This window comes from Candidatus Dormiibacterota bacterium, assembly GCA_036495095.1.
Classification (GTDB): domain Bacteria; phylum Chloroflexota; class Dormibacteria; order Aeolococcales; family Aeolococcaceae; genus CF-96.
Window position 1 is genome coordinate 1 of record DASXNK010000085.1, and the last position, 46,353, is coordinate 46,353.

The following is a 46,353-nucleotide window of genomic DNA, read 5'->3' on the forward strand; positions in this document are numbered from 1 at the left end:
CCCCCCAGCGCCGGCCCGGCCATGGCGGCGCGGCAGCGACCATGTCCCCTCCTGGCGAACCTTCCTGAAGCTGCCCGACCCTTCTGACCGTCAGGGCGGGTCCCGCCGCACGCCGCCACGTGCGGCGGGACGCTGATGCTACCGCGCCCGCCGAGTTTCTGCCAGATTCGGCGTGGTCAGGCGTTCAGCGAGCGCGAAGTGCTCGCCGCCGTCCGGTGCCGGCGAGCCGGCGTGGGCGATCAGGGTTGGAAGGTCTGCCCCAGGGGCGACGCGAAGAGGGTCTGGACCACCTTGAGGCCGCCCGGTGACTGGGCGTCGGGCTGGGTGATGAAGACCTGCCGCGCCGGCGGCTGGCCGGGCTGGCTGTAGTTCAGGGGCGCGATCAGGCCCTCGGTGTCGACGGCGCTGAGGCTGCGGAAGGCCCTGAGCAGCGCCGGCCGCTCCAGCGACCCGCTCTTGCAGGCGGCGTCGAGGATCCGGTACATGATCTCGGCCTGGCCGTATCCGTAGCCCGGGCTGCTGGCGCTCACCGGCTGGTTGGGATAGGCGGCGGCGTACTCGCCGCGGACCGTCGAGGGGCCGACGCCGTCGCCGGAGTAGGGCGCGTACGACTGCACCACGTAGAAGCTGTGGGAGAGCGCCGGCCCCGCCGGCCCGGTGAGCACCGAGGGGTCGAAGGTCGGGTTGGAGCCGAGGATGGTGAGGTCGTAGTGCAGCGCCTCGGCCGCGGTGGCGACCGCCGCCACCTGTCCGGGGGTGGCGGTGATCGCCGTGAAGTGGGCCCCCGCCGCCTTGAGCGCCTGCACCGGTGCGGTCATGTCCTTGTCGGTGGAGTGGATCCGCTGCTCGACCACGGTGAGGTGGTTGGCCGACGCCGCCGCCCGGGTGCCCGCCAGGGCGTTCTCGCCGAACTCGCCCTCGAGGTAGATGTCGCCGATCCTGTCGCCGCTGTGCAGCCCCTTGTTGCGCATCAGCCACTCGACCCCGTTGATCATCTCGAGGTCGTAGGTGGTGCCGCTGATCACCATGTAGGGGTTGGTGAGCAGCCTCGACGACCACGCGACCGCCTCGGTGAGCACCTGGTCGGTGGTGATGTTCGCCAGCACCGCCTGGATCTCGGGCGAGCCCAGCAGCTCCTGGAAGGCGAGCACCTTGGGCTGCATCGCGAGGTAGAGGCCGACGGTGTTCTGGACGTTGTAGCCGTGGTCCTTGACCAGCAGGTCGACCTTGCGGCCGCAGACCCCGCCCTTCCTGTTCTGGTCCTGCCAGAAGAGCTGGCTGCCCCGGGAGACGGTCTTGCCGAAGTCGGCGAAGATGCCGGTCAGGTCGGTGAGGACCCCGAGGGTGATGGTGTCGGATGTGACCCCCGGGCCCACCGGGATCGCCAGGCTGGGCGACACCGCCTGCTCGCAGGAGGTGACCACCTTCTGGGCCTGGGCGCGATCGAGCGCGTCCTGGGCCGCGTCGGGCTGCTTGAGGATGCCGGCGCGGGCGTCGGCGAAGCCGACGTCGAGGTTGTGGTCGGCGGAGCCGTCGACCCCGGTGCGCAGGTAGTCGTAGACCGCCTGGCCGCGGGGGCCGCACTGCGGGTAGCGCGACGTGAAGGCGGCCAGCGAGCCGCCGTTGCCGCCGCAGCCGGCGAGCACGCTGATCACGGCGACGAGGAGCATGGCCCTCGACGGCTTCATGGCGACACCTCCTCCTCGGTCGTCCGACGCGCCGGCGGGGGACCCTCCCGGGCCATGACCGCCCTCCCCCCTGGGTCCAAGGGTCGCGCGAGCAGCCTCGGGCGACGCGTGGGCCGCTGGAGTCTAGGGCCTGAGGGGCACATTGGACAGCGCGATGGCGGCGGCTGACGCGTGTGTGGCAAATAGGGTCTCGACGGGCATGGCCCGCGGATGCCACCATCCCCCCCTGCCCCGCGTTCAGGCACGGCCACAGGAGGGTGGGTCCGGCGATGTGCTCGTGGTGATGGCGGGGATGGCCGCCGCCCCCCGGTTCGACGAGGTCCGGCAACTGTACGGCGCGGCCGTCCACCGCTTCTGCCTCGTCGTCCTCGGCGACGGCGACGCCGCCGAGTCGGCGGCCAACCGCACCCTGGAGGCGGCCCAGGCGGCCTACCCGGTCGACCACCCGGAGGCCTCCATGGTGCCGGTCTGGCTGCTCGGGATCGCCTGCGAGGTGGCGGGGGAGGCCCGCCGGCGCCGCCGCGCGCCCCGCCGCACCGGCTCGGCCTCGGGCGAGCTCGACGCCGCCCTCTCCGCCGCCGCCGCGCTGCCCGACCAGGAGCTCTTCGCCGCGGCGTTGCGCGGCGCCGCCGGCCTCGGCTATGCGGAGATCGGCAGCCTCCTGGGCACCTCTCCCGAGGCGGCGCGGATGGCCTGCGGCTGGGCGATGCGCCGGATCCGCACCGGAGCGGGGAGGATCGGCTGATGAGCGACGCGTTCGACGCGGACGAGCTGTGGTTCGCCCATCTCCTCGCCTCGGTGCCCACCCCCGGCTCGCTGGAGCGGCCCGCCGCCCGTCCCGCCCGGGCCCGGTCCCGTGGCCGCCGCCGCTACCGCACCCTGGCGATGGCCGGCGGCCTCGCCCTGCTGGTGGGCGTCCTCGGCGGTCTCGGCCTGGGGCTGACCCGCGCCGGCGACCACAACGCCGGCGCACCGGCCACCGGTTCGCCCGCGCCCACCGCCCGGGTCCAGCCCGCCCTGGCCGGCGACGACATCCGCCAGGACGTGGTGCTCTTCGGCGGCCGCGGCCCCGGCGGCGCGGTCCTCGCCGACACCTGGACCTGGGACGGGAAGGCCTGGTCCGCGCAGCATCCGCTGCACAGCCCCCCGCCGCGGCGCGCCGCGGTGATGTCCTCCGACCCTCGCGGCGGCGGGGTCCTGCTGTACGGCGGGATCGGAACCGATGCCGACAAGCTCGCCGACACCTGGGAGTGGGACGGCACCGACTGGCGGCAGGTCGGCCCCCCCGTGGAACAGGGACCGGGACCGCGTGCCGGCGCCCTCCTGGTGGAGGACCCGGTGCACCGTCACCTCGTCCTCTTCGGCGGCCAGGGCGCCTCCGCCCCCCGGGGCTCGACCTGGAGCTGGAACGGCACCACCTGGACCGAGGAGAGGCCGGTGGACGCACCCCCCGACTGCGCCGGGGCCTCGATGGCCTACGACGACTCCTACCGGCGGGCGGTGCTGGTGACCGGCGCCGGCTGCACCGCCGCCGGCGCCGCCGGGGCGACGTGGACCTGGGACTGGCACAACTGGACCCGGCTGAGCCCGGCCGCCTCGCCGCCCCCGGGCAACGGCCAGACCATGGCCTACGACGACGCCAGCCAGCTGCTGGTGCTCACCGTCCCCCAGGCCGGGCGCGGCTGCGGCCTGGTCACCTGGACCTGGGACGACACCGGCTGGACCCTTCGCCCCGGCGCCGGCTCGCCGGTGGGGCCGGCCGCCGCGGTCCGCGACCCCGCCACCCGCAGGCCGCTGCTGCTGCCCGCCAGCGGCGAGACCTGGCTCTGGTCCGGCGGCGCCTGGACGGTGGTGGCCGGCGTGGCGCCGCCACCGGGCAGCTGCCCGACCCCGTAGACGGCCGCGGGACTGCAGCCGCGCGGTCATCACGGTTCGCGATGGGTCGATCAGGAACTGTGTGGTCAGACTGCGGGCGATCGCCGGAAAACCGCTCCGGCGCCCCGCTAGACTGGCTGCAACGTTGCGGCCAGCCGGCGGGGGACATGGTGAGGCTCTGCGTCCTTTCGGACATCCACGGCAATCTCCACGCGCTCGAGGCGGTGCTGGAGGACGTCCGCAGCGCCGGCGGCGACATGCTGGTGGTCGCCGGCGACCTGGTGCACCAGGGGCCGCGACCGGCCGAGACCGTCGACCTGCTGCGCAGCCTCGACGGCAGCGGCCTCGGCGCCGTGCACATGATCCGGGGCAACACCGACCGCCACGTCCTCGGCGAGCCGCCGCCGCCGCCCCCGGGCCCCGACGCCGCCGGGCGGGGGGCCGGGGTGGAGTGGACTCGGGCGCAGCTCGGCGAGGAGCGGCTGAGCTGGCTGGCCTCCCTGCCCGCCGAGCTGGTGGTCGGCGGGAGGCTGGTGGTGCACGGCTCGCCCCGGGCCGACGACCACGGCATCTGGCCGGAGACCCCGGTGGCGGACTTCGACAGCCCGCTCTGGGCCGACCTGCTGCTCTGCGGCCACACCCACCACTCCATGCACCGCCGCGAGGGGCGGCGTCACATCGTCAACGGAGGCAGCGTGGCCTGGCCGCTGGACGGCGATCCCCGCCCCGGGTACGCGGTGGTCGAGGAGGCGGAGAGCGGCGCCGAGGGGGTGCGGGTCGAGCTGCGCCGGGTCGAGTACGACCGCGCCCGCACCGTCGCCGAGCTCGAGGAGCGGCGCGTCCCCCGGCGGGAGGTGGTGCGGCGCTACATCGAGACCGCCACCTGGCGCACCCGGACCGAGGAGCCGGTGCGATGAGCCTGGTCAGGCCGCACGGCCCGGCGCGGCGCCTCCAGCCGCTGCTGGTGCCCCCGGCGGAGCGCGAGGCCGAGATCGCCCGCGCCGGCTCGCTGCGGCGGCTGCCGATGACCTCGCGGGAGACCTCCGACCTGCTCATGCTCGGCATCGGCGCCTTCACGCCGCTGCGCGGCTTCATGGGCGCCGCGGACTGGGGGACCGTCTGCGACCAGATGCGCCTGGCCGACGGCACCTTCTGGCCCATCCCCATCACCCTCTCGGCGACCGACGAGCAGGCCTCCGCCCTCGCCCCCGACGAGGAGGTGGCGCTGGTCGACGGCGAGAGCGGAGAGCTGCTGGGCACGCTGCGGGTGGAGGAGCGGTACGCCATCGACCGGCTCCACGAGTGCCGCGAGGTCTTCCGCACCGTCGATCCCCAGCATCCCGGCGTCGCCAAGGTGCTGGAGCAGGGCCCGGTGAACCTCGCGGGACCGGTCCGCGTGCTCGGAGAGGGGCAATTCCCGGAGCGCTACCCGGACATCTACCTGCGGCCGCACCAGACCCGGGCCCTCTTCGAGTCCCGGGGCTGGTCGACGGTGGCCGCCTTCCAGACCCGCAACCCGATGCACCGCGCCCACGAGTACCTCGCCAAGGTCGCCATCGAGGTGTGCGACGGCCTGCTCGTCCACCAGCTGCTGGGACGGCTGAAGGCGGGCGACATCCCCGCCGAGGTGCGGGTGCGCTGCATCGACGCGCTCGTCGAGGGCTACTTCGTGCCCGGCACCTGCGTCCAGGCCGGCTACCCGATGGAGATGCGCTACGCCGGCCCGCGGGAGGCGCTGCTGCATGCGGTGTTCCGCCAGAACTACGGCTGCAGCCACCTGGTGATCGGACGTGACCACGCCGGCGTCGGCAGCTACTACGGCCCCCTCGACGCCCAGCGGATCTTCGACGAGCTCCCCGCCGGCGCCCTCGAGCTGCGGCCGCTGAAGATCGACTGGACCTTCTTCTGCTCCGGGTGCGACGGCATGGCCTCGGCGAGGACGTGCCCCCACGGACCCGAGCAGCGCCTGCTCATCAGCGGCACCCGGGTGCGCGAGATGCTCGCCTCGGGCGAGGCCGTCGACGAGCACTTCAGCCGTCCGGAGGTCCTGGCGATCCTCCGCGAGTACTACTCCGGGCTCGACGCGAGGGTCGAGGCCGGGCTCCACTCCCACTGAGGACCAAGCGTGCCCACCTATGTCAACCCGGACAAGTGCGACGGCTGCAAGGCGCTCGACAAACCGGCGTGCGCGTACATCTGTCCCAACGACCTGATGATCCTCGACATGGTGCAGGGCAAGTCCTTCAACCAGGAGCCCGACCAGTGCTGGGAGTGCTACTCCTGCGTCAAGGTCTGCCCCCAGTCGGCGATCGCGATGCGCGGCTACAGCGACGTGATGCCGCTCGGCGCCAGCCTGACGCCGCTGCGCGGCACCGACTCGATCATGTGGACGGTGCAGTTCCGCGACAAGCGGGTGAAGCGGTTCAAGTTCCCGATCCGGTCCACCGCCTGGGGGACCATCGAGCCGTACGAGGGGATGCCCGCGCCCGACTCCGCGCGGCTCGGCGATCCCCACCTGTGCGGCGAGGACGCCTGGCTGGGGGTCGACACCCTGCCCGTCCCCGCCGAGGCCGCGACCGCCGGGCCGAGGGGGTAGAGAGATGGAGGCGCCCGCGCTGGAGGTGGTCGACACCGACCTGCTGATCCTCGGCGGTGGCATGGCGGGCTGCGGCGCCGCCTTCGAGGCCGGCTACTGGGGCCGCGACAAGGGCCTCCGGGTGACCCTGGTCGAGAAGGCGGCGGTGGAGCGGAGCGGCGCGGTGGCCATGGGCCTCAGCGCGATCAACTGCTACATGGGGATGCGGCACGGCGAGAACCAGCCCGAGGACTTCGTGCGCTACGTGCGCAACGACCTGATGGGCCTCTGCCGCGAGGACCTCGTCTACGACATCGCGCGCCACGTCGACTCGACCGTCCACATGTTCGAGAAGTGGGGCCTGCCGATCTTCAAGACCGAGGACGGGCGCTACAAGCGCGAGGGCCGCTGGCAGATCATGATCCACGGCGAGTCCTACAAGCCGATCGTCGCCGAGGCGGCGAAGAAGGCGATCGGGGCGGAGAACGTCTACGAGCGCCTCTTCGTCTCCCACGTGCTCACCGACGAGGCCACCGGGCGGGCGACCGGCGCGGTCGCGTTCAGCGTCCGCGAGCACAAGGTCTACGTCTTCCGGGCGCGGGCGGTGATCTCCAGCGCCGGGGGCGCCACCGGCGTGTTCCGTCCCCATGCGGTGGGGGAGGGTCTGGGGCGGATCTGGTACGCCCCCTGGAACACGGGGTCGGCGTACTCGCTGGCGATCAAGGCCGGCGCCACCATGACCCAGATGGAGCACCGGCTGGTGGTCACCCGCTTCAAGGACGGGTACGGGCCGGTGGGGATGTGGTTCCTGCTCTTCAAGGGGAAGGTGAAGAACGCCTACGGCGAGCTCTACGAGGACACCCAGCAGAAGGCGATCGCCCCCTACGCGCCCTACGACAAGGTGCGGCCGATCCCCACGCCGCTGCGCAACCACCAGATGCTCACCGACCGCGCCGAGGGCAGGGGCCCGCACTACATGCGCACCGACGAGGCCCTGCAGGCGCTCACCATGGGGCTCGACCCCAAGGCGGTGCGCGAGATCGAGAGCGACGCCTGGGAGGACTTCCTCGACATGACGATGTCCCAGGCGCTGCTCTGGGCGTCGCAGAACATCGACCCCGCCAAGGTCCCCTCGGAGCTCACCCTCACCGAGCCCTACCTGATGGGCTCGCACTCGTCGGCGACCGGCGCCTGGGTGAGCGGTCCCGAGGACCTCGCCCGCGACGGCTACTTCTGGGGCTACAACCGCATGACCACGGTGCCGGGGCTCTTCGCCGCCGGGGACGGCGTCGGCGGCTCGGCGCACAAGTTCTCCTCGGGCTCGTACACCGAGGGACGGCTGGCCGCCAAGGGCGCGATCTCGTACATGACCGACAACCCCGGCAGCTTCGAGCACGACCCCGCCCGGGTGGAGGAGATCACCGGCGAGCTGTTCCAGCCCTACCGGGTCTTCGAGGAGGCGCACGGCTCCTCCACGAAGGAGGACATCAACCCGAACTACTTCTATCCGAAGCAGGGTCTCCACCGGCTGCAGAAGATCATGGACGAGTACTGCGCCGGGGTTGGGGCCAACTACATCACCAACGAGCCGACCCTGCGCCGCGGCATGGAGCTGATGGAGGTCTTCAAGGAGGACATGGCGAAGGTCGCCGCCCGCGACCGCCACGAGCTGCTGCGCTGCTGGGAGCTGCGCGACCGCATCTGGTGCGCCGAGGCCCACATGCGCCACATCCTCCACCGCGAGGAGACCCGCTGGCCCGGCTACTACTACCGGATGGACCATCCGAAGATCGACGACGAGAACTGGAAGGTGTTCGTCAACTCACGGTTCGACGCCGGCAACGGCGGGTGGAAGATGTCGACTCATCCCTGCCACACCCTGGTGCCGTGAGCAGCGTCGCCGAGGTCGCGGCCGGGCCGGACGTCTCCGGCTCGGGCCACGACGCCGTCCTCGTCGTGGGCGGCGGGATCGCGGGGATCACCGCCGCCCTCGAGGCCGCCGAGGCGGGGATGTCCGTCTACCTGGTCGAGCGCGCCCCCCAGCTCGGCGGCCGGGTGGCGCAGCTGGCCCGGTACTTCCCCAAGCTCTGCCCCCCCACCTGCGGGCTGGAGATCAACTACCAGCGGCTGCGCGACAACCGCGCCGTCCGCCTGCTCACCACCACCGAGGTGGAGTCGATCTCGGGAGGGCCGGGCGCGTACGCGGTGCGGCTGCGGGTCGAGCCGCGCTTCGTCACCGACCGCTGCACGATGTGCAACGCCTGCGCCGAGGTCTGCCCCGTCGACCGGCCCAACGCCTTCGACTACGGGATGAGCACCACCAAAACGGCCTACCTGCCCCACGAGGCCGCCTACCCGGCGAGGTACGCGATCGACGCCTCGACCTGCCTCTTCGACGAGTGCGCGAAATGCGTCGACGCCTGCGCCTACGGGGCCATCGACCTCCACATGCAGCCCGAGATCGTGGAGCTGCGGGTGGGCGCGGTGATCATCGCCACCGGCTGGCGCCCCTACGACGCCCGGGCGATCACCAATCTCGCCTTCGGCCACTCGCCCAACGTGATCACCAACGTGATGATGGAGCGGATGGCGGCGGAGAGCGGACCGACCGGGGGCCGCATCGTCCGCCCCTCCGACGGCGCACCGGTGCGCAGCGTCGCCTTCATCCAGTGCGCCGGGTCGCGCGACCGTCTCCACCTGCGCTACTGCTCGAGCATCTGCTGTCTCGCATCGCTGAAGGAGGCGAGCCTGGTGCTCGATCGGAACCCCGACGCCCAGGTGCACGTCTTCTACATCGACCTGCGCACCCCGGGCACCTACGAGGCCTTCGCCGCGGGGGTGCTCGGCCATCCCCAGGTGCACGCGGTCAAGGGCAAGGTCGCCGACATCCTCGAGGACCCCGCGACCGGCGAGCTCGTCGTCGTCGCCGACGACATGGTCGGGGCGGGGATGAGCCGCACCCGTGTCGACCTCGTCGTGCTCGCGACCGGGATGGCGCCGAGCCTCGGCGACGCCCCCACCGCCGGCGTCGACCTCGACGAGGACGGCTTCGTCGTCGAGGGAACCGACGCCGATGGCATCCTCGTCGCCGGCTGCGCCCGCGCCCCGGTCGACGTCGCCACCGCCACCGTCGACGCCACCGCGGCGGCGATGCGCGCGATCGCCCTGGTGCGGCGCAGCCCGGCGGGGGTGAGCGGGGGCGTCCCCCGCCGGAGGGAGAGCTGACGATGGCGGCGCGGAAGACGGGCGTCTACGTCTGCGAGGGCTGCGGCATCGGCGAGTGCGTGAGCAGCGCGGCGCTGCTCGAGAGCGCCGCCGGCGAGGCCGGGGTCGCGGTGACCCGCACCTCACGGGCGTTCTGCCTCGAGGACTCGGCGCGGATCCGCGAGGACATCGAGAGCGAGGGGCTGGAGGCGGTCGTCATCGCCGCCTGCTCGCCGCGGGTCAACCGGCAGGTGTTCGACCTCCGGCCGGCGATGGTGCGGCGGGTCAACCTCCGCGAGCACGTCGCCTGGAGCCAGGCGCCGCAGGACGAGGCCACCCAGGAGCTGGCCGACGACCTGCTGCGGATGGGGATCGCCGCCGCGCAGCACACCACCCCCCCGGTGGCCCGCATCGAGGACTGCGAGCGCCGCGTGCTCGTCGTCGGCGCCGGGCCGGCGGGGTTGAGCGCCGCGCTCAGCGCCGCCGAGGGTGGCTACGCGGTGACCCTGGTGGAGCGCGAGGCAGAGGCCGGCGGCTTCCTCCGCCGCCTCCACCGCGGCTGGGCGGCCCGCGGGTCGCTCGAGCCGGTCGACGTCGACGGCCTCGTCGCCCGGGTGCTCGACCACCCCTCGGTCACCCTGCGGACGGGCACCACCGTCGGCGGCGTCGAGGGCCAGCCGGGGCGGTTCGTGGCGACTCTCGAGGGCCCCGACGGCGCCGAGACCGTCGAGGCCGGCTCGGTGGTGATGGCCACCGGTTTCGAGCCGGTCGCCGCCGCGAGCTTCGCCGCCTACGGGCTCGGCGAGAACCCCGACGTCATCTCCTCGGTGGAGATGGAGGACCTCTGCCGCGGCGGCGGGCTGCTCCGCCCCTCCGACGGCCGGCCGGCGCGACGGGTGGCCATCCTCGCCTGCGACGGCCCTGCCGACACCGCCAACCTCCCCTACACCGGCAACGTCACCAGCATGACCGCGCTGAAGCAGGCGATGTACGTCCGCGAGCGCGATCCGGAGGCCGAGGTCTACCTGGTCTACGAGGACATGCAGACCCCGGGGCGCGACGAGCTGTACTACCGGCGGGTCCAGGAGGACCACGGCGTCTTCCTGATCCGCGGTCAGGTGCGCGCGGTCGAGCCGGCCGGGATGAACGGCGACGCCCACCTGCGGGTGACCGCGCGGAACACCGTGCTCGCCGGCGACGTCACCCTCGAGGCCGACCTGGTCGTCGTCCAGCAGGGCATGGTGCCGGCCTCGGCGCTGCCGGCGGGGAGCGCGGCGCTCTCGCTCGGCTACCTCCAGGGCGGCGCGATGCCGACCGGCCGGGCCGGCTTCGCCGACTCGAACTTCCTCTGCTTCCCCTACGAGACCCGCCGCACCGGCATCTACTCGGCGGGCTGCGTCCACCGCGCCCAGGACATCGGCCAGAGCCGCCGCGACGGCGCCGCCGCCGCCCTCAAGGCGATCCAGGTGGTGGAGAAGGCGGCGTCCGGGCAGGCGGTGCACCCCCGGGTCGGCGAGCTCGGCTACCCGCAGTTCCTGATGAGCCGCTGCACCGCGTGCGGCCGGTGCACCCAGGAGTGCCCGTTCGGCGCCCTCGAGCTCGACGCTCTGCGCCACCCGGAGATCAACACCAACCGCTGCCGCCGCTGCGGCATCTGCATGGGCGCGTGCCCGGTGCAGGTGATCTCGTTCCCCGACTACTCGGTGGAGCAGATCTCGGCGATGCAGAAGGTCATCAGCCTTCCCGAGGATGACGAGGACCGGCTGCGCGTCCTGGTCTTCGCGTGCGAGAACGATGCCTACCCCGCGCTCGACATGGCGGGCATCAACCGGCTGCGGCTGCCGGTCGAGCTCCGGGTGGTCCCGGTGCGCTGCCTCGGCTCGGTGAACGCCGTGGTGGTCGCCGACGCGGTCCAGCGCGGCTTCGACGGCGTCGCCCTGCTCGGCTGCCGGTCGGGCCCCGACTACCAGTGCCACTTCATCCAGGGCAGCGAGCTGCTCGGCAAGCGCATGGACAACGTGCGCGAGACCCTGGGGCGGCTGGCCCTGGAGGAGGAGCGGGTGCAGGTGCTCGAGACCTCGATCGCCGACGCCCGCCGGCTGCCGGGGGTGCTCGGGGGCTTCGTCGAGCAGATCCGCGCGCTCGGCGCCAACCCGATGAAGGGGTTCTGAGCATGAGCACCGTGGAACGCCCGGCGCCCGCCCCCATGGCCCTGCGTCCCGACGGCGGGTTCCTGCGCGACCTGATCGAGCGCGCCGGCGACTCCTTCAAGCGCTGCTACCAGTGCGGCACCTGCTCGGTGGTCTGCCCCTTCGCGTTCGCGGGCACCGGGCTGCCCCGGCAGGAGATGGCGCTGGCGCAGTGGGGGCTGAAGGACGCGCTGCTCGACAGCCCCAACCTCTGGCTGTGCACCACCTGCGGAAACTGCGCGCGGCTCTGCCCCCGCGAGGTCGACATCCCCGGCACCATCCGGGCGGCGCGCGAGCTCCAGGTGCTCGAGCGGGGCACCACCCCCGAGCTCACCACCGCGTTCGAGAACACCAGCCGCCACGGCAACCCGCTGGGGCTGCCGGCGCGGCGGCGGGCCGACTGGGCCGGGGGCGCCGGCGTCGCGGTGCCGGTCATCTCCAGGGATCGACGTCCGGTCGACGTGCTCCTCTGGGTCGAGTGCTACTGGGCGTACCACCCCCGCGGCAACAGTGCCGCGCAGGCGACGGCACGGATCCTCACCGCGCTCGGCGTCGACTTCGGCATCCTCGGCGTCGAGGAGCGCTGCGTCGCCGACTCCCAGCGGCTCGCCGGCGAGACCGGCATCTTCGAGGAGGCGGCGGAGCGGAACCTCGAGACCCTGCGCGGCCACGAGTTCTCGATGCTCGTCACCCCGGATCCCCACGCGTACAACGCCTTCCGCAACCTCTACCCGGCGCTCAACGGCGGCGTCGCCCTGCCCGTCCAGCACTACACCCAGTTCCTGGCGGGACGGATCGGCGATCTCGAGCTCCGGCCGGTGGCGCCGCGGCGGGTCACGTTCCACGACCCCTGCTACCTGGGACGTCACAACGGCGAGTTCGAGTCGCCGCGCCGGCTGATCGAGGCCATCCCCGGGCTGACCCTGACGGAGATGGCCCACTGCCGGGCCAACGGCTACTGCTGCGGCGGCGGCGGCGGCGGGATGTGGAACAGCTCGTTCGTCAGGGAGCACGCCGAGGAGCGGCTCGCCGAGGTGCGGGTTCGCGAGGCGGTCGCCACCGGCGCCGAGGTGCTGGCGGTGTGCTGCCCGTTCGAGGTGTCGCTGTTCGAGGATGCGGTGAAGAGCACGGGCAACGAGGGGGCCCTGCTGGTGCGGGACATCGCGGAACTGCTGGACGAGTCGCTCGCAGGCTGAGGGCGGCGGCACCGTCCGGAGGTGCGGTTACGCCTCCCCGTCCTGGATGAGCCTCAGCAGGTGATACAGCAGCACCAGCTGGGTCAGGGCCAGGGGCTCGCTGCGCTGGGCGCCCTCGAGCTGGCCGAGCGAGGTGGGCACCGGGTCCTCCTCACCGAGGAGGTTCCAGATGTGCCGCTCGACCTCGGCGCTGTGCTCCTTGGGCGCATGCCCGTGGACGTGCAGGGCGTCGACCGGCTTGCCGTCCTCGTCACGCACCAGCTTGAGGTGGATGGCGCGGCGGTTGTCGTCGGTGAGCACCGTGGAGAGGTCGGGGTGGCGGATGGTCGGCCGCAGCAGCAGCGTGGCGCTGAGCGGATGGTCGCTGCCGCCGGTGGCGGGGCGGCCGGGATGGGTGTGCCCGTTGGCGCCGTTCGAGTTGTGCTGGAGCGGGGCGAACTGCACCACCACGTCGGCGTCCCGGCGCTGGGGGCGGATGAACTGCGCCGACTCGGGCTCGCGGCGGGTCAGCTCGGCGAGCACCTGGCCCACCGAGTAGCCGCGCTTCCGGCAGTCGCGGTCGATCTTCCAGCCCTGGCGGATCTCCTCGGGCGGGTCCATGTAGACGGTGACGTCGAAGCAGGCGCGGGCCAGCTTGGTGGAGATCGGCAGCAGGCCCTCGACGATGACGATGTCGCTGGGCTCGATCAGCTCGGGGCGTCCGAAGGTGCCGCTGCGGTGGTTGTAGACCGGCTTGAGGATCGGCTGGCCGGTGGCGAGCAGCTGCAGGTGCTGCTCCATGATGTCGATGTGGTTGCAGTCGGGGTGGAGGGGGGTGAAGGGGAGGTGCTTGCGCTCCTCCCGGTCGTAGCGGTGGTAGTCGTCGGCGCACACCGCGGTCACCCGGAGGTGCCGGAGTGCCTCGACCAGGCCCGCGGTCAGCGTGGTCTTGCCCGAGGCGCTGTCCCCGGCGATGGCCAGCATGACGGGGCGACGGGTGCGCACCGTCGTAGCGCTCCGCGCACGCCGCATGGCCATCAGCTTCTCGGGCATACCCACTCCTCCTCAGCCTGTGCTGACGACGTTACCGCCGCGCTCCCGTCGAATCCTCCCCCACAGGGGGGAATGAGGCGGGGATGCCGTGGAGCCCCATCGTCGCACGCCGTCGGGGCGCCGTCGACGGCGCCCGTCGGGAGAGCTACAGTGGACTCGCGTGGCCGCCCTCGCGGCACGTCAGGGGAGCTTGATGTCGGGGACGGTGGAACAGCCTGCCGCCACGCCGGAGGCGGCGGCGCCGGCGCCCGCGCCACGGGTGCGGCTGCGCGTGCTGCTGGTCGACGACCACCAGATGGTGATCGACGGCCTGCGTGCCATGCTCGCCAACTACCCAGGCCGGGTCGAGGTCATCGGCGACTGCAGCACCCTCGAGGGGGTGCTCGCCCGGCTCCGCACCGACCCGCCCGACGTGGTCCTGCTCGACGTCCGGCTGCGCGGCCAGAGCGGCCTGGACATCTGCAGCGAGGTGGTCCGCGCCCGTCCCCAGACCAAGGTGGTGTTCCTCACCGTCTACGACTACGAGCAGTACCTCTTCCAGGCGCTGCGGCTGGGGGCGGCGGGCTTCCTGCTCAAGCGGGTGACCGGTGCCGAGCTGGTCGACCACCTGGAGCGAGCCCGGGACGGCGAGATCGTCATCGACCCCTCGATGGCGGGGCGGGTGGCCCTCGCCGCGGCCCGGCTCCAGAGCGGCGAGTTCTGGCCCGGTGCCCACCTCGGGCTCAGCCAGCGCGAGAGCGAGGTGCTCCAGCTCATGGTCGGCGGGCTCAGCAACCGGGCGATCGCCCAGCGCCTCTTCGTCGGCGAGGAGACGGTGAAGAGCCACACCCGCTCCATCTACCGCAAGCTCGAGGTCGGCGAGCGCGCCCAGGCGGTCGCCGTGGCATTGCGCGAGGGCCTCTTCCACTGAGCGTCGAGGAGGCCGTGCCGGAGCTCCCCTCCCCCGAAGCGCAGGAGGAGAACGAGCTGCTGCGGCGGATCATCGCCACCTTCTCGGCCGGGCTCGACCTCGAGGGCACGGTGCGCCGGCTGGCCCGGCTGATGATCGAGGTGACCGCCGCCGACGTCTGCTTCGTCCACGTCCTCGACGAGACCGGCCGGCGGCTGGTGCTCGCCGGCGGCACCCCGCCCTTCGACGAGCTCGCCGGCACCATCGAGCTCGCCGTCGGCGAGGGGGTGGCCGGCTGGGTGGCGCTGCACGGCGAGCCCGCCGTCGTCGAGGACAAGTGGAACGATCCCCGCTATCGGTACTTCCCCGAGCTGCGCGGCGAGAACTACGCCTCGCTGCTCTCGGTGCCGATGATCAGCCGCCCCGGCCACCTCGTCGGGGTGCTCAACGTCCACTCCGAGAGCCGCCGCCATTTCTCACCGGACAAGGTGATCCTGGTCGGCCACGTCGCCAACCTGATGGCCGGCGCGGTCGAGAACGCCCGCCTCTACACCCGGCTCGCCGAGCGCGAGGAGGCGGTGGAGCGCTTCGCCCAGCACACCCTCGAGCTCCAGGAGGCCGAGCGCCAGCGGCTCGCCGCGGAGATCCACGACGGCATCAGCCAGCGGATCGTCAGCCTCCACTACCACCTCTGCGCGGCCGCCGAGACGCTGCCGCCGGAGAGCGCCCGGGTCGCCACCCAGATCAGCGCCGCCCGCGACCTCGCCGCCGCCGCCCTCGACGAGGCCCGCTCGGCGATCGGCGGGCTGCGGCCGCCGCTGCTCGACGACCTCGGCCTCGGCGCCTGCCTCCGCGGGCTGGCCCGGGACCTGCCCCCGGGGATCTCCGCCGACGTCGAGGTGGACACCTCCGACCTCGACGCCCACGTGGAGACCGCGATCTACCGGATGGCCCAGGAGGCGCTCCAGAACGTGATCAAGCACGCCGGGGCGAGCCACGTGCGCATCGAGCTGCGCTCGCTCCCCCACGTGGTGCGGGTGCTGGTGGTCGACGACGGGGTGGGCTTCGCTCCCGAGGCGGTGGTGGGGCAGCCGGGGGGCACCCGCTACGGGCTCACCGGCATGCAGGCGCGCGCCGACCTGGTGGGGGCGGAGCTGCGAATCGACTCCACGCCGGGCAGGGGCACCCGGGTCAGCATCACCGTGCCGGTCAGCGAACCGCTGCGTCGGTGAGCCCGGCGCCGGCGCTCAGCACCGCCTGACCCCCGGCCGCGGGGCCGTCGGGATGGCCGAACACCGCGGTGCCGGCGACCAGCACGTTGGCTCCCGCCTCCACGCAGGCGCGGGCGTTGGACGCGTCGACGCCGCCGTCGACCTCGATCTCGGTGTCCAGCCCCTGGCGGTCGATCTCGGCGCGGACCCGCTCGACCTTGAGCAGGGTGCGGGGGATCAGCTTCTGGCCGCCGTAGCCGGGGTTGATCGTCATCACCAGCGCCAGGTCGCAGACCTCGAGGATGTCGTCGAGGTTGGAGGCCGGGGTGCTGGGATTGATGGCGGCGCCGCTGCGGCAGTCGAGGGCGCGGATCGCGGTGAGGGTGCGGTGGAGGTGCGGGCACACCTCGTAGTGGACCGTGATCGCGTCGGCGCCGGCCCGGGCGAAGGTCTCGAGGTGGCGGTCGGGCTCGATGATCATCAGGTGGAGCTCGAGCGGCAGGGTGGTGATCCTCCTCAGCGCCCGCACCGTGTCGGTGCCGAAGGTGAAGTTGGGGACGAACACGCCATCCATGACATCGACGTGGAGCCGCTCGGTGCCGCTGCCCTCCAGCGACCGCACCGAGTCGGCGAGGTGGGCGAAGTCGGAGGCGAGCAGGCTCGGGGCGAGGTGGATGGCGTCCCTGCAGGGTGTCCAGCGCGGCATCCGCCGATCATCACAGAGTCGGAGGCTCACCCGCGGGGGATCCGCGGGAGGAGCCGGCTCCCCCGGGCGTCGCGGAGCAGGGCCATCGCGGACTGGCGGCCGGGGGTGCCGGCGACCCCGCCGGTGGGGCTGGTGCCCGCCCCGGAGACGTAGAGACCCGCCACCGGGGTGCGGTGGCCGGCCAGGGTCCGGGTGGGGCGGAGCGGTCCGAGCTGGTCGAGGGTGATGTCGAGGTGCATGGGATGGGCGCCCGGCCAGCGCTCCTGCTCCTCCATCAGGTCGGGGGTCCGGGGAGCCACCCCGGTCACGCTCGCCCGGAACCCCGGCGCCCGCGACTCCACCGTCGCCAGGCACGCCTCGACGAACTCCTCACTGCGCGCCGCCCAGCCGCCCTCGACCCGGGCCGGGGCGGCGGGGCAGGCGAGGTACACGGTGTGCGCCCCCGCCGGCGCCAGGCCGGCGTCGATCGCCGAGGTGGTGAAGGCGTAGAGCGGCACCGGGTCGGGGAGCATCCCCGCCTCCGCCCTCAGCCAGCCGTCGCGGAGGTCGTCGAGGCGGTCGACGAAGCTCTGCAGCCCGTGGTGGTCACCGGGGCGGCGGTCCGGGTACTCGGGCAGCCGGTCGGTGGCGACGTGGACCAGCGCCTGCACCACGTTGCTGCGCCGGGTGGCCGCGAGCTCGGCCCCGGCCTCGCCGCCGAGCGGTGGGTGGAGGAGCTCGAGCAGCGCCCGCCGGGGGTCGAGCGCGGTGGTGACGGTGGCCGCCGCGATCCGCTCGCCGCCCTCCAGGACGACGGCGCGGACCCGGCCGTCCGGGGCCTCGATGCGCTCCACCGGCGCCGCGCAGCGCAGCTCGCCGCCGAGCGCGCGCAGCCGGACGGCCAGGGCGTCGACCAGGCCCTGGGCGCCGCCCTGGGCGTGCCACTGGCCGACGAGGTGGTAGGCGGCCTGCCAGAAGGCGAAGATCGCGCCGCCGGGGCTGCTCGGCCCCACCCCGGCGTGGGCGGCGAAGGCGGCCACCGGTCCCCGCACCAGGTCACCCCGGAGGTGGCGGCGGAGCAGCTGGTCGTAGGCGCCGAGGAGGTCGCTGGCACGGGCCAGAGGGTCGTGGCGGAGCAGGCGCAGCAGGGCGAGGCCGCGCCCGGGCAGCGCCGCCAGGCTCGACTCGCCGCGGATCGCCGGCAGCACCGAGTGCACCACCGGCAGGGCCGCCTCGATGAACGCGCGGTAGGCGCGGGCCTCCTCGCGGTCGTGCTCCGCGATCGAGGCGACGGTGCGCTCGACCGAGCGGTGGAAGCGCACCCGGCGGCCGTCCTCGTGGATCGCGACCGAGAAGGGGTCCATCTCGAGGTAGCGCAATCCCGCCCCGGCGAGGTCGAGCTCGGCGGGGATCGAGGTCATGTTGATGAGGTTGTGGGCCACCGAATGGAGGTCGAAGCGATGACCGGGGACGGTCTCCTCGGTGCGCGAGCCGCCGCCGGGGCGGTCGAGCGCCTCGAGGACCAGCACCTCGCGGCCCGCCCGGGCGAGGTAGCAGGCGGCGACCAGGCCGTTGTGGCCACCGCCGACGACGACGTCGGGGAGGGTCACGTGCCGGGATGCCGGCCGCCGGGCCGGGCCAGCACCTCGAGCACGGTGTCGGGGGCTCCGTGGATGCGCAGACCGGTGCCGTTGCCCCCGGGGACGATCTCCACCGCGCTCCCCGGGGGCGGGAGGAAGCGGTGGAAGCCGTCGAGGGCGAGCAGCCCGAGCAGCACCGCCGCCGCCCGGATCACCCCCTCGTGGGTGACCACGACGAGCGGCTCCGACCCCTCGCCCCAGCGCTCGCGGAGGAACTCGGTGAGCCGTTCGAACAGCGAGGCAACCGGCTCGCCGCCGGGTGGGGTGCCGCCGAGGACGTCCTCGTGGTGGCGGGCGTGGGCCTCGGGGTCGGCGGCGCGGACCTCCGCGTGGCTGCGCCCCTCCCAGCTCCCGAAGCTCAGCTCCATCAGCCGGGGATCGGGCCGGCAGGGCGCCCCGGTTGCGGCGGCGATCGCCTCCGCGGTCTCCCGGGTGCGGCTGAGCGGGCTGTGCCACACCGCCGCCGCGGGACGCTCGCGCAGCTCGGCGGCGAGCCGCCGCGCCTGGGTCCTGCCCAGCTCGGAGAGGGGCACGTCGATGTGTCCCTGGTAGAGGCGGACCGGGTCGGTCCAGGGGGTCGCGCCGTGGCGGACCAGCAGCAGCGGCGGCCGGCCCGCGATCGGGAGTGGGTCGGCGCTGGCGGGGGTCGGCGGCACGGACTCCCAGCCTACCGGCGCGCCCACCGGGCGTCGTCACCCCGGCGCGGGACCGCGGGTGGGAGGTGGAACTCACCGGCGCTCAGCAGGTGGTCGATGAAGAGCTCGGCGGTGGCGCTGAGGGCGTCGTCGCCGCGGGTGATGAGGTGCCAGGCGCGGTGCAGCGGCATCCCGGCGACCCGCAGCTGGACCAGCGTGCCCCGGGCGAGCTCGTCGCCGACCGCGTCGAGGGAGAGCAGGGTGATCCCCAGCCCGACGGCGAGCGCCTCGCGGATGGCGCCGTTGGAGCCCAGGGTCAGGGTGGGGGGCGAGAGGCCGGCGGCGGCGAGGTACTCGTCGGTGGTGGCGCGGGTGCCGGAGCCGGGCTCGCGCAGCAGCCAGGTCCTGCGGGCGAGCTCGTCGGGCCGGGGCGAGCGCGGCAGCATCCCCGGGGGCGCCACCAGCACCAGCGTGTTGGGCCGGACCGCGCGGGTGCGCAGCGGCGACGGATCCGGGGGACGGCCGCCGATGACCAGGTCGACCTCGTGGTGCTCGAGCAGCGAGAAGACCCGTGGCCGGTTGGCCACCTCCAGGCTGATCTCCGCCGAGGGGTGCTTCGTCCGGAAACCGGCGATGAGGCGGGGGAGGAGCTGCTCGCCGGCGGTGGTGACCCCGGCGAGGCGCACCCGCCCGCGCTCGGGGGCGGCGGCGCCGGCGGTCGCCACCGCCGCCTCCTCGAGCAGGCCCAGGACCCGGCGGGCGTAGCCGGCCAGCACCGTGCCCGCCGGGGTGAGGCGCAGGCCGCGGCCGTCGCGGGCCACCAGGCGCACCCCCAGCTCCTTCTGCAGGGCGGCGATCTGGGAGGAGACCGCGGGCTGGGTGACGAAGAGCCGCTCCGCCGCCGCGCGCACCGATCCGGTCGACGCGACCTCGAGGAGGGTGCGGAGCTGTCCCAATGTCATAAGCCCAAAGTAATGGATCGCAACCAAAAAAACAATTGACGCTGCAGGGTTGGGTGACGCATCCTGTGGTCGCGAGGTGTCCCGCGGGTGGATGCCGGCGACGGCGTCGAACCCACCGGACCCCAGGAGGCGATATGACCACACTGGACGCGAGCGAAGCCAGGACCGAGGGAAAGAAGACCGAGGGAAAGAAGGAGGAGAAGCGCTCCCGCTGGTCCTCCGGGGTCATCCCCTACAAGACCATGGGGTACTGGGAGCCGGACTACGTTCCCAAGGCCTCCGACATCCTCTGCGCCTTCCGGATCACCCCGCAGGCGGGCGTCGACCCCGAGGAGGCGGCCGCGGCGGTCGCCGGTGAATCCTCGACGGCGACCTGGACGGTGGTCTGGACCGACCGGCTCACCGCCCACAGCCACTACCAGGCGAAGGCCTACCGGTGCGAGGCGATCCCGGGGTCCGACAACCAGTACATGGCGTTCATCGCCTACGACATGGACCTCTTCGAGGAGGGCTCGATCGCCAACCTCACCTCCTCGATCATCGGCAACGTCTTCGGGTTCAAGGCGCTCAAGGCGCTGCGGCTCGAGGACATGCGGATCCCCCCGCACTACGTGAAGACGTTCCCCGGGCCGCCCCACGGCATCGTGATGGAGCGCGAGTACATCAACAAGTACGGCCGCCCGCTGCTCGGCGCCACCACCAAGCCCAAGCTGGGGCTGTCGGCGCGCAACTACGGACGGGTCGTCTACGAGGCGCTGCGCGGCGGGCTCGATTTCACCAAGGACGACGAGAACATCAACAGCCAGCCGTTCATGCGCTGGCGCGACCGCTACCTCTCGTCGATGGAGGCGGTGAACAAGGCGCAGGCGGAGACCGGTGAGGTCAAGGGTCACTACCTCAACGTCACCGCCGCGACGATGGAGGAGATGTACGAGCGCGCCGAGTTCGCCAAGGAGATCGGCTCGGTCATCATCATGCAGGACCTCACCGTGGGCTACACGGCGATGACCTCGATGTCGAAGTGGGCGCGGAGGAACGGGATGATCCTCCACCTCCACCGCGCCGGCCACGGCACCTACACCCGGCAGAAGAATCATGGGGTGAGCTTCCGGGTGATCGGCAAGTGGGTGCGGCTGCTCGGCGTCGACCACGTCCACGCGGGCACCGTGGTGGGCAAGCTCGAGGGCGACCCGAGCATGATCGCCGGCTACTACGACACCCTGCGCCTGCCCTTCGTCAAGGAGAACCTGGCGCGCGGCATCTACTTCGACCAGGACTGGGCGTCGATGCCGGGCGTGATGCCGGTCGCCTCGGGCGGCATCCACGCCGGCCAGGCGCACGAGCTGCTCCACCACCTCGGCGAGGACGTGGTGCTCCAGTTCGGCGGCGGCACCATCGGCCATCCGATGGGCATCGAGGCGGGCGCCACCGCCAACCGCGTCGCCGTCGAGCTGATGATCCAGGCGCGCAACGAGGGGAAGGACTACCTCAAGGAGGGTCCCGAACTGCTCCGCAAGGGCGCGAAGTGGTGCGCCCCGCTGCGTGCCGCGCTCGACGTCTGGGGCGACATCAGCTTCAACTACGAGTCCACCGACACCCCCGACGTGCTGCCCACGGCGACCCCGGTCTAGCAGGAGAAGCGAACATGTACGTCACCCAGGGAACCTTCTCCTACCTGCCGCCGCTGACCGACGATCAGATCAAGCTGCAGGTGCAGTACTGCCTGGACCAGGGCTGGGCCGTCTCCGTCGAGTACACCGACGATCCCCATCCCCGCAACTTCCTGTGGGACATGTGGGGGCTGCCGATGTTCGACATGAAGGACCCGGCCGCGATCCTGCTCGAGATCAACCGCTGCCGTGAGGCCAACCCCCAGAAGTACGTCCGGGTGAACGCCTACGACGCCACCCTCGGCCGGCAGACCACCGCGCTCCAGTACATCGTCCAGCGGCCCGACAACGAGCCCGGCTTCCGGCTCGAGCGGCAGGAGAGCCACGACCGCCAGATCCGCTACACCCTGCATCCGTACGCGCTCGACCGCCCCGCGGGTGAGCGCTACCAGAAGTAGGCAGGGATGAGCGATCAGCCTCCGTCCTTCCAGATGCCTCGCGGCGGCGCGCGGCAGGGACCTCCGTCCCTGCCCGCGCCGGACGAGGAGAAGGCGCCGCCGCGGCTCGGCGAGAACGACCTCGTCGACCTCGAGGCCGAGCTCCGGGGCTCACAGGTCTTCGACGTGCTCGAGCAGCTCGACCGCGAGCTGATCGGCCTGGTGCCGGTGAAGACGCGCATCCGCGAGGTCGCCTCGCTGCTGCTGGTCGACCGGATGCGTCGCAACTACGGGCTCGACTCCGAGCGGCCCACGCTGCACATGTGCTTCACCGGCAGCCCGGGGACGGGCAAGACCACGATCGCGATGCGCATGGCCGAGGTGCTCCACCGGCTCGGGTACCTGGGCAAGGGGCACCTGGTCACGGTCACCCGCGACGACCTCGTCGGCCAGTACATCGGCCACACCGCGCCCAAGACCCGCGAGGTGTTGAAGCGGGCGATGGGCGGGGTGCTCTTCATCGACGAGGCCTACTACCTGTACCGGCAGGAGAACGAGCGCGACTACGGGCAGGAGACCATCGAGATCCTCCTCCAGGTGATGGAGAACCAGCGCGACGACATCGTCGTCATCCTGGCCGGCTACAAGGACCGGATGGACACGTTCTTCCAGAGCAATCCCGGGATGAGCTCGCGGATCGCCCACCACATCGACTTCCCCGACTACACCATCGACGAGCTGATGGGGATCGCCGGGCTGATCCTCGAGCGCCAGAACTACCGCCTCAGCGAGGACGGTGAGAGCTCCTTCCGCGAGCTGATGGAGCGGCGGATGCGCCAGCCGCGCTTCGCCAACGGGCGCAGCGTGCGCAACGGGCTGGAGCGGGCGCGGCTCCGCCAGGCGAGCCGGCTGATCAGCGCCGGGGGCTCGATCGGCCGCGACGACCTGATGCGGATCGAGGGCGAGGACATCCGCAAGAGCCGTCTCTTCGACGTCGACGACATCAGCGGCGAGGAGCCCACCGGGGACGCGGAGGCGCCGGCCGCCGGGAACGGTCACCGCTCCTCCTGAGCGGCTGACGCTCGAGCAGGGCGCGGGCGCGGGGGCCGCCGAGCAGCTCGCCGCCGACCACGGTCGCGAGCAGCAGCGCCCCGACGGCGAGATCGAGGTGGGCGGGCCGGTACCCGGCGAGCGGGCGGTACCGGGCCATCACCTCGGGGAGGGCGCCGGCCGCCGCCCCGGCGGCGAGGGCGGCGACCACCCGCCCGCGCCCGAGCAGCAGCACCAGGCCGACGAGCAGCAGCGACCGGGCGACCGAGAAGCTCTCCGGGCCCACCCTCCCGGAGTACAGCGCCAGGGCGCAGCCCGCCAGCGCGCCGAGCACGGCGGCGATCAGGTACGCGGCGAAGCGGGTGGCGGTGACGTCGATGCCGCGCACCTCGGCCGGGTTCTCCCCCGCCGCCGCCGCCCGCAGCAGCGTGGCGAAGCGCGACTCGCGGAGCACCAGCACGGCCAGGACGCAGACCACCAGGAGAAGGAGCAGGCCGTAGTAGAGCACCACGCCGGCCTCGACCTGGTAGCCGCCCATCCGCAGCGGCTGGGAGACGGCGGGGGTGAGCCGCCGGGTCCCGCCGATCGCGTGGCTGCGGAAGACGGCGGCGTCGAGCACCGCCGCCACCCCCAGGCTGACCACCGCGACCACCTCACCGCGCCGCTGCACCGCGCACACCGCGCCCACCAGCGCCCCCAGGATCAGCGCCAGCGCCAGCGCGTAGGTGACGGCGATGACCAGCGGCTGCCCCTGGTCGCCGGCGAACCAGGCGGTGGCGTAGGCGGCCAGCCCGGTGGTCGCCAGCGGGGCGAGGAACAGCTGCCCCCCCCACCCGTCCACCACCACCACCCCCAGTGCCGCGATCGCGAGGGCGATCCCGACCGCCGCCGGCTCCAGCCGTCCGCCCACCGGCGTGAGCGGCAGCAGCATCGCCCCCAGCAGCCCGATCAGCGCCAGCGCCAGGGTGAGCACCCGCCGGGTGCCGACCGCCGCGACGATCATCACCAGGCCGGCCAGGAAGGTGAGCACCAGGGTGCTCCGGCTCATCTATCGCCTCCTGGTGACCGGTACGTCTCCTGTCGCGCAGTGTGGATGAACCCTCTCAGCCCCTGCGAGCCGTGATCGACGGCGTGTCACCCGACGCAGCGGGGGGACGGGCGATGGCGCCCGGCGGGGCGTATCGAGCGCCATACCCCAGGCGCGAGATCCGAGGCGAGTCGATCGCGAAGCGATCGCCGCCGTCCCCGCCGGGCGCCGTCGCCCGGCCCACCGCGCCCTCGGAGCGACACAGGGGACGGAGCAGCCCGAGCGAGCTCTCCTCAGTGCTGATCGGTCGGGGCGTTTGCCGAGGTGGCGACGACGCCGGCGGCCTGGTTGGAGCTGCCGTCCTGGACGCCGCCGACGACGGCGCCGTCGGGGCCGTTGCGGAGCAGGCTGATGGTGGCGACCCGGGGGATGACCAGCGGCGTCGCGCCGCCGAGCTGCTCGGCCGAGGCCACCTCGCGGTCGTTGACCTGGACCAGGTACACGTGCCCGGGAGCGCTGCTCGAGGAGTCGGAGTGGAGCACGACGACCGCCATCTGGCCGCCGTTCAGACCGAGGTTCAGCGCGCTGGAGCTGGCGTCGCGGTGCACCCCGCCGGCCGCGCTGTGGCTCGCGTTGCTGTGCGACTGCAGGATGGCGACGCTCGCCACCGAGCCGTCGACCAGGCGGAGGTCGGCGAAGGTGGCGTGCGAGTGGGCCTCCGACGAGCCGTGGTCGGCATGGTTGTCCAGCTGGTAGTAGCCGAGCGCCACCGCGAGCAGCGAGTTCGGCGGCAGCGAGAGCGCGCTGCCCCCGGTGTAGCCGTTGGCCGGGCCCTGGCCCTCGGAGATGGACTCGTCGGCGACCTTGAGCTCACGCGAGTCCGACGCCGAGGAGTCCTTCCCGGCGCTGGCGCTGGTGCAGCTGATGCAGGTGCCGAGGGGGTCGAGGTTCACCCCGTCACCCCTGCCGACGCGGCTCTCCGAGGGCGGCGGCCCGGCGCTCCCCTGCCGCGCCGAGGGCTGCGGGTTGACGCCCGCGGGACGGTGGGCGACGGCGCTGCGCTCGGCCGAGCCGGCGGTGACGGGGATCACGCTCCAGGGCGTCAGCTCCTCGGTCTGGGGCGCGGGGGGCGTCAGCGCCGCCGCGGAGACGCCCACGGGGCCCGCGATCGCGAGCATCGAGAGGGAGGTCGCGAACGCGACCACTGCCCTGGCCAATGGTGGACCCTCCGCCTTCGGGACCGATTGGGGACAGCCTGCCTCGATCGCGTGCGGTGCACCCCGGGGCAGCGAAGCGTGATTCGGATGGCGGCTGCTGATCGAGATTCTGAGGCATTTCCTCACAATGGTGTCGTTCCCCAGGTCCCCGATCGCCAGACCCAGGCGTCGCCGAGCGCACCGGCGGTGCCCTGGCCGCCGAAGAGCAGCACCGTCCCGCTCGACGGATCGGCGGCGACCGCGGGGAAGGCGCGCGCCGGAGGCGGCCCGGGGGGGGCCGCCGCCGCCCAGTCGCTGCCGTCCCACAGCCAGGTGTCGTTCTGCGGCTGCCCGGCGACGACCCCGCCGAAGAGGACGATCCTGCCCGTGGACGCGTCCCAGGCCATCGCCGCACCGCTGCGGGGTGTGGGCGACGTTGCGGGATGGAGGGGATGCCAGCTCCCCGACGCCCATGCCCAGGTGTCCCCGAGGTCGCCGCTCGCGCCCGCCCCGCCGAACAGCAGCAGCTGCCCGCGGACCGGGTCGTAGGCCATCGCCGCCGCCGAACGCGCCGGGGGCGACGCCGGCGGCCGTGCCTCGGCCCAGCGGCCGGCGGCGAACAGCCAGGTGTCGGCGGTGCGCCCGTCGACCCCGGCGCCGCCGAAGAGCAGCACCTGGCGGGAGCCGGCGTCGTACCCCATCGCCACCGCGCTGCGGCGCGACGGGCCGGGGGCGGCGGCCGCCCGGGTCCAGGCGGTCCCGTCCCAGATCCAGGTGTCGTCGAGGGTGCGGGCGCCGCCCTGCTCGCCCCCGAAGAGCACCACCCGCCCGGCGCCGTCCTCGGCGAGACCGGCGAGGCCTCGCGGGGGCGGCACCGGGAACGCCTCGGACTGGGTCCAGCGGCCGTCCGCCCAGGTCCAGGTGTCGTCGAGGTCGCCGGCCTGGGTGCCGCCGCCGAAGAGCAGCACGTCGCGGTGTGCGCTGTCGGTCGTCATCGAGGCGTAGAGGCGGAGGGCGGGGCGGGGCACCAGGCGGTGCGCTGACGCCGCCGGGGAGGGTCCGGCGGGGGGCGGCGTCGCCGTCGGCGTGGGCGCCGCGGCCGGCGTGCCGCAGCCGATCAGCAGCAGCGCGGCGGCGAGCAGCAGGGCGGCCCGGTTCACCGCTTGTTGTCGACGCCGCTGGTCCAGTACCAGGTCTGGTTCTGGGGGTTGTAGTCGAGGAAGATCGTGAACGCCTGCGTCGCCGGCCCCGGCAGCCCCTGGTCGACCACCTGGTTGGTGGTGGTGTCGACGAAGTGGTTGTCGGTGGTGTGGTCGGTGAGGTTGAAGACCACCCGCTGCGGGCTGCTCGAGGTGATCGAGAGCGAGTCGAACTGGACGTGGAAGATGTTGCGCAGGTGCCGGGAGTTGAGCTGCTGGATGGTCGCCCTGTGGCCGGTCAGCTCGACCCCGGCCAGGAAGGTGTCGAGGTGGCCGGGGTCGCCGGCGGCATAGGCCTGGGACAGGCGCTCGTCGAAGTCGATGATCAGCGCCCGGCAGGCGGTGGCGTCGAGCTCTCCCGGCGGCCGGGTGTTGATGCCCGGGGTGGGCGCGGGTCCGGACGGGGTGGCCGCTCCCGAGGCGGGGGCCCGCGTCGCCGGCAACGCCGAGGCCGAGCCCGGGGACGCGGCGGTGCCGCTGCCGTCGCAGCCCGCGAGCAGCGCGGCGGCGAGCAGCAGGCCGCCGCCGCCCCCCAGGGCGCGCGTCCGCCGCGTCATCGGGCCGGCCCGAGCATGCTCTGGAGGATCGCGGTGGCGGTCTGCAGGGTGGGGGAGGGGCCGAAGACCGAGACCGAGTAGAAGCGGTTCCCCCGGGTGGCGGCGATCTCGGCCCCGCTCGCCCCGTGGATCGGGTAGCCGGCGAAGTCCTGCCCCTGGTCGCTGAAGGCGGCACGGGTGTCGCCGACCGCCGGCGCGGCGACCTCCTGCTGCTTGGCGTCGCGGCGCAGCTGGCGGAAGGCGCCGAGGAAGCCCTGGGCGCCGTCCGCGGCGGCGAACTCGATGGCGTCGCAGGTGATCAGCTGGTCGTGGGCGGGGGTCTGCGGGCCGGCCGCCCCCGGTGGCGACGTCGCCGCGGCCGTGGCCGGCAGGTTGGTGAACACCTGGCGGACGCCGTTCTCGAAGTGGAAGAAGACCAGGGCCGCCTGCATGTCGCCGTTGGGGCTGTACCCGCCCACCGACAGCGGGCCGGAGTGCGCCGGGTCGGGCACGAAGCCGGTCTCGGTGATCGAGGGCGCGGTGCAGGCCTGAACCGGCGCCGCCGCCGCGGTGGCGGTGGGCGTGCCCGCCGCCGGGCTCTCGCCGCATCCGCTGAGGGCGAGGAGCAGCCCGGCGGCGAGCGCGACCGCGGCCCGGAGGGCGGGGGCGCTGGTGGCCCGGAGGGCGGGGGTGGGGGGGAGGCTGGATGGCATCAGCTCTGCACCTGTGCGTAGGGGCTGAGGCGCACATAGGCGCCCGCCTTGAGGAAGATGCCGGCGTGGCTCGTCGAGGGGGCCGCGCCGAGCTGGGTGAGGGGGTTGATGAACACGGTGGTGAAGACGGCGAGCTGACCGGCGCCGCCGCCGCCGCTCCCCCACCGCAGCCGGTACGAGGAGCCGAAGGCGAAGTCGGCGAACCGGGTCTCGAGGGTACCGACCAGGTTCTGCGCCGAGCGGTCCTGGCCGGCGCCGCGGAGCGCATTGTTCATCACCCAGCCCGCGATGTACCCGCGCACCCCGTCGAAGGAGGGGCGGCGGCCGCCGTACCACTGCTCGAGCCGGCCGGCGTAGGCGATCGCCGCGGTGTCGTCGGGATCGACCTCGCTGACGAAGCCGATCCGCCCCTTCACCACCCACTCGCCGCCGGCGCTGGCCAGCGAGTTCGACATCAGCCCGGAGGCGGCGAGCGCCCCGGAGAGCGGCGACCAGGCGGGGGCGAGGTCGCCGAGGGCGCGGATCACGGGCAGCGCCGCCTCCGGCGAGGCGAGCAGGATCACCGTCCCCGGGTTGAGCGCCCGGACCCGCTCGGCCAGGGTGGCGGGCGGCTCGGCGTCGACGGCGAGGCGCCGGGTGGGGATGCCGAGGACGTCGAGGCGGGCCGCGGTCGCGTCGGTCTCGCGGCGGTCGTGGAGCTCGTGACCGGTGAGCAGCATCGCGCTCAGGGCGTGGTGCGAGGCGGCCTGGTCGGCGAGCGCCGCGCCCTCGCCGGCGGCGCGCAGCCCGGTGGTCCAGGCCAGCGGCGCGGCGGCGAGCTCCTCGGGGACTCCCACCACCGGCAGGCCGGCGTGCCGGGCCGCGGCCACCACCGCCGCGGTGGTGGTCTCGTCGCCGCAGGGCACCGCGAGGGCGGCGACGTGGATCGCCCGCAGCCGTTCGACCGCCGCCGCCACACCCTCCGCGCCGGTGTCGGCGGCGATCACGCGCACGGTGTCGCCGCCCAGCAGCGCCCCCTGGTTGGCCTCGACCGCAGCCGCCTGGAGGCCCACGGCGCGGTCCTGGCAGGCCCGGCCCCCGGGTCCCGACAGGTCGGCGGCGACCCCCACCAGCACCTGGTCGGGCGCCGCCGCGGGCTGGATGTCGGCGCTCTCGGCGGCGGCGTCCTCCAGGATCCCGGCCACCCGGGGTCGCACCGTCAGCGTCCAGGTGCCGGGGCTGGCGAGCACCACCTCGCCGGTGAACCAGGGGCTGCCCGGCAGCCGCCGCATCGTCACCTGCCGGGCGCCGCCGGGGCAGGGGCAGCTGGCGGCCACCTCGATGCCGTCGACGCCGTCGACCGGGACCGGCAGGTCGTTGCCGTCGGTGCGGTCGACCCCGGCGATGATCCGGTTGGCGCCGACCACCCCGGGGGCGACGGTGAGCGGGAGCAGGTGGGTGCCGTTCGAGGCGGCGAGCAGGGGCGTCCCCGCCGGCCGGGCGTGGAGCTGCGAGGGGAAGGGGAACGAGACCGGATTGGGGGTCTGGGCCAGCACCCCCGCCATCGTCAGCACCGCCACCGCGACCGCGGCCTCCGCGGCGCGGACGCGGCGGCCGCCGATCCGCCGGCTGGCGAGCAGGCCCGCGGCCACCATCGCCACCACCAGGCCCACCTTGACGTCGAGCACCCGGCCGTAGGTCGAGCTCGCCAGCTCGGCGAGCGACCGGAGGTTGACGTGGGCGTTGTAGAGGCCGGTCATGAGCATCACGGCGACGCTCACCGCCACCGGCGGGGCGAGGCGCCGCGCTCCCCGGCCCGAGGCGGCGACCACGGCGGCGATCGCGCCCACCCAGATGCTGACGGCGAGCAGGTGGACGCCGAGCACGGTGAGCTGGGGGACGCGGTCGGCCTCGGCGAGGGCGTGCCCGGAGAGGGCGAGGGCGCCGAGCAGCGCGCCGGCCACCGCCACGCCGTAGGCGCCGGTGCGCCGGGACGGCGACCGGCCCGCGGCCAGGGCCCCGCCATCGAAGACCGCCGGGGCCAGCGCCAGGGTGAGCAGGAGCCGGAGCAGGACCAGCTTGCCGGTGAGCGCGCTGGGCAGCGCCGAGGCCCCGTACTCGCCGACCAGCACGCCGGCGAGGCCGGCGGCGACCCCCACCTGCAGCGTCCACACCGCGGTGCGCAGCCGGGCCAGCCGCCGGCCGGCGGCGGCGCGCAGGGCGGGGTCGGAGGGGAGGATCACGAAGCCGAGGACGAGCAGGCCGCAGAGCAGCACGGTGAGCACCGCCAGCAGGGCGCGGCCCACCAGCTCGACCGGGCTGACGTCGCTGGCGGTGTCGTAGCCGGGCGGGCCGGCGGCGGCGGCGAGGGCGGCGGGGTTGCCCGAGGCCCGCTGCACGTTGAAGGCGAAGTCGCCGACCACCCGGTGGCCGTCCTCGCCGACCACCGTCCAGCGCACCACCCAGGTGCCCGGCCCGAGCGCCGGCGGCGCCGCGGTGAGCCGCGTCCCCGAGGCGGTCACCGGCATGGTGCGCTCGCTGCCGTCGGGCGCCACCAGCACCACCGAGCAGTAGGGCGCGTCGAGGCCCTCGGTGTAGAGGATCGTGACCTGCTCGGGGGACGCGTGCAGGGTGGCCCCGGCGGCGGGCTCGGCGCTCACCAGGTAGGGATGCGCCGCGGCGGCGGTGGGCAGCAGCGCCCCCACCACGGCGGCGAGGGCGGCGAGCAGCAGCCGGGCCGGCCGGGGGAGGAGCGCGAGGCGGTGGCGGTGGGGCATGGGCATCAGGGCGGCGACATCGGTGCACCGGCGGACCCCGGGCGAAGAAAGGGGGCCGGACGTTCCGGCCCCCGTCATTCAGCCGTGGTGAGCGGTCTCCGCGCCTACTGGGAGTAGGGGAAGCCGCCGGTGTTCTGGCCGCCGTTGATCTCCGAGCCCCAGTAGCCGGTCACGTTGCCGGCGGCGTCCCTGGTGGCTCCGGTCTGTGGCGGGCTGTTCTCCACGAAGAGCATGGAGTGCGGCTTGTAGTAGCCCGTGGTCGCCCCACCCGGCCAGGAGTGCCGGTTGAAGTTGACGCAGGGCGTGCCCTCCTTCTCGTCGATGAAGGCGTTGTCGTAGGAGACGTCACCGGTCACCGGGTTCACGTTCACCACGCAGAGCTTGTGGTTGCCGTCCACGCCGGTGCGCGCCACGAAGTAGTTCGCGAACGCCATCCGGGTGAGCCCATGGGTGTCGTTGAAGCCGTTGATGTTGACCGGGGTCAGGGTGAAGTTGTCGAAGCTGCCCCAGTGGGGGCCGCCGGTGCTGGTGTCGTTGACGGGCACGATGCCGGCCACGGTCGGGCAGTCGGCCCCGCCCTGGCTCGGGTCCATCACCGCGCGGATGTTGTTGACGTTGCAGTTGTAGCCGGTCCCGGCCTCGAGCAGCCGCTCGACATTGACGACGTACACCATCTTCGGGCTGCCGGCGTCGGCGAAGTCGTTCTGGTTGGTGTAGCGGCCGTTCACCGAGTGGAAGACGAAGCGGTTGTCGGGCGAGACGTTGATCCACGCCGCGCCGTTGCAGCCGCCGCCCTCGGTGATCTGCGAGTTGGGTCCGCCGTTGGCCACCTGGCCGCTGTACGCGGTCTGGTCCTTGCTCGAGAACACCGCGGCGGTGGAGTCGAAGACCTCGTGCCAGGGATTGGTCGCGGTGGCGGTGATGTCCGGGGTGTAGAAGATGGCGCCGCCGCACATGCTCTCGGAGAAGAAGCCCTTGGGCACCTTCCCGTTGGGCAGCGGATAGTCCCAGGTCTTGCCGACCTCCATGATCCCCAGGTTCTCCTGGTGACCCGGGTTGGCGTCGTCACGCGGACCCTTCGGCATCACGTCGACCTTGGTGATCTTGGGATGGTTGGTGTCGCTGATGTCCCAGACGCGCACCGTCCGCCGGAACACGTTGTAGTTCTCCGGCTTGCCCGGATCCTCGACCAGGCGCGCCGGCTCGGCGTAGTCCGAGGTGACCAGCGTGTGCAGGTCGGCGCGGGCCTGGATGCCGTGCGGGTTGGCGCAGCTGCCCAGGTCGGGGCAGGTGGGCAGGCCGTTGACGTCGGTGGGGGGCAGGCCCTCCGCCGCGGTCGCCGGGAACTCACCCAGGATCTGGCCCTTGGAGCCGATGTGCACCACCTCGCCCGGGGTCATCCCGTAGACGTTGAGCGGGCCGCCCATCAGGGTGCCATAGGCGGTGCCGTCGGGCAGCGCGTCGAAGGCGTCCCAGATCGAGCCACCCGGGGTGGCGAAGGGCTCCTGGGTGCTGATCAGGGTCACCTTCGGGAGCGCGCTGGTGTCCCAGGTGAAGAGCCGCGAGGTGAACAGCCCACCGGCCCAGAGCGGCTGCCCCGGGAACCAGACGTACTGCATGTGGTGCGGCTCGTTCTCGACCCCGTCAGCGCCGGGCACGATGGCCACGTTGACCACGTTGCCGTAGGTGTTGCACCCGCGCTCGGCGTCGATGGTGGCGATCATGTCCTGTCCGGGAAGCGTCTCCTGGGGGAGGACGTCCCGGATCGACTGCGGGTTCACCGCGCCGCCGTTGGCGAAGATCAGCGCGTCCTTGCCGGTGAGGTCACCGGCGTTCATCTTGCCGGCCCACACCACCAGGTACTCGTGACCTGCACCGGCCCCCGGGCAGCTGGTGCCGGCCGGGCTGTTCTTCACCGTCGTGGCCACCGGGGCTGCCGCCGCCGCGAGGGCGGGACGCGCCACCGCCTTCGGCTGGGTCTGCACCGTGTAGTTGATGACGTTCTTGACCCCTCCGGGGGTCTCAACGGGGGAAACGCTCCTGACCACCTTCACCGCCGAGGAGTGACTGAGCAGGTCCGGGATGACCGTGCTCGTCGCCACCAGGGCCGAGGGGACCAGAAGCGCCGCACCCCCGCCTGCCAAGAGTGCTCGTCGTATCCTCATTCGCCTTCCGTCCAATCCGCGTTATGGCCGCCCCGGTCCGCGTCGTACCCCCGTCGAGAGCCACCGGTGAGCGGTTCTTCAGAATTCCCCAACACGTCGAGTGCGCTCGAGTTCGTCCCTGTCGCTACCTCCCCGCAAAGTTGATAAACTGGATCGACATTATCAGGAAGACCGCGGCGCAGTCGAGGCGGCGCTTCGAGAGAGCCGGGTGCGGCACCGTCGGTCGCGCTCACCGGCCGGGGCGAGCGGCGACGGAACGCGGCACCATCCTCGCTTCACCCACTCTCCTCCTCACCGGCGGACCTGACGGCCCTGACCCGTAAGACCCGGGACGGGGAGAGCGTGTATCACCGCGAGGGTGATGTACACGGCAAATTGCAGGTTTTCCGGAAATTTCACCCGACGGGGTGACGCCGGGTGACGCCGAGGGCTCACCCCGCCGGAGAGTGCCTCCCGGCGGCTCCGGTCAGCCGGTGGTGCGGGCCGACGCCCACTCCACCGCCGTCTCCTCGCTGTCGAAGAAGCGGAACTCGGGGAAGCGCCCGAGGGTGAGCACCGTCGAGGCGAAGGCGCGCATGAACCGGTTGCCGCGGAGCAGGGCGATGCGGCGCAGCGGCAGGTTTCGGAGCCGGCCCATCGCGTAGAGGCCGGCCCGCGGCGTCGCCTTGGAGAGCGAGCTCATGTCCATGACCAGGGCGTCGGCGCCGTCCCGCCGTGCCAGCTCCTCGATGCGCTCGCAGAACGGCTTGGCGACCGGGTAGCGGAGCAGGCTGACGGTCACCGACCCGCGCACCACCGCCGGCGCGGCCAGGCGCACGTCGAGGCGGGGGTCGTCGGCGTCGACCACCTCCGCGGCGGTGCCGGCGCGGCGCCGCAGCGCCCCCCCGGCGACGCTCGCCGTCGCACCGGCGACGAGCAGGGTTGCCAGGAGCCGGAGCCGGCGAGGGAGAGACCGCATGTGACGGATTGTAGGGACCGGCACCCGTCGGGCTACACTCCCGCCGTGCTCGACCAGCCGGCACCCGACTTTCGCTGCGCGGTCGCGGGCGGTGGAACCCTGGGCCGGGACGACCTCGCCGGCACCACCACCGTGCTGCTCTTCTACCTCGAGGCGGCCACCCCGGACTGCCGGCAGCAGCTGGTCACCTTCGCCGCCGAGGCGGAGTCGCTGGAGGCGCTCGGCGCCCGGGTGGTGGCGATCAGCGCCGACCCCCCGGAGCGGCTGGCGGAGTGGGCGGGGAAGCTCGGCGAGCCCTTCCCGCTGCTCTCCGACCCCACCGGCGAGGCGGCCCGCGCCTTCGGGGTCTGGGACGCGGAGCAGCGCCGGGCCCGCCGCGCCGCCTTCATCCTCGACGCCGCCGGGATGGTGCGGCTCGCCAACCTCCGCTACTCGGTGGGCCGGACCGGCGACGTCCTCGAGGTCTTCGAGGTCCTCGAGCGGCTCGCCGGCGGCTGACCCTCAGCCCCGCAGCAGCAGGTAGGTGACCACGCCCACCCCCAGCGCCGCGGTGAGCAGCGCGAGCAGCCCCTCGGGCCAGAGCTCGGCCCGGAAGCGGCCGGCGCCGATCTGCGCCCGGGCCCGGACGAAGCGCAGCAGGCTGAGGGCGGTCGCGGCCACCCCGGCGCCGACGAGGGCGACGCCGATCAGGGTGGGGACGCCCAGGCTCGTCGCCGACGCCGACCGCTCGTCGACGAAGGCGCCGAAGCGGGCCATCGCGAACCCCAGGGCGATCAGGGTGACCCCGGTGCGGATCCAGGCGAGCAGGGTGCGCTCGTTGGCGAGGTGCTCGCGGGTGGCACCTGGGGGTGGTGGTCTGCGCACCGCCGACCTCCGTTGATGACGGGTTCGGCGGGGATTGTGCGCCGCCGGCACGGGTCGACCACGATGCGGCTGCTGGACCTGGGCACGGTGCCCTGGATCCGCTCGCAGAGCGTCCACCACGCCGTCGCCGCCTGCTTCGGCGAGGACAGCCCCGACACCGTGGTGCTGGTGCGGCCCGACCGCTCCTACCTCTGCGTCGGCCAGCATGCCCTCGGCCCGGCGCCCTCGCCCGCGGCGCTCCGCCGCATCGGCCTGCCGGTGGTGCGCCGCCGGCTGGGCGGGGGCACCGTGCTGATCACCCCGGCGCAGACCTTCTACGTGCTCGTGGTCCACCGCCGCCGCCTCCCGCTGCCCGACGCCGGGGCGTTGCGCTGGTGCCTCGGCCCCGCGGTGGCCGCCTACGCCCGGCTCGGCGTGCCCGCGGAGGTCGGCCCCGGGACCGACGTCACCGGGACGGGTCGCAAGCTCTGCGGCAGCGGCGCCGCCAGCGTGGGCGAGGCCTCGGTCTTCGGCGGCAACGTGCTCGCCGACTTCGACCCCGACCTCTTCCTCGCGGCGCTGCGCCTGCCCTCGGGGGCGGTACGCCGGCTGATGGCGGAGGAGCTGCGCGCCCAGATGGGATCGGTGCGTCAGGCCACCGGCGCCGTCCCCGGAGCCGGCGCGGTGGCGGTGGCGCTGCGGGAGGCCGTCGAGGAGGCGTGCCAGACCCGGCTGCTCCCCGGCCACCTCACCGCCGCGGAGACGGCCGCCCTGCCCGGGGTGGAGCGCTGGCTGCGCCGCGTCCCCGGGGGCGCGCCGGCGGCGGCCTCCGGCTGCTGGAAGGTGCGCGCCGGCTGCGGCCTGGTCCGGGTGGTGCTGAGCCGGCCGCGGCGGGTCGTGGTGCTGGTGACGGTGCGCGGCGGGGCCGTGGCCGGGGTGACCGCCGAGCGCCCCGAGGGCCGCGCCGCCGCCGCCCGGCTCGCCGCCGTCCTCGAGGGCCGGCGGCTCGATGCCCCGCTGCCGCCCGGTGCGGTGGACCCGGAGGCGGCGGTCGCGGTCGGCGCCGCCCTCGCCGCCGCCCGCCGGCTCTTCGGGTAGCCAGCCTTCCCCCTCCGGCAGCCTGCCGCGGCCCCTACACTGCCCCACCATGCCTGGCCGGCGGCGCCTGCCGCTCCCCGCGCGCGTCACCGCGGCCATCGGCGCCGCGATCGTCGTGGTCGCCGTCGCCGTCATCGCCACCCTCCTCATCATCTCCCGGGGCTCCTCCTGCGGCTCCCCGGTCTGGGGGCAGCTCCAGGGCGACGCCGCCCACTCCGGCCAGGGCGCCGGCGGCAGCGGCACCCTGGCGGTGCGCTGGACCCGCCCGGGGAAGGCCTCGGGGGGCGCGGTGCTGGTGGGCGACGACCTGCTCGTCGGGCAGCAGGGCGGGGTCGCCGACCTGTCACCCGCCGACGGAATCGAGCGCTGGCACTGGTCGACCCCCGACCAGAGGGGCAACAACGTCGGCCCGCCGGCGGTGAGCGGCTGCTCGGTCGGGGTCGTGGAGTCGCGGCCCGACCAGCCCACCAGCGGCGTCCACGCCATCCTCCACGTGGTCTCGATGACCGCCCACGACCTCGCGGGCAAGGGGCTCGACATCCCCTCGGCCTCGGCCGGCGGCCTGCTCTCCACCGGCTCGCGGTTCGAGCTGGTCGGCGGTCGCGCCGAGTCCGGGGCGATCCGGTGGGGGCTCTACGCCATCGACGCCGGCAACGCCAGGGCCAGCTCGCTCGCCCCCCTCGCCGCCTTCACGCCGGGGCCGCCGGCCGCCGACGGCGACACCAGCTACGTCGCCGCCTGGGACAACGGGATGCAGGCGGTGAGCGGCGCCGGCCGCCAGCTCTGGAGGACGGCCACCACCGGGCTGCCGCTGACCGCCCCGGTGCTCAGCGGCGGCAGGGTGATGGTCGGGACCATCGGCGGCGCCGACGCCTTCGACGCGGGCGGCGGGAGGGTGCTGTGGACCACCACCATCGCGTCGGGCGTGGTCGCGGCGCCGCTGCCCGCCGGCGACGGCGTCCTCGTCCTCGACCGCAGCTTCCACAAGCTCCACCGCCTCGACCTCGCCACCGGCCGCGAGCTCTGGGCGGTGCAGCTGGGCACCACCCTGGCGCCGCCGGTGCTGGTGGGCTCGCGGGTGATCACCGCCGACGAGCAGGGTCAGCTGCTCGCCCTCGACGCCAGCAGCGGCAGGGTGCTGCAGAAGCTCACCCTGAGGAGCGGGGTGCGCAGCCCGCTCGCGGTCGGCGGCGGCAGCGTCTACGCGGTCGGCAACGACGGACGGGTCACCGCGGTCTCGCTGGGCTGACACCGGTCATATTTGACATACCAGACCGGCCAGGTCAAGAATTGGGCGGGGGGCATCGGTGCGAGGCGATCGCGTCCAACGTCCCCGGGGTGGGTGAGCGGCGCTCACCCCGAGGGGGGACGGCGTCCCTCTCCTTAAAGCGGTAGATTCGCACACAAATCCGTGGGGGAGGGGGCGAGGAGACGACGGGATGCTGCTGACCCGGGTCGAGAAGCTGTTCATCGCGGCCGCGGTGCTCGCCATCGTGCTCACCGTCGGCTTCGGCGCGGGCCTCTACCACGCCCTCACCACCCGCGAGCAGACCAGCGTCGCCGCCAACGTCCAGGGCGGTGGCGCCACCGGCTCCGCCCCGCTGCCCGACACCGGGCCGGCGGCGGGCGCGTCGGGCGCCTCCCAGCAGGCGCCGGGGGGCGCGGCCAGCTCGGTCACCTCCGGGGGCGGCGTCACCCGGGGCACCGCCCCCGTGGCCGGCGGCGGCGCCCCCCCGGCCCGGCGGCCGGCCGTACCCAACGCGGTCGCCCCCTCGGTCTGCCCCTTCCCCAACGGGGTGATGACCCTGGGCAGCATCGTCTCGCTGTCGGGCTTCTTCCAGTTCCCCGAGGCCAAGAACGCCGCCAGCGCCTACTTCCAGGACGCCAACGCCCACGGCGGCGTGCACGGCTGCCGGGTGCAGTACCAGGTGCTCGACGACGCCACCAGCAACACCAGCGCGCTCGCCGACGCCAAGCAGCTGGTGGCCGACGACCACGTGCTCGCCATCGTCTCGATGGTCTCGCCGTTCGGGCAGGACACCATCGACCCCTACCTCGCCGGCCCGGGGGCCGACAACGGCGGTCAGGCGGTTCCGCTGATCGGCATCGACCCCTACGAGGAGACCGCCTTCAAGTTCCCCAACCAGGTGAGCGTCGACGTGCCCATCAAGGACGCGGGGGCGATCATGGCCCAGTACGCCAAGGACCACGTCGCCTTCACCCATCCGGGGATCTTCGGCTACAACGTCTCGCAGCTCACCGCCGCCGAGGCGGGAGCGGTCGGGCAGTTCAAGAAGCTCGGCTACAGCAACGTGTCCGTCCAGACCGTCGACCCCTCCGCCTCGCAGTACGACCAGATCGTCCAGAAGTTCGCCGCCGACAAGGTCGACCTGATGATGTGGTTCTGCGACATCGGCTGCGGCGACCGCTTCGTCCAGGCGGCGCAGAGCATCAACTACCACCCCAAGTGGGTGAACTACGAGATCGGCTACGACCGCCGCTACGCGGCCCAGTTCGGGCAGCCCGGCGGCGAGCAGGACGGTTCGGTGGCGCTGTCGCCCTTCCTCCCCTACGAGGCGGGCGGGGCCGCGGCCAGCCTGCTCAGCACCGTCGAGCACTACTTCCCGGGGACGTCGCCCGACTCGGTCCTGGAGCAGGGCTGGCTGGGCGCCCAGCTCTTCGCCCGGGTGGTCGACAGCCTCCCCCTGTCCGCCGACCTCCACGCCGACCAGGCGGCGATCATCCAGGCGCTGAACGGCATCACCAACCTCGACCTGGGGCTCACCCCGCCGCTCGACCTGCGCCCCGGCGTCGATCCCGACTACCCGGGGCACGCCCCCCACCGCTGCGCCCAGTTCGTGACCATCAGCGGCGGCTCGCTGCACTGGAACGACCACAGCTGGCATTGCCCGCCGTGATCCTCCCGGTCGCGGCGTCGCTCGCGACGTACGCCACCGACGCCGTCCTCGGGCTGATCCAGGGGGCGGTGTACGGGCTGCTCGCCATGGGGGTGGTGGCCATCTACAGGACCACCCGCACCCTCAACCTCGCCCAGGGCGGGATGGCGACGCTCGGTGCCTTCACCTACATCGCGCTTCGCGAGCACGGCCTTCCCACCCCGGTGGCGGTGGTCGCGGTGGTGGCGCTCGGCGCCGCCCTCGGCCTCGGCATCGGCCAGCTCATCGGCTGGCCGCTGCGCCGCGCCAGCCCGACGGTGAAGCTGGTGTCGAGCCTCGGCGTGCTGCTGGTGGTGCAGAGCGTGGTGGGGATCGTCTTCGGCAACGTGCCCCGCTCGGCGCCGCCGCTGGTGTCGCCGGACAGCGTGAGCCTGCTCGGGATCACCGTGCCCCTGGACGGGCTGGTGGTGCTCGCCGTCGCCGCCGGCTCGGCGGTGCTGCTCAACCGGCTGCTCACCTCCACCCGCCTGGGGCTGCACATGCGCGCGGTCGCCGCCGACCCCGAGGTTGCGGCCCTGCAGGGCGTGAACGTCCGGCTGGTGACCGTGGGCAGCTGGATGCTGGGGGTGGCGATCGCCCTCGGCGGCGGCATCCTGCTCGGCCCGGTGATCCGCACCGTCGCCCCGTTCCTGCTGACCCTGATCGCCCTGCAGGCGCTGGGCGCGACCCTGCTCGGCCGCATCGACAGCCTCTCCGGGGCGCTGGTCGGCGGGCTGATCCTCGGCGAGCTGGTGACCTTCGCCCAGGAGTTCTTTCCCACCACCCAGGGAAGCGCCGACGTCGCCGTGTTCGTGTTCATCCTCGCCGTGCTGCTGCTCCAGCGGCGGGGCGGGCTGGTGGTGGAGCGGGCGTGAGCCGCCGCCAGACCGGCTCGCTCGCCGCCCTCGCCGCCTTCACCGCCGCCGCGGCGACGATGCCCTCGATGCTCGGCTCGGCCCGGCTGCTCTCGATGTCGCTCGCGCTGATCTTCGCGGTCGCCGCCCTCAGCGTGGTGGTGCTCACCGGCTGGACCGGCCAGACCTCGCTGGCCCAGGTCACCTTCATGGGGGTCGGGGCCTTCGTCGCCGCCCGGCTGATGGCCCCGGGGGTGGGGCTGCCGCTGTACCTCGCCGGCCCGGTCGCGGTGCTCGCCGCCGCCGCGGTCAGCGTCGTGGTGGGGCTGCCCGCGCTGCGCCTGCGCGGCGTCTACCTGGCGGTGGTCACCCTCGGCTTCGCCCAGGTGATGCAGGACGCGGTCTTCAACAACTCCACGCTCACCGGGAGCCAGAACGGCGTGAACGTGGCCCGCCCGGTGCTCGGCGGCCTCGACCTCACCTCCGAGCACACCCTCTACTACCTGCTGCTCGGCGTGCTGGTGGGCTGCTGCCTGCTGGTTGCCGGCCTGCGCCGCTCGTCGCTGGGCCGCCGGATGATCGCGCTGCGCACCACCGAGGTCGGGGCCAGCGTCCGCGGCATCGACCTGGTCAGCACCAAGTTGCTGGCCTTCTCGCTGAGCGCCGCTCTCGCCGGGCTCGCCGGCGTGCTCTACGCCCTCGAGCTGCAGAGCGTCGGCCCCGCCCCCTTCCATCCGCTGCAGTCGATCTTCCTGCTCGGGCTGGTGGTCATCGCCGGCCAGCGCAGCGTCGCCGCGGCGCTCGCCGCCGGGCTGCTCTACGGCTGGATGCCCCCCGAGCTGACCCGGCACTTCGCCGACAGCAGCATCGGCCCCAACGCCACCAACCTGGTCGCCGGGGTGGGGCTGCTGCTGGTGCTGATCGGGCGCGAGCAGCTCGCCGGCCTGTCGGGACGGCTGCCGCGCAGGCTGTGGCCGTCGCCGCGGCCCCTCGCCGCCACCTCGGAGATCACCCGCAATGTTCCTGCTTGAGGCCCGCGGGGTCGGGGTCCGCTACGGCGGGGTCCAGGCCCTCGACGGGGTGACCTGCGGGGTCGACGCCGGCGAGATCGCCGCGGTCATCGGCCCCAACGGGGCGGGCAAGACCACCCTGCTCAACGTCATCAGCGGCCTGACCCCGGTGCAGCGGGGGGAGGTGCTCTTCGAGGGCCGCGACCTGGCCCCCCACAGCGCCCACCGCCGCGCCCGGCTGGGGCTGGCCCGCACCCTCCAGGGCGTCGACCTCTTCGAGGGGCTCACGGTGCGTGAGAACCTGATGCTGATGGCCCGGATCAGCGAGAGCAGCCGGCGGCCGGGCACGGCCACGGCCCCGGCGGCCGAGCGGGTGACCGCCGCCGCCGGCTTCCTCGGCGTCGAGGACGAGCTCGAGCGGCAGGTGACCGACCTGCCCGGCGGCCGGCAGCGGCTCGTCGACATCGCCGCCGCGCTCTGCCTGCGGCCGCGCTGCCTGCTCCTCGACGAGCCCGCGGCCGGTGCCGGCCCGTCGGAGTCGGCCTCCCTCGGCCGGCTGCTGCTGCGGATCCGCGAGGTGCTCGGGCTCGGCATCCTGCTGGTCGAGCACGACGTCCAGATGGTGCTCGACATCGCCGACTACATCTACGTGCTCGACTTCGGGCGGCTGATCGCCGAGGGCACCCCCGCGGAGATCCGGCGCGACCCGGTGGTGATCGCCGCCTACCTCGGCCGCGAGGCCGGCGAGCCGCTCCCCGCCGTCACCGCCGCCCCCGCCCCGGCCGCAGCGGCGTCCGCGCCGGTCGCGGACCGTCCGGGCCCGCGCCCGCCGGGGCCGGAGTGGGGGTCGCCCGAGGCTCTCCGGGGAGGCGGCGGTGCTTCGCGCTGAGCGGCTGGAGGTCGCCTACGGCGGCGTGATCGCGCTCCAGGAGTGCAGCCTCGAGGTCGGCGTGGGCGAGTGCCTCGCCGTCCTCGGCGCCAACGGGGCGGGCAAGAGCACGCTGCTGCGGACCCTCGCCCGTGGCATCCGCCAGCGCAGCGGCCACCTCTGGTGGGACGGCACCCGGATCGACCGCTGGGCCGCCGACCGCGCCGCCCGCCACGGCATCGCCCTGGTGCCGGAGGGGCGGCGGCTGTTCGGCGGGCTCACGGTGCGTGAGAACCTGCTGGTGGGCGCCGCCCCCCTGCCGCAGCCGGAGGCGGCGGGCCGCCTCGCCGAGGTGCTGGGCTGGTTCCCCGAGCTCGGCCAGCGCCTCGACGTCGCCGCCGGCCGGCTCAGCGGCGGCGAGCAGCAGATGGCCGGGATCGGCCGCGCCCTGATGGGCCGGCCCCGCCTCCTGCTGGTCGACGAGCTGTCGCTGGGGCTGGCGCCGCTGGTCACCCGCCGGATCTACGAGATCCTCGGCCGGATCGCCGCCGGCGGCATCGCCGTCGTCCTCGTCGAGCAGTACACCGATCTCGCCCTCGCCGCCGCCGGCCGTGCCCTGGTCCTGGAGAAGGGCCGGGTCGCCTTCAGCGGCACCGCCGACGAGCTGCGCCGCAGGCCGGAGCTGCTCGAGAACGCATACTTGGGCCGCGAGCTGCTGGCGCGGGCGCCCGAGGGGGCGCGCAGTGGCGAGCCTGCGGTGGCGGGAGGCCGCCGCTCGGGGACGCGAGGCGCGGGGGATGGCCGGCGGTGGCCGGCGGTGGCCGAGGTGCTGCTCCACCTCGAGGCGCCGGAGAAGCGGCGCATCGAGGAGCAGGCCCGGGCCGCCGGCGTGGACGTCGACGAGTGGATCCGGCGGATGATCCGGGGGTCGGGGGAGGCCCCCCACATCGGGCGTCAGCGCCCGGAGCAGAGGGAGACGTGGTGATGGCCCGCAGAGGACTGACCGCACTGTCCGGGGGGGTCGGCCTGGCCGGCCTCGCGCTCGCCGCCGCCACCGTGCTCGCGCCCACCGGGGCGCTCGCCGGGTATCAGCCCGACCTCCGACCCACCCCGGTGGCGGCGCCGCCGAGCGTCATCGCCTACAGCGGCAGCAGCGCCGGCCTCGAGTTCCACCTCGTCCCCGGCCAGTACCACCCCACCTTCGACCAGGCCTTCGTCGAGTCCTTCCCCTACGCCGCGACCTCGGCGGACAGCAACCCGTCGGCGACGGCGACGGCGACCCCCGCCGAGCTCGGGCTGTTCCTCGACAACTACCCGACGGCGGCGTGCCTGATCAGCACCTTCTCGCCCTACTGCGACCAGATCCAGAAATTCCCGGTCGACGCCTTCTTCGCCCGGGCCACGTCGGACAGCGCCAAGTCCCGCGACGCCCGCACCGCCTTCCCCTGCGAGCCCGGGGCGGCGCAGCCGAAGTCGGTGGCGCTGGCCCCGCCGGCGTGCCCCCAGGCGCCGCCGAGGCAGATCACCCTGGGTGACGGGGTCGCCCACGCCGACGCCACCCCCGACGCCAGCGCCGAGGCGCACCTCGCCGCCTTCGACGTCTCACCTCCGACCCAGGCGCAGCCGGGCTACCTGGCGCGGCTGCGGCAGGCCCGGGCGCTGCTCGCCTACTTCCACCGTCCCACCGCGGGTGTCGACCGCGCGATCGCCTCGTCGTCGATCCTGGGCACCTCCGGGGTCACCACCCTGTCCCAGTTCCACTCCGGCTCGGACGGCATCCCCCGGGCCCACAACCAGGTGGTGTTCGGGAGCATCGACGCCCTCGGCGGCACCGTCCACGCCGACGGCCTGGTGCTCGACCTCGCCGCCGCCACCCTGGGGCAGGCGAAGCCGCCGGTGCGAGCCGAGCAGACCCGCTTCCTCCACCTCACCGTCATGGGCAAGGACTACGGCGACGTCGACAGCTCCAACTGCAACCAGGTCGCCAGCCAGATCAACACCGCCGCACCGAGCATGGTGCCCGGCGGCCAGCAGTTCAGCCTCGGCGCCTTCGGCTTCCGGCTCAGCTGCTCGGTGGTGAGCTCGAGCGTGGTCACCGACCCGGCGAAGGGGTTCGGGCTCAACCCCGTCGCCCAGGAGCTGACCGGGCCGGGGCTCGACTTCGTCCAGCTGCAGAACCCGCTCGACTACCTCCAGGCCGCCGGGTTGCCGATCCCCCAGGCCTGCTATCCGGGGAGCAACCTGCCCCCGCCGCCGGCGCTGCCCGCCGCCCCCAAGCCGGTGCCGCCGCCTCCCGGACCGACCTCGACCTGCCAGTTCGCCTCCACCAACTCCTTCGCGAACAACGGCTTCAGCCTCCACCTCGGCCACGCGGTGCAGAGCCTCGCCGCCCAGCCGCCGGTCCCCGACCTGGGGCTCCTCCCCGGCACCGGCAGCCTCGGCGGCGACGGCCTCGGCGGCGGCCTGACCATCGGGTCGGGGCTCGACTTCGGCAGCACCGGGGGGGGCGGCGCCGCCTCCGGCTTCGGGGCGACCCACGCGCCCGCCGGGCTGGTGCCGGGGAGCGTGGCGACGGTGCCGGCGCCGGCCCTGGTGCTCGCCGGGGTGCCGTACCGCGACTGGCTGGTGTTCGGCTACGGCGCCTGGGGCTGTGCGGTGCTCGCCGCCCTCTGCCTCTGGGGGCTGGCAATCCACCGCCGGCGGCTCAGCGGGCTGCTCTGATGTCCGCCAGAGCAGCGGGGCTGGTGGCTCCGATCCTTCAGCTGCTGCGCGGCCTGCGGCTGCCGCAGCGCCGTCCCCCGAGCGCCTGCCCGCGCTGCGCCACCCCGGTGCGGGTGGGCCTCAGCGCCTGCCCGCTCTGCGGCGAGGTGATGGCCGCCGCCCTCGACAGCCGGCTGGCGGTCTGGCGGCGCCGCGGCCTGCTCGAGGTCTCGGTGGTCGCGGTGGTGCTGCTGGTCTTCCTGGTCTGCTTCCTCATCGTCGTCTCCCACCGGTAGCGGGGTGCGGGGTCCCCCGCCTCCGGGGGAAAATCACCCGGGCCGGGGGACGACATCGCCATCGTCCGCGGCGAATACTGCGACCAGCGAGGAGGACATCTCTGTGGGTTCCGAGACGGCCGACGTCACGCTCGACTGCCTGGGCAAGCTGTGCCCCATCCCCGTCATCGAGGTGTCGAAGGCGGTGCGAAGGATGGATTCGGGACAGACCCTGCTCATGCTCGCCGACGATCCGGGCAGCGACCCCGACATGCACGCGTGGTGTGACGAGACGGGCAACGAGCTCGTCCGCATGGAGAAGGACGGCAGGGTCTACAAGTTCTGGATCCGCCGGGAGGGCTGATGCCCATGGCCGACGACGACGAGAACAAGCGCGTCGTCTACGTGCAGTCGAGCGGGGTGGACACCCCGCAGCGTGCCGCCACCCCGTTCTTCCTCGCCGCCACCGCGGCGGCGATGGAGTGGGACGTGAAGATCTACTTCACGATCAACGGCCCGACCCTGCTGAAGAAGGGGGTCGCCGAGACCCTCTACGTCAAGAAGGACGGCACCGGGGCGCCGCTCAGCCACTTCATCGACCAGGCCCGCGACCTCGGCGTCGAGCTGCTCTGCTGCCAGCCCAGCCTCGACCTCAACGGCCTCGACTACGAGGAGCTGATCGACGGCGTGAAGATGATCGGGGGCGCGGCGTTCAACAGCCTGGCGGCGAAGGCATCGGCGGTGGTCTGCTTCTGATGACCGTCCCGGTCGCGCCCCAGGCGACGCCGGAGCTCAAGGCCGAGATCTTCGCCAAGGTCGTGGCCGACACCCGTTTCCACGACTACGTCCACGGCTGCTACGAGTGCGGCATCTGCGTGGCCGCCTGCCCCTCCGCGCGGTTCTACGACTTCAGCCCGCGGAAGATCACCCAGACGGTCTGCCGGGAGGACCTGGACACCTTCTGGGAGCACGTCAACGTCGACGTCTGGAACTGCTCGCAGTGCTTCAGCTGCGACCGCTGCCCCCGGGGCAACTCGCCGGGGGGGCTGATCACGATCATGCGCGAGGTCGCCGTCACCAGCGGCCTGCGCTCTGCCAAGCAGGCGCTCGAGGGCGGCGAGCGGGTGGTCTACAAGATCATGTCGACGGGCACCCAGGTGTCCCCCGACATGCTCCAGCCCGAGGCCTTCCCCGACTGGGGGCCGGAGGTGCAGGAGGTCTCCAACAACCTGGACCTGTGGCGTCGGGCGCTGCCCCCGGAGACGCTGCACACCACCACCACCGCGTGGGAGATCAACGACGAGACCCTGGTCGAGCTGTACCTGATCTGGCACATGACCGGGGTCCTGGACATGATCAAGGCGGTGGACGAGGGCCTCCACATGATCCTCAACGACGTCATGGAAGAGCTGCTGGAGGACCACGACATTGTCGTCCCCTGACCCGAACCGCGGCGGTCCCAGCGCTCCCTCGGCGCTGACCGCGGGCACCATCCCGCTCGAGGTGGTCCACGCCCGCAGCTTCACCCGCAACCCCGACCTCGCCCCCATCGAGGACATCCGCGAGGAGATCCTCAAGCTGGAGGCGGAGGGCGAGTGGATCGTCCAGCGCGTGCCCGACGACCACACCGAGGTGACCACCAAGTACGGCCGGGTCAAGAAGATCCCCAACCGGCACACCTGGCATCACAAGAGCTGCGGCCAGTGCGGCCACATCCCCGGCTACTCGACGGCGATCTTCTGGCTGAACCGCGAGCTGGGGACCGAGTACAACGACCCCCGCGACCAGACCTCCTGCACCGCCTGGAACTACTACGCCTCGGCCACCTCGAACGCGCCCGCCCAGGCCGCGGTGGCGATGCGCAACTTCGCGGCGGCGTACGCCACCGGCTTCTACCCGGTGATCCACTGCGGCACCAGCTACGGGCACTACAAGGAGGTGCGCGAGGAGCTGGTGCGGCATCCGGAGATGCGCGCCCAGGTGCGCGACATCCTCGCCCGGATGGGCAAGCCGCTGGTGATGCCCGAGGAGATGATCCACTACAGCGAGTGGATCCACGTGATGCGCCACGAGATCAGGAAGCGCACCGTGTTCGACCTCTCGAACATCACCTGCGTGGTCCATCCCGCCTGCCACTACTACAAGCTGGTGGCCGAGGACGCCATCTACGACGAGGAGATCTACGGCGGCCAGCGCACCGCGATCATGACCTCGCTGCTGGAGGCGCTGGGAGCGAAGGTCGCCGACTACTCGACCTGGTTCGACTGCTGCGGCTTCGGCTTCCGCCACGTGCTGGTGCAGCGCGACTTCACCCGCTCCTTCGCGACCCTGCGGAAGATCG

Annotated in this window: 43 protein-coding genes; 28 read left to right on the forward strand and 15 right to left on the reverse strand. The window is 73.5% G+C overall.

Annotated elements, in window-relative coordinates; genetic code table 11:
* Positions 1–239 precede the first annotated feature (239 nt).
* Entirely contained in the window at positions 240–1,688 is a 1,449-nt protein-coding gene (locus VGL20_08875) for an ABC transporter substrate-binding protein (protein HEY2703789.1), read from the reverse strand.
* A gap of 271 nt (positions 1,689–1,959) precedes the next feature.
* Here VGL20_08875 and VGL20_08880 point away from each other — a divergent pair, with 271 nt between their 5' ends.
* From VGL20_08880 to VGL20_08920, 9 genes are all read left to right on the forward strand, one after another.
* Positions 1,960–2,433 carry a hypothetical protein gene (locus VGL20_08880; protein ID HEY2703790.1) on the forward strand — a complete coding sequence of 158 codons (474 nt, stop codon included), beginning with the start codon at positions 1,960–1,962 and terminating at the stop codon, positions 2,431–2,433.
* A complete protein-coding gene (locus VGL20_08885; protein HEY2703791.1) occupies positions 2,433–3,584 on the forward strand; it encodes a hypothetical protein in 1,152 nt (383 codons plus the stop codon). The genes VGL20_08880 and VGL20_08885 overlap by 1 nt, the downstream gene beginning before the upstream one ends.
* 149 nt (positions 3,585–3,733) lie before the next feature.
* Positions 3,734–4,480, forward strand: a complete 747-nt coding sequence (locus VGL20_08890) for a metallophosphoesterase family protein (GenBank protein HEY2703792.1) — start codon at positions 3,734–3,736, stop codon at positions 4,478–4,480.
* Complete coding sequence (sat, locus tag VGL20_08895) at positions 4,477–5,679, forward strand: sulfate adenylyltransferase (protein ID HEY2703793.1); 1,203 nt, start codon at positions 4,477–4,479, stop codon at positions 5,677–5,679. The genes VGL20_08890 and sat overlap by 4 nt, the downstream gene beginning before the upstream one ends.
* A 9-nt stretch (positions 5,680–5,688) precedes the next feature.
* A complete protein-coding gene (aprB, locus tag VGL20_08900; protein ID HEY2703794.1) occupies positions 5,689–6,159 on the forward strand; it encodes an adenylyl-sulfate reductase subunit beta in 471 nt (156 codons plus the stop codon).
* 4 nt (positions 6,160–6,163) lie between these two features.
* Positions 6,164–8,029, forward strand: a complete 1,866-nt coding sequence (gene aprA, locus VGL20_08905) for an adenylyl-sulfate reductase subunit alpha (GenBank protein HEY2703795.1) — start codon at positions 6,164–6,166, stop codon at positions 8,027–8,029.
* The gene (locus VGL20_08910) at positions 8,026–9,363 is read left to right on the forward strand and encodes an FAD-dependent oxidoreductase (protein ID HEY2703796.1); all 1,338 of its coding nucleotides are present in this window, start codon (positions 8,026–8,028) and stop codon (positions 9,361–9,363) included. The genes aprA and VGL20_08910 overlap by 4 nt, the downstream gene beginning before the upstream one ends.
* Positions 9,364–9,365: 2 nt before the next feature.
* Positions 9,366–11,513, forward strand: a complete 2,148-nt coding sequence (locus VGL20_08915) for a hydrogenase iron-sulfur subunit (GenBank protein HEY2703797.1) — start codon at positions 9,366–9,368, stop codon at positions 11,511–11,513.
* Between the two features lie 2 nt (positions 11,514–11,515).
* Entirely contained in the window at positions 11,516–12,727 is a 1,212-nt protein-coding gene (locus VGL20_08920) for a (Fe-S)-binding protein (protein HEY2703798.1), read from the forward strand.
* A gap of 27 nt (positions 12,728–12,754) precedes the next feature.
* On the opposite strand, the gene VGL20_08925 is transcribed toward VGL20_08920, so the two are convergent.
* Positions 12,755–13,759, reverse strand: coding sequence for a phosphoribulokinase (locus VGL20_08925; protein HEY2703799.1), 1,005 nt, complete (start codon positions 13,757–13,759; stop codon positions 12,755–12,757).
* A 205-nt stretch (positions 13,760–13,964) separates the two neighbouring features.
* On the opposite strand from VGL20_08925, the gene VGL20_08930 reads away from it, so the two are divergent.
* Together VGL20_08930 and VGL20_08935 are read left to right on the forward strand one after the other, a co-directional pair.
* Complete coding sequence (locus VGL20_08930) at positions 13,965–14,669, forward strand: response regulator transcription factor (GenBank protein HEY2703800.1); 705 nt, start codon at positions 13,965–13,967, stop codon at positions 14,667–14,669.
* 14 nt (positions 14,670–14,683) lie between these two features.
* Positions 14,684–15,880, forward strand: a complete 1,197-nt coding sequence (locus VGL20_08935) for a GAF domain-containing sensor histidine kinase (protein ID HEY2703801.1) — start codon at positions 14,684–14,686, stop codon at positions 15,878–15,880.
* Here the strand turns inward: VGL20_08935 and rpe are convergent.
* From rpe to VGL20_08955, 4 genes are read right to left on the reverse strand one after another with little or no spacing between them, the layout of a single operon-like run.
* Positions 15,858–16,565: a ribulose-phosphate 3-epimerase gene (gene rpe / locus VGL20_08940; GenBank protein ID HEY2703802.1), complete on the reverse strand. Its 708-nt coding sequence runs from the start codon at positions 16,563–16,565 to the stop codon at positions 15,858–15,860. The two genes, VGL20_08935 and rpe, sit on opposite strands and share 23 nt — an antisense overlap.
* 26 nt (positions 16,566–16,591) lie before the next feature.
* On the reverse strand, positions 16,592–18,154 hold the full coding sequence (locus VGL20_08945; GenBank protein ID HEY2703803.1) for an NAD(P)/FAD-dependent oxidoreductase: 1,563 nt from the start codon (positions 18,152–18,154) through the stop codon (positions 16,592–16,594).
* Positions 18,151–18,840, reverse strand: a complete 690-nt coding sequence (locus VGL20_08950) for a histidine phosphatase family protein (GenBank protein ID HEY2703804.1) — start codon at positions 18,838–18,840, stop codon at positions 18,151–18,153. The genes VGL20_08945 and VGL20_08950 overlap by 4 nt, the downstream gene beginning before the upstream one ends.
* 11 nt (positions 18,841–18,851) lie before the next feature.
* The gene (locus VGL20_08955) at positions 18,852–19,781 is read right to left on the reverse strand and encodes a LysR family transcriptional regulator (protein HEY2703805.1); all 930 of its coding nucleotides are present in this window, start codon (positions 19,779–19,781) and stop codon (positions 18,852–18,854) included.
* Between the two features lie 134 nt (positions 19,782–19,915).
* On the opposite strand from VGL20_08955, the gene VGL20_08960 reads away from it, so the two are divergent.
* Genes VGL20_08960 through cbbX form a run of 3 tightly spaced genes read left to right on the forward strand, consistent with a single transcriptional unit; the run spans position 19,916 to position 22,899 of the window.
* Complete coding sequence (locus VGL20_08960) at positions 19,916–21,412, forward strand: form I ribulose bisphosphate carboxylase large subunit (protein ID HEY2703806.1); 1,497 nt, start codon at positions 19,916–19,918, stop codon at positions 21,410–21,412.
* 14 nt (positions 21,413–21,426) lie between these two features.
* Entirely contained in the window at positions 21,427–21,849 is a 423-nt protein-coding gene (locus tag VGL20_08965; GenBank protein HEY2703807.1) for a ribulose bisphosphate carboxylase small subunit, read from the forward strand.
* 33 nt (positions 21,850–21,882) lie between these two features.
* Entirely contained in the window at positions 21,883–22,899 is a 1,017-nt protein-coding gene (gene cbbX, locus VGL20_08970; protein ID HEY2703808.1) for a CbbX protein, read from the forward strand.
* On the opposite strand, the gene VGL20_08975 is transcribed toward cbbX, so the two are convergent.
* The 8 genes from VGL20_08975 to VGL20_09010 all read right to left on the reverse strand — a co-directional run bounded on the left by VGL20_08975 (position 22,832) and on the right by VGL20_09010 (position 33,428).
* The gene (locus tag VGL20_08975) at positions 22,832–23,926 is read right to left on the reverse strand and encodes a hypothetical protein (GenBank protein ID HEY2703809.1); all 1,095 of its coding nucleotides are present in this window, start codon (positions 23,924–23,926) and stop codon (positions 22,832–22,834) included. The two genes, cbbX and VGL20_08975, sit on opposite strands and share 68 nt — an antisense overlap.
* Positions 23,927–24,198: 272 nt before the next feature.
* Entirely contained in the window at positions 24,199–25,122 is a 924-nt protein-coding gene (locus tag VGL20_08980; GenBank protein HEY2703810.1) for a hypothetical protein, read from the reverse strand.
* 122 nt (positions 25,123–25,244) lie between these two features.
* Positions 25,245–26,261 carry a kelch repeat-containing protein gene (locus VGL20_08985; protein ID HEY2703811.1) on the reverse strand — a complete coding sequence of 339 codons (1,017 nt, stop codon included), beginning with the start codon at positions 26,259–26,261 and terminating at the stop codon, positions 25,245–25,247.
* Positions 26,258–26,857 (reverse strand): hypothetical protein, encoded by a 600-nt coding sequence (locus VGL20_08990; GenBank protein HEY2703812.1) that lies wholly within the window; start codon positions 26,855–26,857, stop codon positions 26,258–26,260. Before VGL20_08990 ends, VGL20_08985 begins: the two co-directional genes overlap by 4 nt.
* Positions 26,854–27,549 (reverse strand): hypothetical protein, encoded by a 696-nt coding sequence (locus tag VGL20_08995; protein HEY2703813.1) that lies wholly within the window; start codon positions 27,547–27,549, stop codon positions 26,854–26,856. Before VGL20_08995 ends, VGL20_08990 begins: the two co-directional genes overlap by 4 nt.
* A complete protein-coding gene (locus VGL20_09000; protein HEY2703814.1) occupies positions 27,549–30,311 on the reverse strand; it encodes a copper resistance protein CopC in 2,763 nt (920 codons plus the stop codon). The genes VGL20_08995 and VGL20_09000 overlap by 1 nt, the downstream gene beginning before the upstream one ends.
* A 98-nt stretch (positions 30,312–30,409) precedes the next feature.
* Positions 30,410–32,407 (reverse strand): hypothetical protein, encoded by a 1,998-nt coding sequence (locus VGL20_09005; GenBank protein ID HEY2703815.1) that lies wholly within the window; start codon positions 32,405–32,407, stop codon positions 30,410–30,412.
* Positions 32,408–32,936: 529 nt separating this feature from the next.
* Complete coding sequence (locus VGL20_09010; GenBank protein ID HEY2703816.1) at positions 32,937–33,428, reverse strand: hypothetical protein; 492 nt, start codon at positions 33,426–33,428, stop codon at positions 32,937–32,939.
* 45 nt (positions 33,429–33,473) lie between these two features.
* On the opposite strand from VGL20_09010, the gene VGL20_09015 reads away from it, so the two are divergent.
* The gene (locus VGL20_09015; GenBank protein HEY2703817.1) at positions 33,474–33,926 is read left to right on the forward strand and encodes a redoxin domain-containing protein; all 453 of its coding nucleotides are present in this window, start codon (positions 33,474–33,476) and stop codon (positions 33,924–33,926) included.
* 3 nt (positions 33,927–33,929) lie between these two features.
* On the opposite strand, the gene VGL20_09020 is transcribed toward VGL20_09015, so the two are convergent.
* Complete coding sequence (locus tag VGL20_09020) at positions 33,930–34,292, reverse strand: DUF202 domain-containing protein (GenBank protein HEY2703818.1); 363 nt, start codon at positions 34,290–34,292, stop codon at positions 33,930–33,932.
* A gap of 63 nt (positions 34,293–34,355) precedes the next feature.
* Between VGL20_09020 and VGL20_09025 the strand changes: the two genes are divergently transcribed.
* The 13 genes from VGL20_09025 to VGL20_09085 form a co-directional block, all read left to right on the forward strand.
* Positions 34,356–35,369: a hypothetical protein gene (locus tag VGL20_09025; protein ID HEY2703819.1), complete on the forward strand. Its 1,014-nt coding sequence runs from the start codon at positions 34,356–34,358 to the stop codon at positions 35,367–35,369.
* A gap of 49 nt (positions 35,370–35,418) precedes the next feature.
* Complete coding sequence (locus tag VGL20_09030) at positions 35,419–36,618, forward strand: PQQ-binding-like beta-propeller repeat protein (protein ID HEY2703820.1); 1,200 nt, start codon at positions 35,419–35,421, stop codon at positions 36,616–36,618.
* Positions 36,619–36,808: 190 nt separating this feature from the next.
* On the forward strand, positions 36,809–38,287 hold the full coding sequence (locus VGL20_09035; GenBank protein HEY2703821.1) for an ABC transporter substrate-binding protein: 1,479 nt from the start codon (positions 36,809–36,811) through the stop codon (positions 38,285–38,287).
* Entirely contained in the window at positions 38,284–39,180 is an 897-nt protein-coding gene (locus VGL20_09040; protein HEY2703822.1) for a branched-chain amino acid ABC transporter permease, read from the forward strand. Before VGL20_09035 ends, VGL20_09040 begins: the two co-directional genes overlap by 4 nt.
* Entirely contained in the window at positions 39,177–40,190 is a 1,014-nt protein-coding gene (locus VGL20_09045) for a branched-chain amino acid ABC transporter permease (protein ID HEY2703823.1), read from the forward strand. Before VGL20_09040 ends, VGL20_09045 begins: the two co-directional genes overlap by 4 nt.
* Complete coding sequence (locus VGL20_09050; protein HEY2703824.1) at positions 40,177–41,058, forward strand: ATP-binding cassette domain-containing protein; 882 nt, start codon at positions 40,177–40,179, stop codon at positions 41,056–41,058. The genes VGL20_09045 and VGL20_09050 overlap by 14 nt, the downstream gene beginning before the upstream one ends.
* Positions 41,045–42,022, forward strand: coding sequence for an ABC transporter ATP-binding protein (locus VGL20_09055; GenBank protein ID HEY2703825.1), 978 nt, complete (start codon positions 41,045–41,047; stop codon positions 42,020–42,022). The genes VGL20_09050 and VGL20_09055 overlap by 14 nt, the downstream gene beginning before the upstream one ends.
* Positions 42,022–43,758 carry a hypothetical protein gene (locus VGL20_09060; protein HEY2703826.1) on the forward strand — a complete coding sequence of 579 codons (1,737 nt, stop codon included), beginning with the start codon at positions 42,022–42,024 and terminating at the stop codon, positions 43,756–43,758. The genes VGL20_09055 and VGL20_09060 overlap by 1 nt, the downstream gene beginning before the upstream one ends.
* 23 nt (positions 43,759–43,781) lie before the next feature.
* A complete protein-coding gene (locus tag VGL20_09065) occupies positions 43,782–44,033 on the forward strand; it encodes a hypothetical protein (protein HEY2703827.1) in 252 nt (83 codons plus the stop codon).
* A 103-nt stretch (positions 44,034–44,136) separates the two neighbouring features.
* Positions 44,137–44,376 carry a sulfurtransferase TusA family protein gene (locus VGL20_09070; GenBank protein HEY2703828.1) on the forward strand — a complete coding sequence of 80 codons (240 nt, stop codon included), beginning with the start codon at positions 44,137–44,139 and terminating at the stop codon, positions 44,374–44,376.
* Between the two features lie 5 nt (positions 44,377–44,381).
* The gene (locus VGL20_09075; GenBank protein ID HEY2703829.1) at positions 44,382–44,768 is read left to right on the forward strand and encodes a DsrE/DsrF/DrsH-like family protein; all 387 of its coding nucleotides are present in this window, start codon (positions 44,382–44,384) and stop codon (positions 44,766–44,768) included.
* Positions 44,768–45,454: a 4Fe-4S dicluster domain-containing protein gene (locus VGL20_09080; GenBank protein HEY2703830.1), complete on the forward strand. Its 687-nt coding sequence runs from the start codon at positions 44,768–44,770 to the stop codon at positions 45,452–45,454. The genes VGL20_09075 and VGL20_09080 overlap by 1 nt, the downstream gene beginning before the upstream one ends.
* Positions 45,455–45,515: 61 nt before the next feature.
* On the forward strand, positions 45,516–46,353 hold an 838-nt coding region (locus VGL20_09085), incomplete at its 3' end, for a heterodisulfide reductase-related iron-sulfur binding cluster (protein ID HEY2703831.1).

Bases quoted from the DNA above. Each gene is read 5' to 3' on its own strand.
- VGL20_09050 (HEY2703824.1), top strand. From the start codon at position 40,177: ATGTTCCTGCTTGAGGCCCGCGGGGTCGGGGTCCGCTACGGCGGGGTC.
- VGL20_09035 (HEY2703821.1), top strand. From the start codon at position 36,809: ATGCTGCTGACCCGGGTCGAGAAGCTGTTCATCGCGGCCGCGGTGCTC.
- rpe (HEY2703802.1), bottom strand. From the start codon at position 16,565: ATGCCGCGCTGGACACCCTGCAGGGACGCCATCCACCTCGCCCCGAGC.
- VGL20_08875 (HEY2703789.1), bottom strand. From the start codon at position 1,688: ATGAAGCCGTCGAGGGCCATGCTCCTCGTCGCCGTGATCAGCGTGCTC.
- VGL20_09000 (HEY2703814.1), bottom strand. From the start codon at position 30,311: ATGCCCATGCCCCACCGCCACCGCCTCGCGCTCCTCCCCCGGCCGGCC.
- VGL20_08995 (HEY2703813.1), bottom strand. From the start codon at position 27,549: ATGCCATCCAGCCTCCCCCCCACCCCCGCCCTCCGGGCCACCAGCGCC.
- VGL20_08990 (HEY2703812.1), bottom strand. From the start codon at position 26,857: ATGACGCGGCGGACGCGCGCCCTGGGGGGCGGCGGCGGCCTGCTGCTC.
- VGL20_08885 (HEY2703791.1), top strand. From the start codon at position 2,433: ATGAGCGACGCGTTCGACGCGGACGAGCTGTGGTTCGCCCATCTCCTC.
- VGL20_09080 (HEY2703830.1), top strand. From the start codon at position 44,768: ATGACCGTCCCGGTCGCGCCCCAGGCGACGCCGGAGCTCAAGGCCGAG.
- VGL20_09010 (HEY2703816.1), bottom strand. From the start codon at position 33,428: ATGCGGTCTCTCCCTCGCCGGCTCCGGCTCCTGGCAACCCTGCTCGTC.
- VGL20_09030 (HEY2703820.1), top strand. From the start codon at position 35,419: ATGCCTGGCCGGCGGCGCCTGCCGCTCCCCGCGCGCGTCACCGCGGCC.
- VGL20_08975 (HEY2703809.1), bottom strand. From the start codon at position 23,926: ATGAGCCGGAGCACCCTGGTGCTCACCTTCCTGGCCGGCCTGGTGATG.
- VGL20_08920 (HEY2703798.1), top strand. From the start codon at position 11,516: ATGAGCACCGTGGAACGCCCGGCGCCCGCCCCCATGGCCCTGCGTCCC.
- VGL20_09025 (HEY2703819.1), top strand. From the start codon at position 34,356: ATGCGGCTGCTGGACCTGGGCACGGTGCCCTGGATCCGCTCGCAGAGC.
- VGL20_08955 (HEY2703805.1), bottom strand. From the start codon at position 19,781: ATGACATTGGGACAGCTCCGCACCCTCCTCGAGGTCGCGTCGACCGGA.
- VGL20_08960 (HEY2703806.1), top strand. From the start codon at position 19,916: ATGACCACACTGGACGCGAGCGAAGCCAGGACCGAGGGAAAGAAGACC.
- VGL20_08965 (HEY2703807.1), top strand. From the start codon at position 21,427: ATGTACGTCACCCAGGGAACCTTCTCCTACCTGCCGCCGCTGACCGAC.
- VGL20_09060 (HEY2703826.1), top strand. From the start codon at position 42,022: ATGGCCCGCAGAGGACTGACCGCACTGTCCGGGGGGGTCGGCCTGGCC.
- cbbX (HEY2703808.1), top strand. From the start codon at position 21,883: ATGCCTCGCGGCGGCGCGCGGCAGGGACCTCCGTCCCTGCCCGCGCCG.
- VGL20_08915 (HEY2703797.1), top strand. From the start codon at position 9,366: ATGGCGGCGCGGAAGACGGGCGTCTACGTCTGCGAGGGCTGCGGCATC.
- sat (HEY2703793.1), top strand. From the start codon at position 4,477: ATGAGCCTGGTCAGGCCGCACGGCCCGGCGCGGCGCCTCCAGCCGCTG.
- VGL20_08925 (HEY2703799.1), bottom strand. From the start codon at position 13,759: ATGCCCGAGAAGCTGATGGCCATGCGGCGTGCGCGGAGCGCTACGACG.
- VGL20_09075 (HEY2703829.1), top strand. From the start codon at position 44,382: ATGGCCGACGACGACGAGAACAAGCGCGTCGTCTACGTGCAGTCGAGC.
- aprA (HEY2703795.1), top strand. From the start codon at position 6,164: ATGGAGGCGCCCGCGCTGGAGGTGGTCGACACCGACCTGCTGATCCTC.